62 protein-coding genes and 1 riboswitch (2 of these 63 cut by a window edge) are annotated in these 57,671 nt (G+C 39.9%); of the genes, 31 read left to right on the top strand and 31 right to left on the bottom strand.

Going from position 1 to position 57,671, the window contains the following annotated elements; all coding sequences use genetic code 11:
* Positions 1-318 carry the beginning of a polyprenyl diphosphate synthase gene (gene uppS, locus GM182_RS01505; protein WP_449186838.1) on the bottom strand. It extends 384 nt beyond the left edge of the window, so the window shows 318 of its 702 coding nt (coding positions 1-318); its start codon is at positions 316-318; its stop codon lies beyond the left edge, outside the window.
* A 282-nt stretch (positions 319-600) separates the two neighbouring features.
* Between uppS and GM182_RS01510 the strand changes: the two genes are divergently transcribed.
* Positions 601-4,062 (top strand): Ig-like domain-containing protein, encoded by a 3,462-nt coding sequence (locus GM182_RS01510; RefSeq protein ID WP_449187265.1) that lies wholly within the window; start codon positions 601-603, stop codon positions 4,060-4,062.
* A gap of 69 nt (positions 4,063-4,131) precedes the next feature.
* On the opposite strand, the gene rd is transcribed toward GM182_RS01510, so the two are convergent.
* The 13 genes from rd to GM182_RS01575 form a co-directional block, all read right to left on the bottom strand.
* Entirely contained in the window at positions 4,132-4,293 is a 162-nt protein-coding gene (rd, locus tag GM182_RS01515; protein WP_449186839.1) for a rubredoxin, read from the bottom strand.
* A gap of 18 nt (positions 4,294-4,311) precedes the next feature.
* Positions 4,312-5,514 carry an FprA family A-type flavoprotein gene (locus GM182_RS01520; RefSeq protein ID WP_449186840.1) on the bottom strand — a complete coding sequence of 401 codons (1,203 nt, stop codon included), beginning with the start codon at positions 5,512-5,514 and terminating at the stop codon, positions 4,312-4,314.
* A 120-nt stretch (positions 5,515-5,634) separates the two neighbouring features.
* Complete coding sequence (locus GM182_RS01525) at positions 5,635-6,042, bottom strand: secondary thiamine-phosphate synthase enzyme YjbQ (protein ID WP_449186841.1); 408 nt, start codon at positions 6,040-6,042, stop codon at positions 5,635-5,637.
* A gap of 1 nt (position 6,043) precedes the next feature.
* Complete coding sequence (locus tag GM182_RS01530) at positions 6,044-6,826, bottom strand: OsmC family protein (RefSeq protein WP_449186842.1); 783 nt, start codon at positions 6,824-6,826, stop codon at positions 6,044-6,046.
* 47 nt (positions 6,827-6,873) lie between these two features.
* Positions 6,874-9,513, bottom strand: a complete 2,640-nt coding sequence (locus tag GM182_RS01535; protein WP_449186843.1) for an O-antigen ligase family protein — start codon at positions 9,511-9,513, stop codon at positions 6,874-6,876.
* Complete coding sequence (locus GM182_RS01540) at positions 9,510-10,247, bottom strand: glycosyltransferase family protein (RefSeq protein WP_449186844.1); 738 nt, start codon at positions 10,245-10,247, stop codon at positions 9,510-9,512. The genes GM182_RS01535 and GM182_RS01540 overlap by 4 nt, the downstream gene beginning before the upstream one ends.
* A complete protein-coding gene (locus GM182_RS01545; protein ID WP_449186845.1) occupies positions 10,195-11,019 on the bottom strand; it encodes a 4-(cytidine 5'-diphospho)-2-C-methyl-D-erythritol kinase in 825 nt (274 codons plus the stop codon). Before GM182_RS01545 ends, GM182_RS01540 begins: the two co-directional genes overlap by 53 nt.
* Positions 10,949-11,788 carry a 16S rRNA (adenine(1518)-N(6)/adenine(1519)-N(6))-dimethyltransferase RsmA gene (rsmA, locus tag GM182_RS01550; RefSeq protein WP_449186846.1) on the bottom strand — a complete coding sequence of 280 codons (840 nt, stop codon included), beginning with the start codon at positions 11,786-11,788 and terminating at the stop codon, positions 10,949-10,951. The genes GM182_RS01545 and rsmA overlap by 71 nt, the downstream gene beginning before the upstream one ends.
* Positions 11,788-12,711 (bottom strand): 3D domain-containing protein, encoded by a 924-nt coding sequence (locus GM182_RS01555; protein WP_449186847.1) that lies wholly within the window; start codon positions 12,709-12,711, stop codon positions 11,788-11,790. Before GM182_RS01555 ends, rsmA begins: the two co-directional genes overlap by 1 nt.
* A complete protein-coding gene (locus GM182_RS01560; RefSeq protein ID WP_449186848.1) occupies positions 12,708-13,190 on the bottom strand; it encodes a hypothetical protein in 483 nt (160 codons plus the stop codon). Before GM182_RS01560 ends, GM182_RS01555 begins: the two co-directional genes overlap by 4 nt.
* Positions 13,181-14,089, bottom strand: a complete 909-nt coding sequence (locus tag GM182_RS01565) for a type II secretion system protein (RefSeq protein WP_449186849.1) — start codon at positions 14,087-14,089, stop codon at positions 13,181-13,183. Before GM182_RS01565 ends, GM182_RS01560 begins: the two co-directional genes overlap by 10 nt.
* Before the next feature lies 1 nt (position 14,090).
* Positions 14,091-15,923 carry a tRNA uridine-5-carboxymethylaminomethyl(34) synthesis enzyme MnmG gene (gene mnmG, locus GM182_RS01570; RefSeq protein WP_449186850.1) on the bottom strand — a complete coding sequence of 611 codons (1,833 nt, stop codon included), beginning with the start codon at positions 15,921-15,923 and terminating at the stop codon, positions 14,091-14,093.
* Positions 15,910-16,932, bottom strand: a complete 1,023-nt coding sequence (locus GM182_RS01575) for an MnmA/TRMU family protein (RefSeq protein WP_449186851.1) — start codon at positions 16,930-16,932, stop codon at positions 15,910-15,912. Before GM182_RS01575 ends, mnmG begins: the two co-directional genes overlap by 14 nt.
* Before the next feature lie 75 nt (positions 16,933-17,007).
* Here GM182_RS01575 and GM182_RS01580 point away from each other — a divergent pair, with 75 nt between their 5' ends.
* Both GM182_RS01580 and GM182_RS01585 read left to right on the top strand, forming a co-directional pair.
* A complete protein-coding gene (locus GM182_RS01580; RefSeq protein ID WP_449186852.1) occupies positions 17,008-18,402 on the top strand; it encodes a pyruvate carboxylase subunit B in 1,395 nt (464 codons plus the stop codon).
* Between the two features lie 71 nt (positions 18,403-18,473).
* Positions 18,474-18,809 (top strand): metal-sulfur cluster assembly factor, encoded by a 336-nt coding sequence (locus GM182_RS01585; protein WP_449186853.1) that lies wholly within the window; start codon positions 18,474-18,476, stop codon positions 18,807-18,809.
* Here the strand turns inward: GM182_RS01585 and GM182_RS01590 are convergent.
* A complete protein-coding gene (locus tag GM182_RS01590) occupies positions 18,795-18,998 on the bottom strand; it encodes a XapX domain-containing protein (protein WP_449186854.1) in 204 nt (67 codons plus the stop codon). The genes GM182_RS01585 and GM182_RS01590 overlap by 15 nt on opposite strands.
* Positions 18,999-19,084: 86 nt before the next feature.
* On the opposite strand from GM182_RS01590, the gene GM182_RS01595 reads away from it, so the two are divergent.
* The 4 genes from GM182_RS01595 to GM182_RS01610 all read left to right on the top strand — a co-directional run bounded on the left by GM182_RS01595 (position 19,085) and on the right by GM182_RS01610 (position 24,322).
* Complete coding sequence (locus GM182_RS01595; RefSeq protein ID WP_449186855.1) at positions 19,085-19,531, top strand: chemotaxis protein CheW; 447 nt, start codon at positions 19,085-19,087, stop codon at positions 19,529-19,531.
* Between the two features lie 36 nt (positions 19,532-19,567).
* On the top strand, positions 19,568-20,950 hold the full coding sequence (locus GM182_RS01600) for a hypothetical protein (protein WP_449186856.1): 1,383 nt from the start codon (positions 19,568-19,570) through the stop codon (positions 20,948-20,950).
* On the top strand, positions 20,943-21,629 hold the full coding sequence (locus tag GM182_RS01605) for a hypothetical protein (RefSeq protein ID WP_449186857.1): 687 nt from the start codon (positions 20,943-20,945) through the stop codon (positions 21,627-21,629). The genes GM182_RS01600 and GM182_RS01605 overlap by 8 nt, the downstream gene beginning before the upstream one ends.
* A gap of 158 nt (positions 21,630-21,787) precedes the next feature.
* The gene (locus tag GM182_RS01610) at positions 21,788-24,322 is read left to right on the top strand and encodes an ATP-dependent Clp protease ATP-binding subunit (protein WP_449186858.1); all 2,535 of its coding nucleotides are present in this window, start codon (positions 21,788-21,790) and stop codon (positions 24,320-24,322) included.
* 74 nt (positions 24,323-24,396) lie between these two features.
* Here GM182_RS01610 and GM182_RS01615 read toward each other — a convergent pair whose 3' ends face one another.
* From GM182_RS01615 to GM182_RS01630, 4 genes are read right to left on the bottom strand one after another with little or no spacing between them, the layout of a single operon-like run.
* The gene (locus tag GM182_RS01615) at positions 24,397-25,617 is read right to left on the bottom strand and encodes an NAD(P)-dependent malic enzyme (protein WP_449186859.1); all 1,221 of its coding nucleotides are present in this window, start codon (positions 25,615-25,617) and stop codon (positions 24,397-24,399) included.
* On the bottom strand, positions 25,610-26,236 hold the full coding sequence (locus GM182_RS01620) for a chemotaxis protein CheC (RefSeq protein WP_449186860.1): 627 nt from the start codon (positions 26,234-26,236) through the stop codon (positions 25,610-25,612). The genes GM182_RS01615 and GM182_RS01620 overlap by 8 nt, the downstream gene beginning before the upstream one ends.
* Positions 26,237-26,241: 5 nt before the next feature.
* Positions 26,242-26,973: a hypothetical protein gene (locus GM182_RS01625; protein WP_449186861.1), complete on the bottom strand. Its 732-nt coding sequence runs from the start codon at positions 26,971-26,973 to the stop codon at positions 26,242-26,244.
* A 2-nt stretch (positions 26,974-26,975) separates the two neighbouring features.
* Complete coding sequence (locus tag GM182_RS01630; protein ID WP_449186862.1) at positions 26,976-28,172, bottom strand: cache domain-containing protein; 1,197 nt, start codon at positions 28,170-28,172, stop codon at positions 26,976-26,978.
* Positions 28,173-28,350: 178 nt separating this feature from the next.
* Here GM182_RS01630 and GM182_RS01635 point away from each other — a divergent pair, with 178 nt between their 5' ends.
* The 15 genes from GM182_RS01635 to GM182_RS01705 all read left to right on the top strand — a co-directional run bounded on the left by GM182_RS01635 (position 28,351) and on the right by GM182_RS01705 (position 39,163).
* A complete protein-coding gene (locus GM182_RS01635; RefSeq protein WP_449186863.1) occupies positions 28,351-29,181 on the top strand; it encodes a M55 family metallopeptidase in 831 nt (276 codons plus the stop codon).
* Between the two features lie 4 nt (positions 29,182-29,185).
* Positions 29,186-29,728 carry a hypothetical protein gene (locus GM182_RS01640; RefSeq protein WP_449186864.1) on the top strand — a complete coding sequence of 181 codons (543 nt, stop codon included), beginning with the start codon at positions 29,186-29,188 and terminating at the stop codon, positions 29,726-29,728.
* Between the two features lie 88 nt (positions 29,729-29,816).
* Positions 29,817-29,966, top strand: coding sequence for a 50S ribosomal protein L34 (rpmH, locus tag GM182_RS01645; protein WP_449186865.1), 150 nt, complete (start codon positions 29,817-29,819; stop codon positions 29,964-29,966).
* A 3-nt stretch (positions 29,967-29,969) separates the two neighbouring features.
* Positions 29,970-30,329 (top strand): ribonuclease P protein component, encoded by a 360-nt coding sequence (gene rnpA / locus GM182_RS01650; protein ID WP_449186866.1) that lies wholly within the window; start codon positions 29,970-29,972, stop codon positions 30,327-30,329.
* Between the two features lie 4 nt (positions 30,330-30,333).
* A complete protein-coding gene (yidD, locus tag GM182_RS01655; RefSeq protein ID WP_494324944.1) occupies positions 30,334-30,573 on the top strand; it encodes a membrane protein insertion efficiency factor YidD in 240 nt (79 codons plus the stop codon).
* A 13-nt stretch (positions 30,574-30,586) separates the two neighbouring features.
* Positions 30,587-31,375, top strand: coding sequence for a YidC/Oxa1 family membrane protein insertase (locus GM182_RS01660; protein WP_449186867.1), 789 nt, complete (start codon positions 30,587-30,589; stop codon positions 31,373-31,375).
* A gap of 29 nt (positions 31,376-31,404) precedes the next feature.
* On the top strand, positions 31,405-31,998 hold the full coding sequence (locus tag GM182_RS01665; protein WP_449187267.1) for a Jag family protein: 594 nt from the start codon (positions 31,405-31,407) through the stop codon (positions 31,996-31,998).
* A 1-nt stretch (position 31,999) separates the two neighbouring features.
* Positions 32,000-33,361: a tRNA uridine-5-carboxymethylaminomethyl(34) synthesis GTPase MnmE gene (mnmE, locus tag GM182_RS01670; RefSeq protein WP_449186868.1), complete on the top strand. Its 1,362-nt coding sequence runs from the start codon at positions 32,000-32,002 to the stop codon at positions 33,359-33,361.
* A 10-nt stretch (positions 33,362-33,371) separates the two neighbouring features.
* Entirely contained in the window at positions 33,372-34,211 is an 840-nt protein-coding gene (locus tag GM182_RS01675) for a DegV family protein (RefSeq protein WP_449186869.1), read from the top strand.
* A 27-nt stretch (positions 34,212-34,238) separates the two neighbouring features.
* Positions 34,239-35,081 carry a DegV family protein gene (locus tag GM182_RS01680; protein WP_449186870.1) on the top strand — a complete coding sequence of 281 codons (843 nt, stop codon included), beginning with the start codon at positions 34,239-34,241 and terminating at the stop codon, positions 35,079-35,081.
* A gap of 45 nt (positions 35,082-35,126) precedes the next feature.
* Positions 35,127-35,888, top strand: a complete 762-nt coding sequence (locus tag GM182_RS01685; protein ID WP_449186871.1) for an SIMPL domain-containing protein — start codon at positions 35,127-35,129, stop codon at positions 35,886-35,888.
* Positions 35,889-35,980: 92 nt separating this feature from the next.
* The gene (locus tag GM182_RS01690; protein ID WP_449186872.1) at positions 35,981-36,388 is read left to right on the top strand and encodes a hypothetical protein; all 408 of its coding nucleotides are present in this window, start codon (positions 35,981-35,983) and stop codon (positions 36,386-36,388) included.
* 5 nt (positions 36,389-36,393) lie between these two features.
* Positions 36,394-37,335 (top strand): 1-phosphofructokinase family hexose kinase, encoded by a 942-nt coding sequence (locus GM182_RS01695; protein WP_449186873.1) that lies wholly within the window; start codon positions 36,394-36,396, stop codon positions 37,333-37,335.
* Positions 37,336-37,348: 13 nt separating this feature from the next.
* Positions 37,349-37,822, top strand: coding sequence for a CBS domain-containing protein (locus tag GM182_RS01700; RefSeq protein WP_449186874.1), 474 nt, complete (start codon positions 37,349-37,351; stop codon positions 37,820-37,822).
* A gap of 36 nt (positions 37,823-37,858) precedes the next feature.
* A complete protein-coding gene (locus tag GM182_RS01705; RefSeq protein ID WP_449186875.1) occupies positions 37,859-39,163 on the top strand; it encodes an ArsB/NhaD family transporter in 1,305 nt (434 codons plus the stop codon).
* Positions 39,164-39,236: 73 nt separating this feature from the next.
* Here GM182_RS01705 and GM182_RS01710 read toward each other — a convergent pair whose 3' ends face one another.
* Positions 39,237-40,340 (bottom strand): hypothetical protein, encoded by a 1,104-nt coding sequence (locus GM182_RS01710; protein ID WP_449186876.1) that lies wholly within the window; start codon positions 40,338-40,340, stop codon positions 39,237-39,239.
* 86 nt (positions 40,341-40,426) lie between these two features.
* Between GM182_RS01710 and GM182_RS01715 the strand changes: the two genes are divergently transcribed.
* The 5 genes from GM182_RS01715 to GM182_RS01735 are packed head-to-tail and all read left to right on the top strand — an operon-like array spanning position 40,427 to position 44,531.
* Positions 40,427-41,068, top strand: a complete 642-nt coding sequence (locus tag GM182_RS01715; RefSeq protein ID WP_449186877.1) for a hypothetical protein — start codon at positions 40,427-40,429, stop codon at positions 41,066-41,068.
* Positions 41,069-41,092: 24 nt separating this feature from the next.
* On the top strand, positions 41,093-41,698 hold the full coding sequence (locus GM182_RS01720) for a PilZ domain-containing protein (RefSeq protein ID WP_449186878.1): 606 nt from the start codon (positions 41,093-41,095) through the stop codon (positions 41,696-41,698).
* A 15-nt stretch (positions 41,699-41,713) separates the two neighbouring features.
* Positions 41,714-42,202 (top strand): AAA-associated domain-containing protein, encoded by a 489-nt coding sequence (locus tag GM182_RS01725; RefSeq protein WP_449186879.1) that lies wholly within the window; start codon positions 41,714-41,716, stop codon positions 42,200-42,202.
* Positions 42,203-42,238: 36 nt separating this feature from the next.
* Positions 42,239-43,771, top strand: a complete 1,533-nt coding sequence (locus GM182_RS01730) for an ABC transporter permease subunit (RefSeq protein WP_449186880.1) — start codon at positions 42,239-42,241, stop codon at positions 43,769-43,771.
* Complete coding sequence (locus GM182_RS01735; RefSeq protein ID WP_449186881.1) at positions 43,758-44,531, top strand: ABC transporter ATP-binding protein; 774 nt, start codon at positions 43,758-43,760, stop codon at positions 44,529-44,531. Before GM182_RS01730 ends, GM182_RS01735 begins: the two co-directional genes overlap by 14 nt.
* Here the strand turns inward: GM182_RS01735 and GM182_RS01740 are convergent, their stop codons facing one another.
* Genes GM182_RS01740 through GM182_RS01775 form a run of 8 tightly spaced genes read right to left on the bottom strand, consistent with a single transcriptional unit; the run spans position 44,532 to position 50,465 of the window.
* A complete protein-coding gene (locus tag GM182_RS01740) occupies positions 44,532-44,864 on the bottom strand; it encodes a F0F1 ATP synthase subunit delta/epsilon (protein ID WP_449186882.1) in 333 nt (110 codons plus the stop codon).
* The gene (gene atpD / locus GM182_RS01745) at positions 44,865-46,223 is read right to left on the bottom strand and encodes a F0F1 ATP synthase subunit beta (RefSeq protein ID WP_449186883.1); all 1,359 of its coding nucleotides are present in this window, start codon (positions 46,221-46,223) and stop codon (positions 44,865-44,867) included. It abuts the gene before it with no gap.
* Positions 46,204-47,052 carry a F0F1 ATP synthase subunit gamma gene (locus GM182_RS01750; protein ID WP_449186884.1) on the bottom strand — a complete coding sequence of 283 codons (849 nt, stop codon included), beginning with the start codon at positions 47,050-47,052 and terminating at the stop codon, positions 46,204-46,206. Before GM182_RS01750 ends, atpD begins: the two co-directional genes overlap by 20 nt.
* On the bottom strand, positions 47,039-48,529 hold the full coding sequence (locus tag GM182_RS01755; protein WP_449186885.1) for a F0F1 ATP synthase subunit alpha: 1,491 nt from the start codon (positions 48,527-48,529) through the stop codon (positions 47,039-47,041). The genes GM182_RS01750 and GM182_RS01755 overlap by 14 nt, the downstream gene beginning before the upstream one ends.
* Complete coding sequence (locus GM182_RS01760) at positions 48,526-49,251, bottom strand: F0F1 ATP synthase subunit B (RefSeq protein ID WP_449186886.1); 726 nt, start codon at positions 49,249-49,251, stop codon at positions 48,526-48,528. The genes GM182_RS01755 and GM182_RS01760 overlap by 4 nt, the downstream gene beginning before the upstream one ends.
* A 7-nt stretch (positions 49,252-49,258) precedes the next feature.
* Positions 49,259-49,513 (bottom strand): ATP synthase F0 subunit C, encoded by a 255-nt coding sequence (gene atpE, locus GM182_RS01765; protein WP_449186887.1) that lies wholly within the window; start codon positions 49,511-49,513, stop codon positions 49,259-49,261.
* Entirely contained in the window at positions 49,506-50,138 is a 633-nt protein-coding gene (locus GM182_RS01770) for a F0F1 ATP synthase subunit A (protein WP_449186888.1), read from the bottom strand. Before GM182_RS01770 ends, atpE begins: the two co-directional genes overlap by 8 nt.
* A gap of 45 nt (positions 50,139-50,183) precedes the next feature.
* A complete protein-coding gene (locus GM182_RS01775) occupies positions 50,184-50,465 on the bottom strand; it encodes an AtpZ/AtpI family protein (RefSeq protein WP_449186889.1) in 282 nt (93 codons plus the stop codon).
* A gap of 85 nt (positions 50,466-50,550) precedes the next feature.
* Between GM182_RS01775 and GM182_RS01780 the strand changes: the two genes are divergently transcribed.
* The 3 genes from GM182_RS01780 to GM182_RS01790 all read left to right on the top strand — a co-directional run bounded on the left by GM182_RS01780 (position 50,551) and on the right by GM182_RS01790 (position 54,282).
* Entirely contained in the window at positions 50,551-51,669 is a 1,119-nt protein-coding gene (locus GM182_RS01780; protein WP_449186890.1) for a C45 family autoproteolytic acyltransferase/hydrolase, read from the top strand.
* A gap of 36 nt (positions 51,670-51,705) precedes the next feature.
* On the top strand, positions 51,706-53,406 hold the full coding sequence (locus tag GM182_RS01785; protein ID WP_449186891.1) for a bifunctional metallophosphatase/5'-nucleotidase: 1,701 nt from the start codon (positions 51,706-51,708) through the stop codon (positions 53,404-53,406).
* Positions 53,407-53,505: 99 nt separating this feature from the next.
* Positions 53,506-54,282 (top strand): SAM hydrolase/SAM-dependent halogenase family protein, encoded by a 777-nt coding sequence (locus tag GM182_RS01790; protein WP_449186892.1) that lies wholly within the window; start codon positions 53,506-53,508, stop codon positions 54,280-54,282.
* 51 nt (positions 54,283-54,333) lie between these two features.
* On the opposite strand, the gene wtpA is transcribed toward GM182_RS01790, so the two are convergent.
* From wtpA to GM182_RS01805, 3 genes are read right to left on the bottom strand one after another with little or no spacing between them, the layout of a single operon-like run.
* Entirely contained in the window at positions 54,334-55,377 is a 1,044-nt protein-coding gene (wtpA, locus tag GM182_RS01795; RefSeq protein WP_449186893.1) for a tungstate ABC transporter substrate-binding protein WtpA, read from the bottom strand.
* A 2-nt stretch (positions 55,378-55,379) separates the two neighbouring features.
* Complete coding sequence (locus GM182_RS01800; RefSeq protein ID WP_449186894.1) at positions 55,380-56,354, bottom strand: ABC transporter ATP-binding protein; 975 nt, start codon at positions 56,352-56,354, stop codon at positions 55,380-55,382.
* Complete coding sequence (locus GM182_RS01805) at positions 56,347-57,099, bottom strand: ABC transporter permease subunit (protein ID WP_449186895.1); 753 nt, start codon at positions 57,097-57,099, stop codon at positions 56,347-56,349. Before GM182_RS01805 ends, GM182_RS01800 begins: the two co-directional genes overlap by 8 nt.
* A gap of 46 nt (positions 57,100-57,145) precedes the next feature.
* A riboswitch (molybdenum cofactor riboswitch) is annotated at positions 57,146-57,266 on the bottom strand.
* On the opposite strand from GM182_RS01805, the gene GM182_RS01810 reads away from it, so the two are divergent.
* A protein-coding gene (locus GM182_RS01810; protein WP_449186896.1) for a hypothetical protein crosses the window boundary here: on the top strand, positions 57,259-57,671 show its 5' portion. Its footprint extends 679 nt past the window's final position; 413 of the gene's 1,092 nt are visible here — the first part of the coding sequence; its start codon is at positions 57,259-57,261; the stop codon falls past the right edge of the window. Its footprint overlaps the riboswitch before it by 8 nt.

Here is a 57,671-nt window from a genome sequence, read left to right on the forward strand (position 1 = left end):
TTTTTGGGGTAGTGGTTCTCTTCTTCCCATATGTATAAACTTTACACCCTTAGAGATATAAGTAGCCATTTTTTTCTTTGCCATTTCATATGCAAGGTTCATGAGATAGTTGACTTCATACTCTTCTCTTTTCCAGTTTTCTGTAGAGAATAAATAGAATACGATTGTTTCCAACTTTTCTGGGCTTCTTTCTAAGAAGAAATCAACTACATCCATAACTTTGTTAAAACCTTGTCTGTGTCCTTCCATTTTGGGTAATCCTCTTTTTTGTGCCCATCTTCGATTTCCGTCTACAATAAATCCTATGCTCTTTAACAACTTTGTCACCCCCTATAGCCAAGTATATCATGGATACTTTTTTGTATGCATAAAAGAAATATCCATATTACCTGATTACTTATACAGACTAAACTTTTAGACGGAATTTAACATGCATATGCACTCCTAACTGCAACTAAACCGTAAAGTTTAACATGTCTATGCAGTTGCATGATCTCCTTATGCAATTAATGGGAAGAATATTGCTTCAGTGAATATGGTTGCAGTTGTAATATTTAGATATGCAATATATTTGTTTTTAGGAGGTGTGTTGAGTTGAGCATGTTGAAGAAGTTTTTGGTTATTATCATTTCCCTCTCGATGCTCTTTATGGGCATGAGTTTTGTTCCCCCTATGGTCAGGGCTGAGCAAACAACCCAGGCTGGACCAGCCCTAAAACTAAGAACAGGAATACCACCAAAACTTTCCGCGGCAAGTACTTATGGTACTACTGGATCTCGTCTTTATATTCTTCAGTTTACTGGTCCTGTTAAACCTGAATATAAGCAAGCTATTAAGGATCTTGGTATCCAGATTGGCGATTATATTCCAGACTTTGCATTTGTCGTTAAAGGCACAAAAGCTCAGATGCAAAAAGCTTTACAGTTGAGTTTTGTTAGCAATGTCTATGAATATAGGGCAAAGTATCGTATTTCTCCAGAAGCTATGCAGGCTATAAAATCTGGAGAGTATGACAAGGTTGTTGCATATGGTCCTATCGGTGATCTTTTACAAATTCAACAGATTCTTTCTTCTATGGGTATTACTGATTTCGATGACATGATCGAAGAGATGATAGAAATGGTCGAGCAGCTCTATGGGGAACCCGTTTACTGGATAGATATGAAGCCTCAGAATGTCATATTTAATGATGAGGCAGCAAAGCTTATCAAGGTTAACCCTGTAGCATGGACAGATTATGGTTATCACGGAGAAAATCAGATTGTTGGTATTATGGATACAGGTCTCGATACGGGTAATGCTTCTACACTTCATCCAGATCTTAAAGATAGACTACTTAAAGCTTATGCATATGGTAGATCTAATGATTGGTCTGATCCTAATGGACACGGAACACATGTTGCCGGCTCTGTAGTTGGTACAGGTGCTGCATCTGATGGCAAGATAAAAGGTATGGCTTACGGCGCCAAGATTGTCTTCCAATCTGTTCTTGATTCTAATGGTGGCCTGGGCGGTTTACCAGATGATCTTAATGATGCATTCAAGGTAGCATATGATGATGGTGCTCGTATTCATACAAATTCTTGGGGATGTCCATATCAGTATTGTCAGAATAAGTACGATACACAGTCTTCTCAGGTGGATGAATTTATGTGGAATCATCCAGACATGACCATTCTCTTTGCAGCAGGTAATGACGGTGATTATGATAGAGATGGACAGGTTGAGTATAATACTGTTACTCCACCATCTACTGCTAAGAACTGTATTACTGTTGGTGCTGCTGAAAACTATAGACCTGATAAAGGTTCTTATGCTGATAACCCTAATGATATAGCATTATTTTCTTCTCGTGGTTGGACCTCTGATGGCCGTATTAAACCTGACGTTGTAGCACCTGGTACCTGGATTCTATCTACTCGCTCTTCACTTGCTCCAGATGACCATTTCTGGGGTAATTACAACCAGTACTATGCATATATGGGTGGTACTTCTATGGCCACACCTATTACTGCAGGTTTTACTGCTATTGTGAGACAGTGGCTTCAGAAGGCTAAAAATTATGACGATCCCTCCTCTTCCCTTATAAAGGCCCTCCTTATAGCAACAGCTAGACCACTTGGTGATGCAATTGTGTCTGCTGACTATGGATGGGGCGAAGTTGATATGAATAATATTATGAATGGTAGCCTTATTCTTCTTGACGAAGCCCAGACAAAATCTCTTAGTACAGGTGATAGTTGGACGTATACATTTGATGTTAATGATACTTCTAAACCTGTAAAAGTTGTCCTTGTCTGGAGAGACTATCCTGGTTCTCCACAAGCATCTTCTTATCTTGTAAATGACCTTGATCTTACAGTAACAACTCCATCTGGCTCTTCCTATTATGGTAATCATATGCTTTATTCTTCTGCAGATAGAAAAAATAACGTTGAGGTTGTATATATCTCTTCTCCTCAGAAGGGAACATATACCATTAAGGTTAAAGGCTATAATGTACCAGATGGTCCACAACCTTTTTCTGTTGTAGTTTTCTCCGGTGGAGCGACTTCTGGTGGTGGTAGTGAGGAGACAGACAATCCACCAAGTGTAAGCTTTGCCAAGCCTGAGAATGGGGCAGTGGTAGATAAGACATTTGATGTAGAGATCAATGCATCTGATGATAAAGGTGTATCCAAAGTAGAGCTGTATGTCAACAGCACAGATGGAGATCCTATCAAGACATGGACAGAAGCACCATATACAATAACTCTTGATGCATCTAATGCCAGTGAAGGTGATTACAAGCTAATAGCTGTTGCCTATGACACAGCAGATCAGAAGTCGCAAGCTGAGATTACCATTACCGTTAAACACCAGCAGGAGACAGACAATCCACCAAGTGTAAGCTTTGCCAAGCCTGAGAATGGGGCGGTGGTAGATAAGACATTTGATGTAGAGATCAATGCATCTGATGATAAAGGTGTATCCAAAGTAGAGCTGTATGTCAACAGCACAGATGGAGATCCTATCAAGACATGGACAGAAGCACCATATACAATAACTCTTGATGCATCTAATGCCAGTGAAGGTGATTACAAGCTAATAGCTGTTGCCTATGACACAGCAGATCAGAAGTCGCAAGCTGAAATTACCATTACCGTTAAACATGGTTCATCTGATACTACAGCGCCGTCTGTATCTATTACCTCTCCAAAGAATGGAGATACAGTTTCTGGAAAGATTACTGTCGAGGTTTCGGCATCCGACGATTCTTCTGGTGTGTCTAAGGTTGAATTATATGTAGATGGCAGTAAGGTGTCTGAGGATACATCTGCTCCGTATACATTCTCACTTGATACAACATCTCTTAGTGATGGTACCCATAAACTTCTTGCTAAGGCCTACGATGCTGCCGGTAATGTAGGTACATCTGAAGAGATAACAATTACTGTAAAGAATTCTTCTGAAGAGCCCCCTGCTGCTGCAACTGCTACTGCCGAAAGAGGCTATTTCGGTAAATTCTCATCTTCTGGTGATACAAAGTATTACTATATCAACATAACAACGCAAACAGAGATAACAATTAAAGCTTACATGGAAAGCACACTGGATATGGATATCTATCTTATGAATAGTTCTGGTACTGTCCTTGCCAAATCTGAAAATGGTAAGGGAGAAGCAGAGTCCATCACTTATACATTATCACCCGGAGTATATAAGATCAAAGCTTATAACTATTCGGGCTATGGCTACTATATCATCTATGTTGATAACAAGATTGATACGGCAAAGCAGGTATTTAAAACAATATCAGGTAGTGTTACAGATGGTGGTTCAAAAACTTACACTCTAAATCTTAAAGGTATTACAGATATATATCTCGATTGGGGAGACAGCGATGTAGATCTTGATCTTTATGTCTACGATTCTTCTGGTAACTTGGTTGCCAAGTCTGAGTATGGAAAATATCACTGGGAAACATTGAATCTTAATCTCAGTGCTGGAACGTATACGATAGTGGTTAAGTCTTATAGTGGTGGTAGCGACTTTACACTGAGTGTGCTTACAGACAAATAAGTTGTAAAGGGGTTTCTGCCAAACAGGGGGACACATCTTGTGTCCCCCTGTTTATTTTATCTGTTGCTCTTATTCGGCAGGTTCAAACATATCTTTTCCTACCCCACAAACGGGGCATACCCAGTCTTCAGGAAGTTCCTCAAATGATGTTCCTGCGGGAATTCCAGCGCCAGGATCGCCTTCAGATGGGTCATAGATGTAACCGCATACTTTGCATACATACTTTTTCATATTTCGCACCTCCTTTTATTAGCAACCTGTTTCTGGACAGGTTTTAACAGTTTGCTGTGTAGCTTCTTCTATTTCATCTGCCAAGTTAACAATCTCATTTATAACTTTTTCTTTGATTTTGCCCTTGAAAGACACATATGATAGTTTGTTGAGTTTTAATATACCGAGGATATCTTCTATCTGTTTGATTGTCATGCCTCCCCAGCCATAAGAATTTATGATTGCCAAGTTTTTGGCCTTAGGTCTAAGTGCTCTTACAAGATGGGCAAAGTAGATAATGGAGGGGTGAGCTGATGCAAGTACTGTTGGTGTTGCAAATACTATCGTTGCGGCATCAACAAGAGCCATAGCAAATTCTCCCGGGTCGGTTTTGGTAAGATTGAAAACCTTGACATCAACATTTCTTCGTAAAAGTTCTCTTTCAAGTACTCTGACAGCTTCGTATGTACTTCCGTGCATAGATACATAAGCTATAATAACCATGTCCTTTACTGTATCTGATACCCATACTTCGTATGTTTTCAGTACCTGCTCTACAGTGTTATGTACAGGGCCGTGGCTCGGTGCTATCATATCTACTTTCAAATCCTTCATAAGCTTAATATATCTCCGTATATGCATACGGAAGGGCATCATAATCTCTGCATAGTAGCGTTTGACTTCTATTTCTACCTCGGCCCAGTTGTCAGATGAGAATATCTCACTTGTGGCAAGGTGAGCCCCGAAAAGGTCACAGGTAAATATTATGTCATCTTCAGGAATGTATGTTGACATTGTTTCGGGCCAGTGCACCCAAGGTGTATAGAAGAATTGTAGAGTACGTTTGCCTATTGATATTGTTTCTTTATCTTCCACAGTGATAATTTTATCTTCTGGAATTTCAAGATGCTCTATGAGGAGTTCTTTACACTTGGGATTTGTGATAACTTTAGCATCCGGAAACATTTGTAGTAATGTGGGTATTGTTCCAGAATGATCTTGTTCTGCGTGGTTAGATATAATATAGTCCAGTTTTTCTACACCGGCATCTTTAATATTTGTTAGAAGTATATCCTTAAGATACGGTTCAACGGTATCGATGAGCACTGTTTTTTCATCTTTGATAAGATATGCGTTGTAGCTTGTTCCATGAGGTGTAGAAACAAGCTCATCGAATATGCGTCTGTCCCAGTCTATTGCTCCTACCCAGTATATGTCTGGTTTGATTTCTTTATATCCCATATATTCCGCCTCCTATATTTTTCTATTATTAGTTTAGCATATTAAACAATTATAGGGGTTAAAAAAGATAAAGGGCAGGTGTACTCACCTGCCCTTGTAATATTCTTTCAATACAGGGTCTTATTCTCTTATTATTTGAACATATACTTTTCTTCTTCTTGGACCATCAAATTCACAGAAAAATATTCCTTGCCATGTGCCCAGTACAAGTTTGCCATCTTTAATGATGACATTGACTGAGCTTCCTGTAAGGACCGCCTTAATATGAGCTGCGCTGTTTCCCTCCATATGTGAGTAAATGTCATGGTCCCATGGTATGAGAAGACCAAGCATTTTTCTAACATCCTGCATAACAGATGGATCAGCATGCTCATTGATAGCTACACCTGCTGTTGTATGTGGTACATAGACAATAGCAACACCATTTTCAACACCGCTAAGTTTCACCTTTTCGGCTACCTCCGCAGTAATTTCAATACACTCTTCGTGTTGTCTTGTCAATATTTCTATAGGATAAAAAAATGGCATATTACCTCACCTCGTATTCGTATGTTACCGGTATGTTCTCTCTGATTGAAGCTTGAACACCACAATATCTTTCACGGGAAAGGTCAATAGATTTTTTCAGCTTTGCCTCATCTACATTACCTTCTGCAATGTATTTGACATGTAGTTTGGTGAACACACCGGTGTTGTCATCCACTTCTCCCAGTATTTCCATTCTGTAGCGTTTAAGGTCTTGTTTCATCTTGATAAGAATGGATATTGAGTCCATACCGGTACAACCGCCAAGGGAGAGTAGGAATATTTCATACGGTGTCATACCCCATTTTCCACCAACGTCACCGGTGATAACATTGTTCCTTAGGAAATGAATGCTGTAGCCATCACATGTTTGAATAGAAAAGATTTTTTCCTCTTCTATTTCTGCTAGTGTATCGGTGAATTCATATGATATTTCGATATCCTCTTTTAGACTCTTTAATATAGGGGATAGGTTTCTGTCTACATGTTTAGTAATCGACTCTTTGCATTCTTCGGGTGCAATAAAGTAGTAATGTATTTTTACAAATCTCTTAGGGTGTTCTGTGGCCAGAGTATAATCTGTGTATACCTTGAATGCCTTTCCGCATTCCTTCCATATTCTGTGAAGCAGTTCTGTCAAAATGCTGACAACAGTTAGTGGCTTAGGTGTCATACCGGCATCTTTTCCATGAACTTTTGGAGTTGTATCCAGTATAATGGATGTTTTTCTGGCTGTTCCCACAAGCTGGAGTCCCTCGACCTGTGTTATTGTTGCCTTTATCTCCATAATACTCCCTCCCTGCTATTGGTTTGTATGTTTATTTTAGCATGGCCTTACTTGGTTCCTGTTGTAGCCTGTGTGGAAGTTGTGATGTTTGTTGAGGTGCTGACTTGATTTGGTGTAATATTTTCAGCCTGTATAGATTGGGTAAAGCTTCCCAATTTATTGAGATAGCTTTCTATGTATCCAATAAATGTCTTTAGTCTTGTGGAGAGTGAAGAGTCATCTGTAAGTTTAAAGTTCTCAGGTACATGAATATTTTTCAGGCTTTGCAAAGCAGTCTTTATTTGCTTGACGGCATTTACAACCTGTTCTTTTTGCTCATTGCTTAGATATTTTAGAAGATTAGTATTGATGTCCTCTATAATAGCTTGTTTTTGTTTAGCGTCTTCTATACTTCTTGTCTTCTCTTCAATAACCTGCTTTTTAATATTCTCAATAATATCTCTGGCTTGCTGATATTGTGCTAGTGCTGTAATAACATCTATGCGGGGCTGTATATCATCGGTGCTTGTCAATTTACCAGATGCTGACAATGTTCCTACAAGATTCTTATAAAGTTCGGGGTATTGACCAGGGTTCTTGTATCCACTATAGACAAGAAGAGCATCGAGAGATGATTTGAGCACGTTGTTGAACTGATTTGTAGATGTTGCTGTTTTGAGATATTCCGTTAGTAGTGAGTATCCCTCTTGGTATGTTAGTTGGAATCCGTTGAGTCCATATGTTGGATAGAATCTTAAGACAATGCGAGCTATGTTAGCATGTTTCCATGAGGACTCAAGATCAGAAAGTTGGTGTTCTCTCTGCCATTTTATATGGAAGATTTGGGATGTAGATACGTGTGCTCCAAAGAACCAGTGATCCCATTTGAATATATCTTCCATGTACTTGACAGATTCATTTAGTTTATCCATATAATAGGCATTAAAACCTAATATCATGTAGAGATTTTCCGGAGACCATGTGTCTTTTTCGTGGCTAAGTGCAATTTCCTTGGCTACATCATACGTTTTTTCAGCATCTACTGTTTTGCCCTGCATTTTAAGGACATATGCAGCAGATCCATATGCTTTTGCCAGATTGAGGCTGTAATATGATTCTCCTGGATATGTATTATATGCTTTACTAAGGTATTCTATTGCTGTTTGCAAAAACTGTGGGTTGATTTTACCTCCCGATTGTGATGCGTTAAGGTAGCTTATACCCGTTCTAAAATATCCGTCTGCTTTCCATAAATTGACATAATTGTAGCTACCTAATACACCTACGAACACAAATGCGATAACCATGATAAGAGCAATACCTTTAGCAATAGGCAGATTGATAGATTCTTTTTCTCTTTCTGCTTCGGGTACATCTTCTAGGTAGTATGTTGCTGCAATGATACCGAGGAAGATGTAGAAGAATAGGGCAGTGGATAGTGTGTCAAATATTGTCAGGAGGTTGGCGGCATATCCGAGCAGTGATGCTACCAATCCTGCCATAATAATGCGATACTGTTCACTAGGTTCAGTTCTTAAATATCGATACGCCATCCACAAGGCGGCTAGGAACATTGAAAGATATGCCAGTATACCAATGATACCTGTTTTAGCCCACACACTGAGGTAGTTGTTGTGCGGGTCATCGTAGTTAACCTTGGGTTCAGATTGACTAAGTTCAAGGCTTTTGTATGGCATAAAGTTTCTTCTGAATACCTCTATGCCGACACCTGTTAACCTACCGTGTTTCATATTGTCTTTAATAAGTGTCATAGTGTCTCTCCATAGTATGAGACGGGGAATAGGTCTTCCATGTGAGTCGTGCCACACGAATATTGTTTTTAGTCTGCTGAAGACGGGAAATTTATTGCCGAGAAGAAGACCTGTTGCTATAAACAAGACAATACCAACAATTAGGGCTATGGATACAACCCTTATGAAGATTTTCTTGTTTTTTCCTGTAATAACCATACCGGTTACTATGATCCATGCGATAATACCGACGAAAAAGCCAACCCATGCGCCACGGGTCATGGAGCCTATAACTGCAATAAGCTGGGCAACAAACATGGAGAAGTAAATGATTGCCCCGTTTTTGTTGTTATTTACAAGATAAGAATAAGAACGGGCTAGTGTGAGAAATGCTGTTAAAACGAGCATGGGACCGAAGAAATCTGGATTACCCTGAAAGCCAAAGGCCCTATGGCCAAATGCACCACTACCCCAGAATGGATCAGCACCAAGCATTTGTAGGATGCCGTACAAAGCGTTAAATGTGCCGAAGTAGATGAGTACATCATATAAGAATTCCAGAGATTTTCTGTTGTAGACAACAATCATGGTAAGAAATGCCATCCATGTGATGGGAAGAAAAACAATAAGACCTAATTGTCTTTCGTACACACCCCAGAAGGAAACATTGGGGTTTAGCGAGAATATGGTAGATAAGACAATGGCCACATCAAATGCTAACACTGTGTAGGCTATAGGGTTTTTTAATTTTTTTGTTTCACCAGGATATAGGGCTACAAGAACTGCAATAATTGTGCCGATAATTGTAAATAGCCAGATAAAAGTGGCACTCTTGACAATATCAAATGCCCTATAAATACCCCTATAGAATGCTACTGGTGGAATAACTACTAAGAGTACGTAAAGCCATAGTAAAAGATTCCTCTGTGATTTTGGAATGGTTAGTTCTTCCTTCATTGTTTTTCCCTCCCCAATGTTTCGAATAGTTTTAACATTAAGTAATCTGATTTCTTATCCACATCCGCTCCCATGACGGGACTAACCGTTACCGCTGTTGCTTTGACACCGAATTTTTTGCCCACCCATTTTATCACATCGTTTATAGATAACTGACCTGTTATTAATTTAGCAAACAGTGAAATACCCATTTTCCATACAATCATAAAAGGATTTTTACGGTAGTTGTAATATTTTGTTCCTTCATCTATCACTGTTTGCCATTTGTCTTTGCTTATAAGGGCAGCTCCCGCTAATTTAATTTTTCCATCTTTCAGTGGAATAAAGGTTTTGTGCCATCCAGGAAACATTTTTTCAAAGTCCTCTTTATAGATGACGCCAGCCACGAGTTCGCTTGGGGTTTCTATAAATGGTATTAAGTCTTTCCCCCTAACAAGTGGGCTATCTCCTGTGAGAAGTAACACATAGTCTGTATCAGGTTGTATGACAGATATAGTATCCATAATGCTGCTACTGTCGATTTTCAGCAATGTAGCTCCCTCAACGGTATCTATTGGCCACTCAGTTCTGCCTATAACGGTAATAGGTACATCTAAGTCTTTTTTAATATTATTGACCATATGCTGAATAATAGTTGTGCCTGACCAGGGTAGTAGTGCCTTGTATCCTACCCCGAAATCTTCACACCATTCTTCTTGATCTCCCCCTGCCAGTATGTATATTTTTACATTCATATGGCATCATCTCCCATCCTGTTTTTCGTGTGCTTATTTCTATGATATCCCAATGTTTTGGTATTTGGGTTGGTGGAGATAAGCTAAACATGCTGCTGCCGCTACCTGTGAGATGCATACCTTTTCCTATAGGAATGCCAAAGACCCGTTGAAATGCCTCAGTAAGTCCGTTGCCCATGGTGCCATTCTGAACATACATGTCTGAATAGTTGGAGTAAAATGGTTTTTCATCCCATGCTTTATATATCATGGGAGTAGGCGATGAAAAGTCTGGTACTACTAGATAGAGGGTAGAAGGAACATTAATATTATAGAGAGGTGTTATTTTTTCACCTGTTCCCTCCATAAGGAGTGGGCTTTTGTAGAGATACATGCTGACATCAGCCCCTATATTGGGAGCTATGGCTATAGCCTCTCCCTTATCTAGTAGTCCTAATTTGACAAATGCCCCTAGTAGACCTCCTGCATTACTGCTTGAGCCTCCTAGTCCTCGACCTATGGGAATATGTTTATAGATAATGGCGCTAAATGGTATACCTGTCAAAGCCTTGAGTTTATGTACTGTGGAATTCTCTATAGGTGAGGGGAAAAATGTGATTGGACCATCTTCTCCTACGTTTATTAGCATTGTGTCAAATACGTTAATGAACGACACGATACTCTTCAACAGATGCATGCCATCGTCTCTGATACCTACAACATCAAGTGTGATATTGATTTTTGCATATGTTTTCAGTAGAAAGCAGTGTGTAAACATGGCACAGTGTTTCAACGCTCACCTCCTCACCACGAATGGTAGGTTTCAGTCCAACAACATTCAATATATGCTCTATACATTGTTTAGAATACCCCATATTTCTCAAGTTGTTGGCAAGAGTTTTTCGTTTTTGCCTAAATACCCCTTTAAGGAATTTTTCCCACTTGTCATAATCTATATTGCATAAAGGTGTTTCTCTTCTCTTTAAGAAGATGACTTCTGACATAACCTTAGGTGGAGGAGAAAATGCTCCTGGTTTCACAAGAAATGAAGATACTATTTCTGTGTATGTTTGCATCCATATGCTGAGAGAAGATTTTTCTTTGCCCTTTTGAGCTTTTATGCGTCTTGCTACCTCTTTTTGAAGCATGAAAGCTCCTAGTTTCCAAGAAGGAAAGTACTTAACAAGATGAGTGATAATAGTGGTGCCTATCATGTAAGGTAAATTGCCAGTTGTGTTGTATGTACCAGTAGGTATATCATCTTCTCGCAGTTTAAGAAAATCAGCCCATATAATGGTGAGATGGGGGACATCTTTTATGACCGTCTCCCAGAAAGGTTTTAGTCGGTTATCTATCTCTACAGCTACAACAGGTCCTTTTTCCAGTAGGGCAAATGTTAGGTCTCCTGCTCCAGGTCCTATTTCCAAGATATAATCAGGACCATCTTTCCACACATAATCTGCTATTCTTCGAGATACGGAGTGGTCTTTTAGAAAATGTTGTCCCAATCCTTTCTTTGGCTTGGGTATGAGGTGTTTGTATTTCTCTCTTATCTCATACATTATTTCTTTTCCCCCGGATACTGTATGATGTAAACCCACTTGTATCGTTTACCCCATTTTAGAGCTTCGGCTTTGGTGGGGAAGAATACATCAATGTGGTAGTACTTAATCCAACCTCCAACATCGACTGCGTCACCGTTGCCATAACCCTCTATATACAGCTTGCTGTGAAGTGGAATAAGTCTAGGATCTACTGCAACAACTCCTTTTCTTGCCCTGTCTCCTGTTGCAGTAACCCAGTCGACACCGGGATCTTCTGGAGAATATGCTGTTATAAGTGCAATAAATTTCTTGATGTAGGGTCCATTGTAAATGTGAGGACCGCTTTTGAATATCCATGGTGTAGGTTTTTTAATGATCTTCTTTTCTGTCCATGTCTTGATAACTTTATCATCAAGTATGTACTTATATGTCACTATTTCCATTAGTCCGCCTTCAGCTTTCTGTAGCCTAATGACTTTGCCCGGTGGTAGATTTTTGTCGTAGTATACAACTTGCTTCCATATCAGTGGGGCCAGAGGTATAAGTTTGGCTTTTTTTTGTATCCACCCTTTACTAACAAATAGTGTTTTATTGTTTTTCCAGAAAATCTTATCCAGTGGGTTTATATCTATGCCTGCAATGCTAAGTAGTGTCTTTGTGCTGCTACCTGGAGATGTAAGAACGTGTACTGCATCTTCCTTTGTTTCGATCTTGTATTCTTTAACTTCTGTATCGTACATAATTGGGCATGAGTCTATGGTGTTTATGGGGAGTCCCGTTTTTTCTATAAATTCTTCTTCTGTTCTTGCAAATACATATCCGCTCTTTATGCCATCTAGTGTTATAGCACAGTAAAAGCGGGTATTTAACACGCCAAATAATATGGCCCATGCTGTAAAGATAATGATGAGAATCCTTAATACACTACGAGCTATGTTCACCTTAATATCCTCCATCTTATGAGATATACAGGATATGGTGATGGATTTATACCCACATGAACACCGCCTACATTTTCATCTACCAGTGTCATAACATATACGAATGCTTCTGCCACATGACTGGCATCTACTGTAGAATTGGCCTCCCTTGGTAGAAGTATGGTGAGTTTTACTATAGCTACTCCGTTCATGTAGCTTGTGTTTAATTGTTCTACTTGTATTTTGGCAGTGTGCCCGTTGGGTAGCGTTGTTGATGTTTCGGATATTATGTTTGGGTAGTAATTAGCCGATGTCCAAACAACTCCATACTCTACAGCGGATTCTATATCTTGCATAAGGAGGGTCGATGTTCTCACCGAGATATTGAGTTTGTTTTCTTGTACCACATAGTCAAGTAATATTGCTGATAGAAGCCCGAGTATAAATATGATTATTAATGTAATAATAAGAGTTGAACCCTTCTGATTTTTTATGGACATGCTCCTGTCACCTCAATGTAAGGGCTAATACCTGTTATATTTTGAAAGTCTTGCATGGTGTACCCGTCATAGCTTTCTATGATATCTGAGTCTTTGAATGTTATTGTACAGATAGAAGGGGACACTTGACTGTTTATCGATACAGACAGCTGTAAGATAGAAGGATTGTTATTTACTAATAAGCCACTATTTATTGTTGTAGGATACCCACCACAGTTGATATCAAGGTACTCGTCTGGATTGCTAATATTAGATTTGTCTTTTATAGGTTGTGTGAAGTAAAGGTATATGATTTTCCCCTGTGTGGCGCTAATGGTATTTTCATCAAAGCATGCAATAGGTAGGGCAAAAGGTGCTGTTAATTTTGTCATACCAACGGTACCAGATATTGTTTGATTATCTTGGATAGTAGCTGTATATGCAATAGTGAGGTTGGAAAAGGGTTTGTAATCTGCCTGAACATTGCTAAAGGTTTTGTCTCCGTAAAATAGTTTTATACTCTCAATATGAACACCTGGTATATCGGGATATATCCTCCCATCTTCTAGGGCTATATAGGTGTTTTCGTTTGTTATAGATAATTGCTTGAGAGAGAGTTGTCTTGTTATATCTTCAGAAGTGCTAAAAGACGTAGCGGTATAGATGGATAAGTGAGATATGTTAGTTGAATTTCTATCTTCATCTGTTTGTGTACATACGGCAAATTTCATAGGATATAGGGCGTCGATGAATCGGCTATTTGCTAAGTATGTGGCTTCTGCTTTGCTCGTAGCGGATGGGGTTTCAATGAAAGTAGTTTTTAGTAAGCTTATTGTCATTGGTACAAGTGCAATGGTTAGTATGGAAACTATAATAATCACTACCAATAGTTCAATGAGTGTGTAGCCGCTATTTTTCATACTATTCCAGCCCCTTAATCCTCTTTAAATATAACATCAGGGCAACGACATCCCCGCTGGATACCCCTGGAATCTGGCTAGCCTGTCCCAGGGTTGCAGGTTTAAATTCCTTTAGATAGTCTCTACCTTCTCGTGAAAGGTTGGGTACCTCATCGTAGTTTATATCTTCTGGTATCTCAAGTTGGCTGAGTTTTTTTGCTTCATTAATAAGGCTAAGGTCCCTCTTGATGTATCCTTCGTATTTGACATCTATTTCTAGCGTCAGTTTGCCCTGATTGTCAAGGTGGGATATTTCTGGCACATACTCTATAAGGTCATCGGCGTGTACCTCAGGTCTTTTAAGCACTTGATAGGCCGAGGTTTTTCCTTTGAGAAAGTCAAAATGCTCTTTGTTCAGGTATGTTTTTTTCAGTTTTTCTTTTGCCTTTTCTATAAGCTCTTGTCTTTCTTTGACAAGTTTAAACTCATCTTCTGTCAGTATTCCCAACTCATAGGCTATTCTCGATAGCCTAAATGCAGCATTGTCTTGTCTCAGCACAAGGCGATATTCGGAGCGTGATGTTAGCATTCTATAGGGTTCTCTTATAGGATGAGTTGTAAGTTCGTCGATAAGCACACCGATATATGCATCCTCGCGGGATAGTACAAGTGGTTTTTCTCCCCTGACGTACAATGCAGCATTGATACCGGCAATAATGCCCTGTGCCGCGGCCTCTTCATATCCTGTTGTTCCATTGATTTGGCCAGCTGAAAATAATCCTTCTATACCTTTAACTTTCATAGATGGATGAAGCTGGTGCGGGGCAATAAGATCATAATCTATAGTATATCCCGGTCTAACAATCTCTGCATCTTCAAGTCCTGGTATACTGCGCACAACGAGTTCTTGGATTTCAACAGGTAGCGATATGGCAAGCCCGTTAGGATATATCTCTTCGGTATTCAGACCAACAGGTTCCAAGAATATGATGTGGCTATTTCTATCTGGGAACCATACGGCCTTTTCCTCGATGGATGGACAATATCGAGGGCCTATCTTGACCATATCGGAAGCACGGGATGCTGTTAGGTGTATGTGCATACGCACAATGTCCATGGTGCGCTTTGTTGTGCGGGTTATATACACAGGTTTATATCCCGGTGGATTAGGGGCTTCAAAGAATGAAAATGTGATACCTTCTTCTCCAGGCTGGATTTCCAGCCTATCCCAGTCTATAGTGCGACCATCTAGCCTTGGTGTTGTTCCTGTATTGAACCTTAGTATCTGGAGTCCCAGTCTTTTCAGGGCATCAGATATTCCGTATGATGGAAACTCTCCCCATCTACCTGCCTCTTTCGACCAAGCAGATATATATATTTTTCCTTTCATAAATGTGCCGGTTGTCAATACTGTTGCCTTTGCCAGTATTTCATCACCATATTCCAGTTTTACGCCTACAACTCGGTTGTTTTCTGTAAGCAGGTCTACAGCCAAGCCCTGTATAATCTCGAGGTTGTTTGTGTTCATGAGTCTTTTTCTCATATTTGCGGGGTATATATCTTTATCTATCTGTGCCCTTTGAGACCATACAGCTGGTCCCTTTCCTTTATTAAGTACACGCGCTTGTATGTACGACTCATTTGTAACCCTTCCCATAAGTCCACCGAGGGCATCTATTTCCATGACAAGCTGTGTTTTACCGGGTCCTCCTATAGCAGGATTACAAGGGGGTATGGCAATGGTATCTACAAAGCCCGTAACGAGAGCCGTTTTCATTCCCATGCGTGCTGCCACCTGTGCCGCTTCTACACCGGCATGACCTCCACCGACAACGATAACATCAAATGTTCTCAAGGTTATCTCCTCCCTCTATGATGCCTCCCATAAGTAGGTGTCCTTCTCTGTCAAATACAGCGCCAATCTGGCCAGGAGTTGCCTGAATGCCGTTTTCTAATTTTACTATATTACCATCTATATACTTTATCTCTGCCAGTGGTCCCCGGTATCTTGTCTGTAGTAAAAGGCCTTCCATAGGAAGGTTGTCTACAAACATGTTGATGTCAAAGAGTTTTACAGTGGTCTTTAAAAGATATGTTTTAGGGGCGACATAGAGCGTGTTGTCTTTTTTCTTTATGACGTATAACCTTTCGTGTGTCTTGGGATGGGCTCCCAGTTTTTCTCCCACGGTATATAGGTGAGTTCCACGATGATGACCAACGACAATGTTTTCTGGGTATAGCACAACTTTACCGCTTTTCTCCCCTAAGTGATGTTTCAGAAAGTCTGACATCTTCTTGGAAAAGCATATATCCTGACTTTCTTTTTTGCCTATGAGTGGAAGAATACCTATATCTTCTGCAATGGCATATATCTCTTCCTTTTTCATACCATTTAAAGGGAATATGAGGTGTTTAACGATATTCCTATCAATGAGGGCAAGAAAATATGTTTGATCTTTGGGATTGTCGGAGTCTTTTTTTAATAGGGCATTGCCATAGGGTGTTTTATGGGCTACTTGACTATAGTGCCCTGTTGCCATGTAGTCGGCGCCGAGGTTTTTCATTGCTTCGTATAGTCCTTTCATCTTGGCATCTCGGTTACATATTGTGCATGGATTGGGTGTGTATCCTTCTTTGTACATTTGCAGGGTTTTTTCAATTACTGTCTTAGAAAAAGATATAGTCAGTGGCATTTTTATCCATGTTATACCCAGTTTTTCCATAACAAGTGGAAGGTGTTTTGGCATAGGATGTCCTAATTCCAGGAATATCCCTATAACATTGTACCCCATCTTTTTTAAGAGATATGCAGCAACAGATGAATCTACTCCACCTGATATTCCCAATGCAACTGTTTTGCTCACCGACATCAGCCCTCCTTGTTAGAATAATCATACAATACAAGTTGTTATGGTATGTGAACAAAGGGGTGATGCCTTATGGATATAAAGATTGTAGATACGACACTACGAGATGGACAGCAATCACTGTTGGCAACACGTATGACAACAGACGAAATCATGGAGGTGGCTCCAATACTTGATAAAGCTGGCTTTTATTCTATGGAAGTATGGGGAGGAGCTACATTTGATGCACCGCTGAGGTATCTTGGTGAAAACCCATGGGAAAGACTTGATGCCATACGCTCTGCTCTGAAAAATACAAAGATACAGATGCTCCTAAGGGGGCAAAATCTTGTGGGATATCGCCATTATGCAGACGATGTTGTAGAGCTCTTTATAAAGACCGTTAAGAAGCATGGTATGGATATTGTTAGAATCTTTGATGCCCTCAATGATGTGAGAAATATGGAAAAATCTATAGAAGTTGCCAAAGATGAGGGTATGCATGTCCAAGTAGCCTTATCATATACAGTGTCTCCTGTTCATACGATAGATTACTATGTTTCTCTTGCAGAAAAAGTCAAGAAACTGGGAGCTGATTCTATAGCCATAAAAGATATGGCAGGTATCTTGCTGCCCAGACAGGGAATACAGCTAGCCCGAGCTATCAAGGAAGCTACAGATCTTCCTGTTGAACTTCATACACATTCTACAGGTGGGGTAGGACCAACTCTTATCTATGAAGCTGTTGTTTCTGGGAATGTTGATATTGTTGATACTGGTGTATCGCCTCTGGCTATGGGAACAGCTCAGCCTTCCATTCAGACGCTTTACTATATGCTGAAAGATGCAGATATAGAGCTTGACATCAATATAGAAGCTATACATGAGGCATCAAAGATTATCAAGGAAATTGTCCAGAAGCATAATCCCCCTGCTAAGGTATACATGATGGATCCGATGGTACTAAAGCATCAGGTGCCTGGGGGTATGCTTTCCAATCTCATAGCCCAGCTAAAGGCTATGAATGCAGAAGATAAGCTGGAAGAGGTGCTTGAAGAGGTGCCTCGTGTAAGGAAAGACTTGGGTTATCCTCCGCTGGTTACACCTATGAGCCAGATCGTAGGAACTCAAGCTGTTTTGAATGTTCTCAAGGGTGAACGATATGCAATGATTACTAAGGAACTAGAAAACTATATTAAAGGACTCTATGGTAAACCTCCAGCTCCTATAAATCCGGAGCTTGTCCAGAAGGTACTGGGTGATGAGAAGCCAATAGATGTAAGACCAGCGGATCTTCTTGAACCAGAGCTACCAAAGGCACGAAAACTGGGAGCTCCTTATATAGAGAGTGATGAAGATTTACTTATTGTTGCACTATTTCCCGAGCAAGGTTTAGAGTATTTAAGGAGAAGAGCCATGAAAAAGTACGGTGTTGATGAGGAGCTTGTTATATATGATGAAGATGTTGTCGTATATCCTGTCCCATAGTTAATGCATATACACAAATGTATCTGGCTATGATACAATAAGCTATAGAGAAGTTTATGGAGGTGAACATTATGTCAGATTTTAGACCAATGTATCCAGAAAAAGTGGAAGATCCTGATATCAAGAATTTGCTGACAAGGCTTAGACAGGTTGTTGATCCAGAAATAGGTCTCAACATAGTAGATCTTGGGCTTATATACAACATCGAGCTTGATAAAGAAAACGGCGAGGCCACCATTACGATGACACTCACCGTTCCCGGTTGTCCCTTGTCTCAGTGGCTTGTTGAACAGGTTCGAATGGTTGCCATGGCTACAGAAGGTATTAACAAAGCGGATGTAAAACTTGTATTTGATCCACCGTGGACACCTGACTTTGTTAATAAAGAAGCATTAGGCATGAAATAGTGCTTTGACAACGATATAACCTAAAAATATTCCTAAGATTCCCATAATGCCAGGTAAGACGGTGGGAGCTGGTACCTCTAGTTTCAATAGGGCAAAGATGGCTCCCACCGCGAATCCTGTCCCCAGTGCCATAAGATTATCTTTTACACTTCCCATGTATTTGGCAAGTTCCATGAAGAACTCTTTCATATTTCTTCCTCCTTTCTATGTTTATTGAAGGGTATCTATGATACCATATTTATAGATATATGAGGGAATGAAAGGGGGTAGTGGCCTTGGAAAGACAGGTAGTTGTCTTTAAATTAGGAGAGAAGGAGTATGCAATTGATATTTTAGAAGTACAGGAGATTCAGCGTTACATAGAACCCACAGAGGTGCCTAATGCACCATCATTTGTTAAGGGTATCATCAATCTCAGAGGTGAAATTATTCCAATCTTTGACATCAACGAACGTTTTGGGAAGCCCCCTGTACAGATAGACGAAGGAACTAAGATTATAATTGTCATGGTTGGTGATCGAAAGGCTGGCTTTATTGTCAATGATGTTCATGAAGTGCTCCGTATCTCTACAGATATGATTTCCCAAGTCCCTGATACTATAGGTGGTAGGGTTAGGGAGTTTCTTAAAGGTGTCATCAAGTATCAGGATAGACTCATACTGTGGATAGATGTCGAAAAGCTATTCTCAGAGGAAGAAAAAGAGGCTTTAGCTCAAATCTAGTGTTTTTTATTGTCTTTGGCGAAGGGAGAGGGGAATATGGTGGCATATGTCCTTGCTTATGGTGAGCTTTTTGTTTCTACAGCTTTGTTTTTTTATTGGGTAACACAATATGAAGTATCTGCTATGCTTCTTGCAGGTCTCCTAATGGCTACAGTATATGGACTTGCCTCTGTATTGTGGATGCACTATAGAAAAGATAAAAACTTGTATAGAGATATCTTGATTCCTGTTATGGGCTTTTTTACAATATCTCAGGCTTTCCTATTTAAAGATTCTATATTAGGATGGTATTTCTACATTGTATTATCTCTATTGGCGGCGTTTATATTTAAAGGATGGTTCAGTAAAAGGGAAATAAAAAAGGCTCTGATGGTTTTGCTGCCTGTAGTGCTTCTTATGATGTATCAGGTATATTTACTCTTTTCATCTATTGCACAGCAGGGAGGATTGTTACAGGGTCAAATATGGCATAACTTCAGTGTGGTTAAGAGTACGATCGAGGGGATGGCATTGCACCCTGAATATCAATTTATAGCTGCTACAGTTGCCTTGGTATTTATTGCATTTGGGGTGTTTCCGTTTTCATGGCTTCGGGATAAAGATTATATAGTTATTGGCCCTGCATTTGGATATGTGGCATATGCTCTTGTTTACAGACTTCTTGTTAACGCATCGTATTCATTGCCGGATAATTTTTCCCATTTGTCTATTCTATTCCTTATGGTTTTGGGAGCTTTGGTTGTTATGTCATTTAACCTAAGTAAGTTTTATTCTGTATATGCTCTTGTTCCTATATATGCCATATCTCTTACAACAGGAAAAATAGACTTTGAAGGATTTTTCGTATGGGCATTTTTCCTCTTTATTATTGCCATGTCAATTACTCCTACAATGGATAGTCGTTGGGCCCTGTGGCATATGGCCGGTGGTCCATTGGGCATGGCTTTTTGGGGTATATGGATGGTAATGCTTAGTTTATACGGTATGGGATTTCACCTTGATTGGTGGCTCATGCTCTTGTTCTGGTTGGCAATGCTCAGTGAATTTACACGTATACGTATGAAGGATATGAATATTACAGATGAAATGGTGTTGCAGTGGATGGAGAATGCTTCACTGAAGGACATGATAAAATCTTCGATGCCTGGCCTTATTATGTCTTTCCTTTCTATATTCATAGGTTGGTGGGGACTGTATGTTGTCAGTTTTACCCACGGTCCTGTGAGACCATATAACCTGTCTCTTTTATCAATAAAATTACCATTTGGTGATGTTAATACCCCTGTCTCGGCTTTAGTAGTACTAAATATGGTGGTTATAGCCCTTATGTGGTTGGGTATTTGGTACTCTGTGTGGGAGTCATTTGTAGAAAAACAGCGTATCTCCTCCGATGAAATGGTAGGTGATAATCATGAGTAAGATGTTGCTGATGCTTTTTGCTCCTGTGATAGCTACTTTTGTGGGTTTTATTCCTGTTATTATTTTCCACATAAAATATCTTTCCTCAGCTCATGCGTCTTGGTGGAGACCTAATCATAATGCGTATCTTGGTCTTCTTTCTCTTATTACAGCTAATACCTTACTTATTATGGCAGATCCTGATCTACGTATATACAGCGACTTTATAATGTTTATATTATTTTATGCGTTGGGAGTTATGCTTGCTATTCCTCCTAATAAAATGCTTTCACGAAGGATCGCTGGTTTGGGATTATATATCATAGGTGTGACAGCTTATATATCACATTTATACGGTGGTAGAGGTACTGTTCCTGCACTGACATTTAATCAGATGTGGTTATATCAAAATAAAATGGGAATGAACGTTTTTCACTTTTCCTCTGTAATAGCCGTTTATGTGCTTGGTGGTATTGTTCTATTTAGTGGTATAAGATTTGCTATTGGAAGAGACGATATTCTGACGGAGGCATTAATTGTTGCTGGATATAGTCTGTTTGGTGCTTATATGTATTTTGGCGGAAAGTCCCTTTTTGTAATGTTGATATTTGCTCTTATATTTGCTTTCGTTGTTTATGGGCTTAGTGAGCTTGTGGTACTTCTTATCTGGTCATTTACAGGTAGACGCCTTGAAGATTAATGTGACAGTAATAATTGAATGATATTGTTAGCGGGCGGTTATCTGCCCGCTTTATTTTTGTTGTGATCTTCTATAAACTTCGTGAATAAACACCACTCTATATAGGTATATATGTAGTGAAGTTAAAGAAACAAGAAAAAATATGGGAGGTGGTATCTATGAGATACTATGACTTTACTGAGGGGGCCATCTGGGCGATTGAGGCAGCACCCAAGGTGGCTAAGCAGATGGGCCATAAGCAGATAATGCCAGTCCATCTTTTAATAGCACTTGCTGCTAATGAGAATACTTTTGCTGCCCAGGTATTAAAGTTGTTTGATGTAGATGCTGATAGCATCGTTAGAAAGGTAGACGAAAAGCTTGGAACCTCTGAAACAGAGGTATCTGTAATGTCTTACTCTCCAAGCTTTAAGAGCACATTGGAGAGGGCAAGAAAAGAGGCAGGTAGCCTTGGTGTAGGATATGTTGGTACTGAGCATTTACTCCTTGCTGCTATTGCTGAAGATGCATTGGTGCAGGAGATTATGGCTGAGCTTGGTGTGTATTATGAGGATCTCAAGAAGCTTATCTATCTTATTTATACAGGAGAGTCTCCAGAGGTTGCCGTCAAGCATCTGAGAGAGACAGGGGCAAAACCTACATCTTCTAAGAAACAGGGTGCAGGTAAAAGAGGTAAGAAAAAAGGTAGCATTCTTGAAGAGTTTGCCAGGGATCTAACAGAGCTTGCCAAAGAGGGTAAATTGGACCCGGTTATAGGTAGAGAGAAAGAGATTAGAAGAGTTATGCAGATTCTTTCTCGTAGAACAAAGAATAACCCTGTGCTGATAGGTGAGCCTGGTGTTGGTAAAACTGCTATTGTTGAGGGACTTGCTCAGCGTATTGCCGAAGGTCTTGTTCCTGACATCTTGAAAAATAAGAGAATTGTGCAGCTTGATATGGGGGCTCTTGTTGCCGGTACCAAGTATCGTGGTGAGTTTGAAGAGAGATTAAAGAAGGTTATTGAAGAGCTTATTGAAGATAAGGATACTATAGTGTTTATCGATGAGATACATACTATCGTAGGCGCTGGTGCAGCAGAGGGTTCTATGGATGCTGCCAACATGCTAAAGCCTGCATTGGCCAGAGGTGAGCTTCAGCTAATAGGTGCTACAACACTCGATGAATACAGAAAATATATCGAAAAAGATGCGGCACTCGAAAGAAGACTTCAGCCGGTATTTGTCCCAGAGCCAACACCTGAGCAGGCCATTGAAATTCTTAGAGGTCTAAGAGATAGATTTGAGGCACATCACAAAGTTAAGATTACCGATGAGGCTATTGTTGCAGCTGTGACATTGTCCGATAAGTATATCCAGGGTAGATATTTGCCTGATAAGGCTATAGATTTGCTTGATGAGGCATGTGCTGCTAAAAAGCTTGAGGTGTTTACCGAGCCAGAAGACCTTTCAGCTATGGAAAAAGAGCTTGAGAAAGTTCGTAGAGAAAAAGAGGCCGCTGCTAAGGCTCAGGATTATGAGCGTGCTGCTAATCTGAAGAAGGAAGAAGAGAGATTGGCTGAGGAGATTGAAAAGCTGAAAGAGGAGTGGCAGAAGAAGAGAGCCGAGTCTGCTGTTCAGGTTACTGCAGAAGATGTAGCTAAAGTTGTTGCCGATTGGACTGGTATACCTGTAACACAGCTGATGGAGGAAGAAATTCAGAAGCTTCTGAGAATGGAAGAGGCACTACATGAGCGTGTTGTTGGTCAGGATCATGCTATAGAGGCAATTGCTCAGGCTATACGCAGGGCAAGAGCAGGGCTTAAAGATCCACACAGGCCAATAGGTTCATTCCTGTTCCTTGGTCCTACTGGTGTGGGTAAGACAGAGCTTGCTAAGGCACTGGCTGAGTTCCTATTTGGTGACGAGGATGCACTCCTTAGAATTGACATGTCTGAGTTCCAGGAGAAGCATACAGTATCTAGGCTTGTTGGTTCTCCTCCCGGTTATGTTGGACATGAGGAAGGTGGCCAGCTAACAGAGCCTGTCAGAAGAAGACCATACAGGGTTATACTCTTTGATGAGATAGAGAAGGCACATCCTGATGTATGGAATATACTCTTGCAGATACTTGATGACGGTAGGCTAACTGATGCTAAAGGTCGTACTGTTGACTTCTCTAATACTGTTATTATCATGACATCTAATATTGGTAGCCATTATTTTGCCGACTATCTCAAGGCTATGAAAGAAGGCCGTAAGCCATCTATGGATCTTGATAAGATTAAAGAACTCGTTCTGGAGGAGCTGAGAAGACACTTTAGACCTGAGCTGCTTAACCGTATTGATGAGATCATCGTATTTGATCCGTTAAGCCATGAACAGATGTTGGCCATAGTAGATATCTTTGTGAGGAAGCTCAGGAGACTTCTCAGGGCTCAGAGAATAGAGATCGAGTTCACAGATAGGGCTAAGGAATGGCTTGCAAAGAAGGGCTTTGATCCTGAGTATGGTGCCAGACCACTGAGAAGGATATTCCAGAGATATGTTGAAAATAGAATTGCTGAAGAAATACTGCACGGTAACTTCGCACCAGGTGATACTATTATCGTCGATGTAGATGAAGAGGCAGATACCATAGTGTTGAAGAAGAAAGCATCTGAGGAAAATAGTGGTTCTGATGAGCAGAAAGAACATAAAGAAGATAAGAGTGAATAAACTCTGAATAACATAAAAGATTAGCGGGCCCATCATGGGGCCCGCTTTTTTCATGGTAAGGAGGGATGGAGTCCTTACCGTAGTTTAGCTGCAATGTCTTTTACTGCATCTTTATATTCTACTCCAGCTATTCCTTTTTCTACTGCTATCTTTGCTACGCGTATGGCAACATGGTAATATACATGTTTTTCATCCATGCGTGGAATAATCCTATCTGGCCGTGGCTTTTTTACTTCATCTGCTAAAGCGTACACGGCTTCTTTCTTCATACTAGCGGTTATCTTGTTTGCTCTGGCAGATAATGTGCCTCTAAAGAGACTGGGAAATACCAGAGAGTTGTTTAGCTGATTGGAAAAGTCAGACCTACCTGTGGCTGTGATGTATGCTCCTGCTTTTATGGCATCTTCAGGATATATCTCTGGTACAGGATTTGATACTGCAAATACGATAGGTTTATCTGCCATCTTTTTTATATGTTCTAGCCTGATGGCACCAGGTGAAGAAGCACCTATAATGGCGTCTGCTCCATCTACTACTTCATCTAGTGTATGACCTTGGCCGGATGACAGGTTTGCAATTTGACTTTTTACAGGATTTTCTCTTATGTCTGATCTATCTAAAGATATAACACCTTTTCTATCGATAAATATGATATTTTTGGTGGGCAAATTCATATCGCTCCATAGGAGGGCAAATCCTAAACCAGCAGAACCGCTACCAACAAATACAACTTTCATCTGCTCTATAGGTTTACCAACTACTCTTGATGCGTTAATAAGGCCTGCCATGAGTACTATGGCGGTACCTTCCATGTCATCGTGGAAGACAGGTATATCTATATTCTGAAGTGCCTGCCAAGCAAGAAAAGCATCAGGTTGAGATATATCTTCAAGATTTATACCACTGACAGATGGTTTTAGTGCGTTGATAAATGCCACAATTTCTTTGTATGAAGGGGCATTAATAGATAGTGGATACGCATCAACACCACCTAGCACCTTAAAGAGTAGTGATTTACCTTCCATGACCGGATGTCCAGCTTCTGGTCCAATGTTACCTAGTCCCAATATGCGGCTACCATTGGTAACAATTGCTATAGTGTTACCAACAGATGTGAGGTTATATTTTTCACTCTGATCCTCCGCTATAGCCCTGCATGCATCTGCTACATAAGGGGTATATAAGTAGGCAAAATCTTCATATGTAATATGTGGAATTTTGGGGGTGATAGAGACCTTGCCCTTATAGGCACGGTGTATGCCTAGGGCAAGGTCTCTATGGATATTATTACTCATCTTTTTTGGTTTCTCCCTTCAGCGCAGATAAATATTTCAGAACAAGTTTTCCAGCTAGGGCTGATGGATACAGTAAATACATATGGCTTTTCAGAGGTGTATCGTCTACAATAACATTGAATCTTACAGTGGCTATTTTTCCACCGTTAAAAGATTGTACTAGCTCTTCTAATACCTCTTTGGTTAATCCTTTAGGTAGGGGTTTAAATTCAGGAGTGGTTACCTCAATGAAGGAGCCAGTAAGCTCTGTCAAGGCACGGGCCGATGCTCCCATCATCTGATTCATAGCTTCCTGCAGTGCAGATATAAGCATGGGATCATCAACTGAAGAGACCTCCATACCAAACTGGCCAAGCATGAGGTTAGCTAGAAGAAGCGCCTGTTCTTCCTTAAGGAGAAGCATAGAAGAGCCATTAAAATCCCCCTTATATCCTACGGTAATGAGAACAGAAGGTTCTTCAGGATGTTGGACTGCAGGCAAAGTTCCAAGCCACACCTCAGGTGTGGTTATATGTATGGTTTTTCCTATCATTTGGCTAAGAGCCGTTGCTGCGTTGCCCATAGCAATATTTCCAATTTCTCCTAGTAGGTCAAGAAGCATTTCGTCCATCAATGCCATGGAAATCACCTCCTTCTGAATAACCCCAATATACCGCCGTGTTTTTTAGCTTTTTTAGGCGTTAAATCCACCTGTATCGTTCCGAATAAGTATGCTGCAAGCATAGAAAATACAGTAGTTGTTTGTTCATCGAGTGAAAGCCTCACATACAGTACGTCATAATCGTCAATACCATCTGTTAAGGATTCTCTAAATGTAATGACACCATTGCTCATAAATTGATGAAAGCCTGAGGTAATAGGAATTTCTGAGAAGAAGAAAATCTCATCGTCTGAAATCTTGTCGCTATCTTCTTTGTAAAGAAGTATCTTTGCACCATTGATACCTGCTTTGAGTAAAACTCCCTCTATATCCTCATCGCCGCCTTTATAGGAAACAAGTACTGGTATAGTCATATCGATGAAATTTTTCTGTTCAACAAGTTCACTTACGGGTATAAGTTCCAAATGTGGTGAGTCAGGATATATAAACATTTGATCTCCGTCAAGTATAATACCTGTTTTGCCTTTGCCGTAGAAATTTTCTAATCTGGTATTAACATTAGCCCATATTATATCAGCAGGCTTGGATGAACGCATGAATTTTTTTCCGAGATCAACTTGTAATGTTAGATATTCTTCTGCTATTTCGGTAATAAATCCTCTGAAACTGAATCTTAGCTCATCTTCTTTGTCTGATCTGGTTTGCACAATAAGAATGTCTCCACTAGATACCGCTTCTCTCCACGGGACACCCACATTTAATCACTCCTCTTTTGGTGTCTTAGTATTTCTATAGTATTCTTTAGATTGTTTTTCATTTCATTGATGGCATTTACTATGAGTTTGATATCGTTGTTATATGGATAATCCAGATCTTCTCTAAGGTCTCCCTGTCCCATTCTAAGAATTTTACGCTCCAGCTCAATAAGGGGATCAAATATTCTGCTAAGCATGATATACGATAGAATTGCAGCAATGATAATGAGAAGAATGACAAATATGATAAAGAAGTTTCTTGTTTTATTAATAGATGCTGAGATTTCCTGTACAGGTTGAAGCCATATATCTTTATTGATAGCGGATACGATTTTCCATGGAGTTCCTGGTATCGAAGCTACTTTAATACGCAGGTTGTGATCAAAAAGACTTATGTCAGTTATTTCTCCGTCTGTAGCTGCTTTTATTATTTCGTATGATTGTTCTAGTTGCTTTTTATCTATTTCGGTTAATTTCAACTCTTTTTCATATTTCATTTTCATTTCTCTTGCTTTATCACCATACGCATGTAAGAAGTCCAGATTTAAAGGTAATCCATTATATCTTTTGTCAGGAGCGGCAAGAAGTATAGGGGCATGAACTTTATCGTCTTTGGGGATATACACAAGAAAGAAGAAGGAAGAGTATTTGTCTTTATTTTTAATTGCAGAGAGTTCAGATATTTTTGATATCTGATCTAAAGAAAGGTAAAGTCCTATTACACCTAAAATATTGTTACCGTCTTTGATTGGGTAACCTATAGCCACTTCCATTTGACCAGTATCTTGATTCAGAAACGGAGGTGAAAATGTAAGGGTTCCAGTGTTTAGTGCTTCTTCATACCATGGTTCTGTTCGTATATCACTAACATATTCGGATCTTGGAGGATACACAAAAGAGAATTCCCCTGTTGTTTTAACAATGGCTATCTGACTAACAGCTCCTTCAAGGACTTTAGCATAATTCTGGACAATGTGATTTAGCTGTTCTGAGTATGTTTGAACTTGTTCTTGTGCAGCTTTACTTGACATTTGAGAAAAAACATCGATTTTCTGGAGAGCATATTTAGCCTTATCTTCCATTGATTTGATAGGTACTAGTGCAATATTTTCGAGCCACGCCCTGATAGCACCTGAAAAACCTTCACTCATACTATTTAATGTGCCTTGTACCGTTTCTTCTGTGACGTTGGTTAGCAAGTTTTTATTTTTATTCATCTCCATTAAAGAAAAAACACCTACGGGTACGGATGATAATAAGATAAATAGGATAACAATAAGGGTGATTTGCTTTTTAAGCTTTCCTTTCATAAGGAGGCACCTCCTAAGTTGTATTATTCTTTATAGAGTAATTCTAACATGCAAGGAGGGACTTAAGGTGAAGATATTTATGTCAACAGACATTGAAGGATTATCTGGTATCCCATCATGGGAATGGTGGAAAAACAATATTAAAGGTACGACAGAGATTCTTATTAGGCACATTCTTCCTGTTATAGATGTGATAAAGGAATATGATAGTGAAGCGGAAGTTGTTATTGTTGATAGCCATAGTAAGGGAGAGAATATGTCGGTTTTAGATTTCCCAGAAGAGTATAGTCATGTTTTTCTTATAAGTGGTTTTCCCCGTAAAGATTATATGATGAGTGGCTTTGATGGAACTTATGATGGTGTGATATTTGTTGGATATCATTCTCTTGTTGGCGGCGGTGGTGCTATGGATCATACATATTCCTCTTCCAGTATTTACAATATTCGCGTTAATGGTGAACCTGTAGGTGAAACAACAATTAATGCCGCTTTTGCAGGTGAATTTGGTGTTCCGGTTATCCTTGTTGTGGGGCAAAAGGAGATGCAGTGGGAGATGGAGAAATATCTTCCCGATACAGTATTTGTTCCTGTTCAAGAGGCAGTAGGGCGTTTTGCAACTAAGAATTCTCTGCTACATGAGGTGGCCCGTAATATTCAGATAGGAACTCAGGAAGCTATAGATAAATTGCAAAATGGTTCGATAAGACCATTTACATTTTCATCTCCCATAGAGGTAGAGATTGATTGGTTATCTTCTTCTATTGCCGATATTGTATCTCAAATGCCTATAATGGAAAGAATATCGCCTCGTACCACACGCTACACAGTTGACACCTGGGTAGAAGGTTTCCGTTGGCTTCTGTCTGCAGTTTATATGAGTTATTTGGGGCAGAGGTGAGTTTATGCCTAGAGGGTTTAGAAATCTTGTGAGAATGAAACCCAATTGGCATGTGTTAATATTTCCATTTGATGTGGATAATGTCAGGGAGATATATGGACTTTTAGGTGGAAAAGGTTCTATTACATGTTTGGTGGTTCCTGATGATGTTGATGAGTATAAGCGACAGCTATCGTATCTCCCTTATGGAGGTCCGTCTACGTTTGTACTTCCTAGAGGAGCCTTAAAATCTTTAGATGGGTATTTTCATACTGCTATATTTTTAATTCCTATAGATAAATTTTCTCGTCCTGAAGAGGTGTTGTTTGATATCTACAGATTACTTCATTGGCACGGATATGTTCAAGTTATCCATTTTATAGCCGGTGGCAAAGAAGACATCTGGACACAGTCTCCTGATAGCTATAGTATCAAGGTAGCGGCACTTTTGAAAAAGACGGGTTTTATGTTGTCCGATGCCAGAGCTCTTGAAATTGCCGATGGTATATGGGTAAAAGTAGAGGGGGTAAAAAGGGATAGTTTGTCAGATGAAGACATAGCATATTAATAGTGTATAATTCAATATGCCTACCTGTAGGTAGATAGTGTTGTGGTATGCAAAGAAAATGTTAACATAGGGAAAGGAGGATAGGGCTATGAAGAGAACATATCAGCCACATAACCGTAGAAGGGCTCGTACACATGGCTTTATGGCAAGAATGAGCACACGAGGTGGAAGAAGAGTTTTGAAGAGAAGAAGACAGAAGGGGCGTTGGAGACTTACACCATCTTATCGTAAGGTGTAAGATGTGGGAATACCACGGAAGTATAGGCTTACATCAGGTAGATTGTTTGGTGAAGTGTATAAAAGGGGGAAGATGCTAAAATCTCCCTTATTTGTTGTATATTATTTGCCTATAGAAGATGGGCCAAAGATCGGAATAGTTGTTTCTAAAAAATTTGGGAAGGCCGTGAGGAGAAATAGACTAAAGAGGCAGATAAGGGAGATAGTAAGGGGGCATCTTCCCCATTTACAAGACGCGGTTGTTATTTTACCTCGTATGAAGGTTAAAGATGTTTCGTTTCAGGAGATGAAGCATGTTTTAGATAATATGCTTGAGCAGGTAGGCAGGGGGGACAGTAGTGAAGTATCTGAGTATTCTAAGTAAGAAAATCGTTATAGGCATTTTGATGTTCATTCATGCTTTTTTGCATTTGTTTTCTCAAGGGCCGGTATGCAGGCATATACCAACATGTTCTGCATATACGGTGGAGGCTATAGAAAAGCATGGTGTGATAGTAGGGGGATATTTGGCACTGAAGAGGATATTACGGTGTCACCCATGGGGTACATGGGGTTATGATCCAGTACCTGAGAAAATACAACTCAAGTTTTTTATCAGCGATAAGTAGGAGGGATATATAAATGGCTACAGAAACTGTAAGCAGTAGTGCTACCATGGCAACGAAAACTGTGGGAAGCACACAGACAGTAGCAGCTACAACAGCTACGACAGCTACTCAACCATTAAAGGGTATTACTGGCGCTATTGCCATGTTTTTTATGTGGGTTTTGGATTTCTTGTATAGATTTGTTCCATACTATCCCGTGGATATTATGCTTCTTACACTAATAGTGAAGATACTTATGTTTCCGTTTACATATCAACAGATACGTTCTAGTGTTATGATGGCTAAGATTCAGCCTCTTGTGAAGCAGATACAGGAAAAGTATAAAGAAGATAAGAATAAACAGGGCGAGGAATTGATGAAACTATACAAAGAGTACAATGTCAATCCACTGGCCGGATGTCTTGTGCTTATTTTTCAGCTTCCTATATTCTGGGGATTGTATAAGGCTCTTCTAAACTACCATCTGTATAATCCCAATTTTAATGGAGTATCTTTTCTATGGGTGCCTGATATCTCTAAACCAGATCCAACGTGGGCAACTGCTATTATCGTTGCCATAGCGACATATTTCCAGTTTAAACTCAGTCAAACTCCAACGTCTGATCCTAAAACACAATCTCAGATGAAAATGATGATGATTATGATGCCTCTGTTATTTGCTTGGATTGCTATGAAAATGCCTGTTGGTGTGGCTATTTATTGGGTAACGTTCGCATTTTTAGGTGTTATTGAAAACAGAGTAGTTAGATATATGGTAGAGAAAGAGCTTGATAAGAAGGGCTTTAATCAGAAGGTTGTTTAATACTGTGGGGGGTGAACACTGTGGGAGATATGATATTTACAGGAGCAAGTGTTGATGAAGCGGTAGCGTCTGCAAAAAGCGTGCTTGGAGAGCACTTTGAATATGAAATAGTTGAGGAAAAAAAGGGGTTGTTGGGTAAGGTTGTAAAAATTAGGGCTTGGAGACCAGTTCCATCTGTTATTGTCAAAAAACTTCTTGAGGATATTATGAAAGCTGCTGGTAAAGAGGCAACCATCTATGTAGATGAATATGATGAGGGTGAAATACATGTTCGTATAGATGGTGAAGATCTTGCTGGCTTTATTGGTAAACATGGTAAATTTCTTGATACATTTGAGCATTTTATAGATCAGGTTATTAGACTCCGTTTTGATAAGCCTGTTAGGCTTGATATAGATATCATGGGCTATAAGGCCCGTAGAGCAGAAAAGCTATTATCTATGATAGAGAAAAAAATACAGTATATGGAGTCTCGTAGACTGAGAAGCATAAAGCTAAATCCTATGCCCCGTTGGGAAAGGAAAATTGTACATAAGCTTGTACAGGAACATTTCCCATCTTATACCACACGCTCATTTGGAGAAGAACCTAATAGGAGGATAGAGATAAAGAGGGTTGGCTGATATGTCTGATATTATTGTTGCCCTTTCAACCCCTCCCGGCGTTGGTGCTATTCATGTTATACGCCTCTCTGGGAGGGGTTCTTTTTTACTGGCAGAAAAGGTTATCAATAAGAAAATCCCTCCTCATGGAGTTATGAGGCTGGCTAATATTTATGATGATGAGGGAGATATAATAGATAAAGTCCTAATTGTCGCTTTTTATTCCCCTCGTTCCTATACAGGGGAGGATATGGTAGAGTTTCATATTCATGGTAATCCCGTTATTGCCTCTGCTTTGATATCACGTCTCATATCAATGGGTGCTCGTCTTGCAGAGCCGGGTGAATTTACCAAGAGAGCTCTTCTTTCAGGTAAGATGTCTCTTTCTCAAGTAGAGGCTCTCCATGAGGTTATATATGGTAAAAATATTGAGTCTATCAAAGCGGCAACACGCAGTGCGGCCGGTGAATATGAGAGGGAAATCAAAGCTATTTATGATGACATATTATCTTTGGCCTCGGCTATGAGGGCTGATGTTGATTATCCTGAAGATGTGGAATTGGAAGAATATGGATTCGATGACAGAAAAAAGCAATTTCTTGAAATTATGGATGATATCTTGGAGAAGCTAACCATTTTATACAAGCGTATAGAAATAGGGCAAAAATTGGCAAGAGGATACAAGATTGTTCTTGTTGGGGCACCTAATGTTGGTAAGTCATCTCTTCTTAATGCACTATTGGGATATGAAAGGGCTATTGTATCTGATATTCCTGGAACAACACGTGATTTTGTAGAGGCTATGCACATGATAGGGCATGTACCAGTATCCCTTGTTGATGTTGCCGGTATCAGACAAACTGTAGATAAGGTTGAAAAAATTGGTGTTGATAAAGCCAAGCAACTTGCCAAAGAGGCAGATTTGCTTATATGGGTTGTTGATGGTAGCAAGGCACTTGCAGAAGATGATTTAAGGGTATGGCATGAGTTTGGGGAAAATATACGACTTATAGCTGTAAATAAAATAGATATGGTAAATGATGTGGAAAAAGCTCTTTTGCAGTTTAAAGAATATGGGCCACCTGTTATCGGTGTATCAGCCAAGACTGGTAAAGGTATAGATGAACTTGTAAATTCAATATCGGATATTCTTAGTCAACATGAACATTCTCCTCTTTATATGTCTGGTAGGGTTATGTCTCATGTTCACGAGGCTTTACAATATATGGAAGAGGCACGAAACCTTGTTGAAACAAATATGCCTGAAATAGCATCTATAGATATTGAAAGGGCGGCAAGACATGTTGGTGCTATTTTAGGACGAGCGGATGTATCTGAAGATGTGTTAGATAAATTGTTTTCTACATTTTGTGTAGGGAAGTAGGTGGGGAAAGATGAGTTTGCGTATTGTTGTAGATGGGGATGCCGATATACCTCCTCAACTTGAGAATGAGGTAGCTTATGTGCCGCAGTATGTTATCTATGATGGTGTTAGTTATAAAGCTACTAAAGAGCTTATCTTGCATAAGATGGAATCCATGCTTGATCCGGGTAAGCTGTCTACGAGCATGCCTTCAGCCCAGGACTTTGTAGATGCTCTTAAAGAGTTGGATTATCCTGCTTTAGCCATCCATGTTAGTAGTGGAATCAGTAGCACTTATCAATCCATTAAAACGGCAGCGGAGACTGTTGGAGTTTTAGATAAACTTTATATGTTTGATACGAAAACAGCTGCCTCGGGAATAGGAGTATATGTATATCTAGCGTATGAACTCCTTAAACAAGGTGCTACCGCCAGGGAAGTGTACGATACCCTTGTGAAACTTCGTGATAATAGAAGGGAAAAAACCTATGCTTTGGTTGGCGATGTACGTTTTGCACTTCATGGGGGCAGAGTTAGGGGGATTGCTGCGGCTGCAGCTAAGGCCATGCATTTTATGGTTGTTGTTTCCCCAGACGAAGAGGGATACATACAAGCTATTTATAAAACTATGGGGCGAAGAAAGGCTATTAGATATGTCCTTGAAAGGGCAAGACAGTCTTTAAAAGATGCAGAAAGTCCTATTGTTGGAATATCCCATGCATGGGCTGATAAAGATGCCAGTATGATAGCGGAGACGCTTCGTAAAGAGCGTCCAGATGCTTCTATTTTTGTAACATACATGAATCCTACATTGGTAGCCCATGGTGGGAAGGGCACATTGGCAGTTTCAGTACTTGATGCCAATGTGTGAATAGTAATAATTTAGGGGGGATGCGGAGTGCTATCTATTGTTGTTGATGGTACAGCAGATGTGCCGCCACATTTGAAAGATGTTATTACTACTGTACCGTTATATGTGGTGTTTAGGGGGAAAAGTCATAAGGCAACAGAAGAGCTACTTTCTGGTGAAATAGAGCATATGCTCGTACCCGGAGAAATATCTACTAGTATGCCTACAGCATATGACTTTATGGAAGTTTTTCGGGCTTTACCTAAGCCTATACTGGTTGTACATGTTAGTAAAAATATCAGCGGTACATACCGTGCAATTTATGCCGCTATTGACGAATTAGGGTATGAACAAGAGGTTATTCCCTTTGATACGCTTACTGCCGGTACAGGTATTGGACTTTACGCTTGGCTTGCCCATGAACTAGATAAGAATGGTAAGTCGATTGAGGAAATTATTTCGATATTAACAGAAATTAGAGATAATCGGAAAGAGCATACGTACGCCGTTGTTGGTGATGTTAGATTTACCCTTAGTGGTGGACGTGTTTCCGGTCTTGCTGGAATGGCTGCTAGAGCTATGCGTATTATGATTACTATATCACCTGATGAGACGGGTACTTTAAAGGTCATTGGTAAATCATTTGGTAGAAAAAAAGCACTAAGATTGCTTCGTAAGCATATGGCAGAAGCAATAGAGAGTGCCAAGAAGCCTCTTGTGGGCATATCCCACGCATGGTGTGATGAAGATGCACATCTGCTTAAAGATTATCTTCATGCACTTAGACCTGATGCCAAATTCTTTCTTACTACCATTAATGCAACGCTTATAGCACATGGTGGTAAGGGGACAATTGCTGCCTCCGTTCTTGATGCCTATCCCTACCTGTGATACTTTTCTCATGCACCTTCGTATACATGTGTGGAGGTGGTAAATATGAAGGGCAAAAAGTGGTTGGTTATTACTGTAGTAGTAGGACTTTTTATGTTTGCATTAGGTGGCTATTGGGCTTTATCGTCTCAAAATGTTAGTGCTGATGTGTCGTGTACATCTACTACGGCAAGAGTTTCTGTTATTGGAGTAGCCAAACAAGATGTGACACCAGATAGAGCTGTGCTTACTGTCAATATTGTTGGTGAGGATAAAGATGCAAATAAGGCAATGGAGATTATGAAGGACAATGCAAAGTATGTTATCGATATTGCCAAGGAGTATACAGAAGATAAGTATATTACTACCACAGGACTTAGTCTTAGACAAACAGGACATTGGGAGAAGGATAAATATATTTACGATAAGTTTGTAGCTTCTGAGGTCATAAAAATCGATGTACCTGTTGATAAAGTAGGTGAGCTTGCCGGAAAAATAACGGCTAATAGAGCCGAAAATGTGAGACTCTCTGGTATTTCTTTCTATTACACAAAGGCAGATGAGGTAAGGAAGAACCTTTTGGAAAAAGCCATTCTTGATGCTAAAGATAATGCTATCCGCTTAGTGAAACCACTTGGAGCAGAACATATATCGCTTGTTTCTGTTTCTTATGGTGGTTATACACCTGTTGATAATGGAATTCGATATGCCACTGTAGAAAAAGGCGGATCTGAAAATGTACCTATATCTGCTGGCTCTCAGACTATTTCTGTTCATGTTAGTGCTGTATTCGAGTCTGGCCCTGTGTGTACTGCTATTGATAAGTAAGGCGATACATATGCAATTACAAAAAGGGGCGCATATGTGCCCCTTTTTGTTTTGTTTGGTGTTATTCTATATTAAGTAAGGAGGGTGATAAAGTGGACTTTAAACAGGGTGTCTTTCAAAGGTTTGCTGCTGGGGAGTGGCTTGTTTATCATTTTTCTTGTGACTTAGAGTCTATTTATGGTGACGGAATATGGAGTGAGGTTAAGTTCTTTTCTATAAAACATGCAAAGCGAATTACAGATATTATTGTTTCTATGGGGATAAGACCTCTGCCACCTAGTATGTGGCATTTATATAGTCCTGCGCCCCCTATAAAGTGGTATGATTCTTTATCAGATGAGAAAGTTGCGTTTGATGAATTATATGAGGTGGTTGTAGGGTTTTCGGAATTTTATGCCAGGGCAATTAATCGATATCAATTTAATGAAGATTTTCTCATTAGACATAAGGAAGATTGGGATAAGGTAAAAAAGAGAATGCGTAATCTCATGGGGAGGTGAAGAGTGTGGTAATCTGTGTAACACTAAATCCGGCTATTGATGCCTATCTTGAGGTGAAAAAATTGATTCCGGGTTCTTTTCATAGAACCGAAAAAGAAATATATAGTCCCGGTGGTAAGGGTTTTATTGCTGCTGAAATTCTCATGAAGCTGGGTTATAGCGATGTACTTTCTACCGGCTTGCTTGCAGGTAGAAACGGTCTGGCATGGGAAGATTCTGCAACTCAGAGGGGAGTGCCTGGTTCCTATGTCTATATTCATAACGGCAATACCCGTAGAAATATCCAGATTGTTGATCTTACAGAGAGTACTGTCACAAGTATTGGTACTAAGGGTCCTGAAGCATCGCCTCAGGATATAGAAAAGTTGAAAAAGAGGCTAAGACCTCATCTCGGTAGGGCAGAGTGGATATTGTTTGGAGGTTCTTTGCCTAGTGGTTTATCTCCTGATACATACTATGAGCTAATTAAATATTTTAACGGACTTGGTAAGAAGACAGTTATCAATGCCACTATCGAATATCTTCCTCGAGCTGCCGATGCTATTCCATTTATGCTTGTTGAAGATCCTAAAGAGGGAGAAGAGCACTTTGGGGATATAGAGGTTCATTCACTTGAAGATGAAATCAAACTGGCCAAATCCTTAATGGATAGAGGTATTCAGGTTGTTAGTTTGTCATGGCAGGTTATTCATAATGTCATTGGTATATATGGCAATGTCTACCATGTGCATCTTGTTGATCCTCACATATTCTCAGTTGTTGGTGCAAACAGTGCTCTTACTGCTGGTCTTATTCATGCCATTATTTCTGGTATGGAAGGTCCCGATATAGCTAAGCATGCCGTGGCAACAGCTTATGCTGTGGCAACCAAGCTGGAGCCCGATATTGATGGTATTGTTCAGGTACAGAAAGTGTACGAGTATGTAGAAGTTGAGAAGGTACTCTAAGGGGGTGAGTATAGTGCTTGTAAAAGACATATACATTAGAGACCTAACAGCAATTACCGATGATATGACTGTCAGAGAGGCTATCGAAATACTTTATACACATCGTCTACCGGGTGTTCCTTTGGTTGACGAGGATTTCAGGGTTATAGGTTATGTTAGTGGTTCATCAATATCCGATGTCATTATTCCGGATTATGTTAAAAGGCTGGTTAGTACTTCTTATTTTCCTGATATAGGTATATTGGCCAAAGAATTGGCAAGCATTATGGATAGCCCTGTTAGTGAGGTAAAGAAGTGGACTCCGGTTGTAGAAGAAGAAGATACAGACCTTACAGCCTTAAAGCTTATGCTTGAGCATCATAGAAATGTACTACCTGTTGTTGATGAGGAAAATAGACTTCGTGGCGTTATTACGAAGGAGGCTATACTATCGGCCATTGTTCATATGATTGATAATGAGACGAATCAAGAAGAGGAAGAGAAATAAGCTTAATTTCTAGCAAGGGTTGGGGAGGGAACTACCATGCATATAACATTTACCGTTGCTGTAATTGCACTTTTTGCCCTAGTTTATGTTTTCTTGATGACTGATATCAGACATAGAACAGCTGTGGCTATGCTTGGTGCTGCCGCCACCATTTTTGTGGCAGAGGTGTTTTATGGTAATACAGAGGATTTCTGGTCTTTTATAGATTTTGAAACGCTTGCCCTGCTTATGGGCATGATGATTATAGTGGGTATCTTAGCCCATAGTGGATTCTTTGAATATCTTGGTGTTAGAACACTTCAGTTGTCGAAAGGAGACCCTGTAAAATTTTTCTTTGGTATGTTCTTTCTTACGGCATTTACATCGGCATTCCTCGATAATGTTACTACTGTTCTTCTTATGACCCCTCTTGTTTTATATGTTACTGCAATTCTTGAGATAGACCCTATGCCGTTTTTACTTGGTGAAATTATGGCATCTAATATTGGTGGTACGGCAACCCTTATTGGTGATCCTCCAAACATTATGATTGGTACAGGTGCAGGATTGTCTTTTATTCAATTTATAAAGTATGAAACTCCCATTAGTATCCTCAATGTCATTATGGCAGCGTTCTTTATATATTTCATATTCAAGGATAAATTTACACTTAAGCATCCTGATGGAGTAGAGGAAAAGATAAAAGGGTTTGAACCTGATAAGGCTATAAAGAACAGATATCTTATGCGTGCAGGACTTGCCATATTGTTATTTGTTATTGTTCTATTTTTCGTTTCCGATATTATAGGGGTTTCGGAGGCAGTGGTTGCCTTGCTTGGTGGTTCTTTAGCACTGTTCCTTGTTATAGATCATGAGACGGTTGAGAAGGTTGTTATGCAGGTAGAGTGGACGACCCTTCTATTTTTTATGTCTTTGTTTATCATCGTTGGATATTTAGACTCTACAGGCGTGCTAGATATGGTAGCCCAGTGGATGGTTAAGGTGAGTGGTGGAGACAAAGTTGTTCTCGTTATGGTTATATTATGGGGTTCTGCCGTTATTAGTGCGTTTGTTGATAATATTCCCTTTACTGCCACGATGATACCGGTTATAAGTTCTCTAATTGCAAGAGATCCATCCCTCAATACCCACAATGTACTATGGTGGGCACTGTCTATGGGAGCATGTCTTGGCGGTAATGGTACTGTTATTGGTGCTTCTGCTAATGTTGTCGTTAGTGGTATTGCTAAGAAAAATGGTATAGATATCAATTTCAAGAATTATGCTAAAGTAGGAGCTCCTGTAACAATATTTATACTGATTATTAGTAGTGTGTATTTGTATTTCCTGGCTACCTTGTAAGAAGTGGATACATTTCTTATTAAAAGAGGGGAGGTTTGTGCCTCCCCTTTCTGTGTTTTGTGGGTAAGTGATATTATCGCTTGGCTGTGATATCCCACCATTTAATGTCATCTTGAGATATAAATATACGATTGATGGTAGGTGTTGCTGTATCAAGATGTATTTCTCCAATGGTGTAGGAGTAAATGGTCTTTTCTTTAATTGCTCCTATGCCAAATATCTTGCCATCTACAATGCGTAGATCAGAGTATCTAACTCCTGATGCTGTTTGCACCAATGAGCCGTCAAGGTTATAGATTTTGATTGTTGCTTTGCCTATCTTGAATCCCCATACAAGGAGTTTTTGACTACTGTTATCAACCCATAATCCTTCTGATGGCACTGTTTTTAATGGATATGTGAGAGATAAAGAACCTGTGCTTGAGTTAAATACCCATACACCACTTTTACCCAGTAAATAGACAGTGTGTGTATTACTATCAATATAGGCCACTTTGTAAGGTGGATGTATACCCTGTGAGATAACTGCGTCGAAATCTCCATTCTCCTTATACTTGGAAATGATTTTTTCGTTTCCTTTAGCATCTCTATATACCAGTGCCTCATCAGGGGCTCCGTTTGAACCAACGTATACTATACTTCCATCATCTCCGATGGCGGCGATCCATTTTATGGAGTCATAAAGTTTACCCTTGTTAATAAGAGAAATATTGAGTTTCGTGGGGTTTTTAAGAATATTGTCAGTGTCCAATATGATGAACAGGTTATTACCTGTTGCTATACCATCTGGCCAAACATGGATTGCCAGTTTTTTTCTTCCGGGGGAAATAAGCATGCCAATCATTGTGCCAAATTGGTCTGGGGTAATAAGCTTCACCGTCCTGTCGGTTTTTATGTTTTTGTATATCAGTTCAGGATTATCCATTTGTGCTGTTTGACGGAGATAGACAAATGCTTCTTGATTGAGAAGTAAGCCATAAAGCCCGTCGTCTATTTTCTTGATTGTATTGCCGTATACATAGTACATGGGACTTGTTAATTTGCCGGGAACATCAAGTGTAATGAACATGGCATATGGTGAAGGGTTAGCCAAATCTGCGGTAGGAATACTGGAACATGATACGAGTAAGAAAGATATGGCTATTAGCAAGATGATAGCTTTTATTGTATGTTTCATATTCTCACCTCCTGCTGTTTATTTTACATTACCTGTAGCCCTTTGCTTAGGTATAATTTATATAGATACTATTTAGGGAGGTAGCCGTGAAACTACGATGGAATAATGTGGTTGATAAAGACGATGTGCTTCTTGTGACATTTGTTTTAGATGGAATAGAATACACGATTCTTGGTGTTGTTCAGAGAAAAACAGCTATAGAGATTGATATAAAACTCTTTAATCCACCTCTTACAGATATCCCTGATGGTACTGAGGCGTATGTTATTGTTTCTAAACCTACAGGTTCTTATTTGTTCAATGGCTTTATTCGCTTATATATCTTGTCTCAAGGCCTAATGGTACTTGTTCCTGTTGGTTCTGTAGTTTATTGGGACAGGAGGAAAATGAAGCGCTTCAATGTAAGACTTCGTACAGAAATAGCATGGGGCGATAGAGATGAAGAGTTTGTGGCGATGCTTGAAGATATGAACGTTTTTGGTGCCAAGGTGAGTATTAGCAAAGAGCAGTTTATATTCTGGAATGTTGGTTTTGAAGAACCTCTTGGTAAAGAGGGGATGCTGTTTATTGTCGTTCCTTACAAAGGCGAAATTGTATCATTTGTGGTGAGATTTTTTGTGAAATGGGTAAGACAAACAGATAAAGATGTATATATGGGACTGGAATTCATCATTTCCAATGATGACGTTAAGCAGTATCTTGAATATTTCTCTCGCATACTATTTTGAGTTGCTTCTAGGGGGGTATGTACCGTGATAGATTATGTGCCATGGCGTAATATTATGCTTCCTGATTCTATTATTGTCATGAAGAGTGCTGGTAGAGATGGTGGTATGACTGTTGGTCTTATTGATAAGGTGGGAAGAAAAACGGTTGGTATCAAGCTTCTTTCAGATTGGGATATAGGTAGTAATCAGATAGATATATCTGTTGCAACAGATAGCGGTTTGTATTCTATTCCCGCGGAAGTAAAAAAGGTTAATCTTGTTGATGGAGGTGGTTATGTTACATTGATACCTCTTTCACAAGCGGCAAAGATTGATAAACGCAAGGCAGAGAGATATTCTATAGCTCTTCCTGTACTGTTTAAGCCTGTTGGTGGCGATACCTTTTATGAAGGTATTATGGATGATATATCATGGGCTGGATGTCGAATTATTTGGTCTTCGCCTGATGATATACATCTTGGTAAGATTATCTTGCGTATCAAAGTTGGTAAAAAGGTAGAAGATATATTAGGTCGAGTTGTTTGGCGGAGAAGAGGTGAGGAAAAAGACATCTTAGGTGTGGAGTTCTTAGAACACACATCTAAGTTATTTCGAGTTTTTTCTGATATAGTAGAAACGGAAAACAAATAATTTGGAGGGGTGAAAATGGACGGTTTGCCACGATCAGATGTGGGACATGTTTTGGGGCTCTTGGAAATACTGTTAGATGAAAATGGAGTAATGGATGCGTATAAATTGTCAACAGAAGAACATTTGTCTCTTGATGAAATCTTAGCTATCATAGAAACTGCTAAGTCGTTTGGCTTTGTAAGAGTTGAAAAGGGAGATGTTATCCTTACAGAACTAGGCAAGAGATTTGCAGAGGCAGACCTACAGACGCGAAAAAAAATACTTAGGGAAGTATTGGAGAATCATCCAGTTTACCAGAAGATATTGTCTGTTCTTAGGGGGGTGCCCGATAACTGTATAGATAGAGAGGAATTTGATAAATTGATAAGCTCCGATCTTACGGAAGAAGAGGAAGATATCATTAGTAAAAATGTTCTTGATTGGGGACGTTTTGCTGAAATCATATGGTATGACGGCGACGAAGATGAAGTATGCCTTGAAACAGAAGAGGATGAACAGCCGTGAAGAATGATGATAAACCGTCAGGGAGGTATGTAAGTAGTGGATTTGTTGACAGCTGCAGGATGGTCGTTTTTGCGTATGTTGATAGCCTATGTGCTATCACTTCTTTTTGCTATTCCTTACGGTCTTGCAGCTGCGTCTTCTAAAAAGCGTGAGAGGTGGATGATTCCTCTCATAGATATTCTTCAATCAGTTCCTATTGTCACTTTCTTTCCTGTTGCTATATTGTTCTTCGTGAAATTAGGTGGCGGTGGTCGTATCGGAGTAGAAATGGCCTCTATCTTTCTCATTTTTACATGTCAGGTATGGAATCTTGCATTTTCAGTCTATGAGACCATGAAGACATTTCCCAGAGATTTGTTATATCTCGCAGATGCCTATAAGCTTCCACCTCTTACCCGTATCAGATACTTTTATATTCCGGCTATGGTTCCCGGGCTTGTCTATAATAGTATGATGTCGTGGGCTAATGGTTGGTATTTCTTGATAGCATCAGAGATTTTTTCTGTAGGCTCTGAAGAGTATAGGCTCCCCGGCTTGGGAACAGAGATTATTACTAACTTGGAAAAAGGTAATATTTGGGGACTGGTTTTAACACTTGCTGTGCTTATAGCGATTGTTCTCTTTATGCAGTTAGCCATATGGAATTCTCTGCGTAAATGGGCAAAACTATTCGAATACAATTATGAGCCCATAGATATTTATAAGCCTCGTTTTGTTGAATGGATTGAAGAGATCTCTTATAGATTACGCTTTGAACAGCTCTTTTATGGAGCTGCCTATGGGCTATGGACATTCTTTAGAAAAAAATGGGTGAAACTTATTGTTAAATCATTACTGGTTATTCTTGGTGTGTATGCTGTGTACGGAGGATATCAATTTGTCATGTGGTTGATTTCTCCTATGCCTAAAGGGATCTCCGAGATATTTCCTGCTTTGGGAGTAACAACCTTGCGTATTTTTATAGCGTATCTTATTAGTTTGGTTTTGGTTCTTATCCCTGGTTACTGGGTATCCAAACATAGGGAGAAATCTGCTAAGGTTGTAGATATATTTATCACGTCAATTGGTGTCCTTAGCAGTATTCCAGCTAGTGCCTTTTTCCCGCCTATTATCCATATCATGGTGAAATATTTTGGCAGTATGGAAGTTGGTGCCATTTTTATCTATGTAACAGCTATGGTTTGGTACATTATGTACAATGTCCTTCTTGGCGCTGTTAGCATTCCTATGTCGTTGAAGAATTTAGCTCAGGTATTTAAAATTCGTGGAGGCCTATTTATACGCACGATATTTATTCCTTCCATCTTCCCATCCCTTATAACTGGTAGTATAACCGGTTGGGGTGGTGCATGGAATGCTTCAGTTATAGCAGAATATATGGTGTTTTCCGGTGAAGTGCTTGCCGTATTTGGTATAGGTTCGTTTCTTGTGAAAAATCTTACGGCAAACCCTAAACTGATGATGTGGGGTGCTATCATAATGACTGTGTATGTTGTTCTTTTAAATAGACTGGTGTGGCAACCTTTATATAATTTGGCAGAGCGGAGGTATAGGCGTGGTGAGTGGTAAGAGAAAAGTGATTTTAAAAGCAGATAATATATCTAAAGTGGTGGAGGAAAAGGGGAAAAAGCTTGTAATATTTGATTCTATATCATTTGAGATTCGCGAAAAAGAAATTGTTTCTATTCTTGGTCCTACAGGTTCAGGAAAGACAAGTATTCTTAATATGGTTGTTGGTCTTGAAAAACCTACTGCAGGAGAAATTTTTTATAGGGGGGAACCCCTTGACAGTGAAAGGCACATTGTTCCTCTTATTCCCCAGCAACCGATATCTCTGCCATGGCTAACTGTTCAGGAGAATATAGAGGTTGTATTAGAGGCTAAGGGCATACCTCTTCGTCAACGTATTAGAACGGCACTGAAGTATATCGATCTTATGGGACTCGATTCCTTTGAGGATACATATCCCAGAGAGCTGACCCTTGCAATGCGACAGAGGCTTTCATTTGCCAGGGCTTTGTCGGTAGAGGAGGAATTGCTTGCTATGGATGATCCCTTTACCACCTTGGATTCTCTGACAGCAGAGGACCTCAGAGAAGAGTTTATTCGTCTGTGGTTAGAAAATCAACTTGTTGTTAAGGGCATACTGCTTACCACAACTAATGTCGAAGAGGCTGTGTATTTCTCTGATAGGGTCTATGTCCTGTCTCGAAGACCGGGTAGGTTGCTTGATATTGTAGATATTAACATGCCACATCCAAGAGACAGAGACAGCAAAGAATTTGCCGATATTATGGATCATATATATTCTGTGCTTTTGGCCTTATAATTATCCTATCTTAATTTCTTTGAGCTTCTTTATGCGCTCGTCAGCTTCCATGTATTTCTTTTCTAAGAGATTCCAGTATTCTTCATAACTACTGGCTTCTATGGCAAAGGGAACCATGAGGTGAACTTCTGTACCGGTTTTCATAGCCAATCCTCCGGGAACAAACAAAGTTTTCATTTGAGGTTTTATACGAATAGGACCTTCGTCAAGTGCACCAATAAAGTTTTCTCGTCTGGGTAGTATACCCAACTCTCCATCGACCAATGTTAGGGAGATAAAGTTTGCTTCTCCCTCAAATATAACGCCTTCAGGTGAAGAGATAATGAGTTTCATCTACAACACCTCTTTGATAGAGCCTATCATATAGAGATCACTTTCTGAAAGTTTGTCTGCTTTACCCTCAATAACTGCCTCAAATGACGAAAGGGTTTCTTCTAATGTGACATATTTGCCAGGTATGCCGGTGAATTGCTGAGCAACATGAAATGGCTGAGATAGTAGCATTTGTATTCTTCTTGCTCTATGAACAATAATACGGTCTTCTTCGCTGAGTTGCTCTAAACCGAGTAGCGCAATAATATCTTTTAGCTCGTTGTATCTGGCAAGAAATCTTTTTACCTCTGATGCCACTGTGACATGTCTTTCTCCTACTATGTCGGGATGAAGCATTTTGGACGAAGATGCTAACGGGTCTACGGCAGGGTATATGCCCATTTCTGCGATATGTCTTGATAAGACAACCGATGAGTCAAGATGTCCAAATATTGTTGCCGGTGCCGGGTCTGTTATATCGTCTGCTGGCACGTAGACAGCCTGTACAGCTGTAATTGCTCCATTAATTGTTGAAGAAATGCGTTCTTCAATGAGGGCCATCTCTGTAAATAAAGTGGGTTGATATCCTACGGCTGATGGTAATCTACCCAGAAGAGATGACACTTCCATGCCCGCTTGAGCATATCTGAAGATATTATCCATAAAGACAAGTACCTCTTTGCCCGTTTTTTCGAGGAGGTATTCTGCCTGTGTCACTGTTGTAAATGGTGTGCGCAATCTTACACCGGGAGGTTCATTCATCTGTCCAAATACCATAATGACTTTGTCAAGAACGCCCGATTCTTCCATTTCTTGCCACAGTTCCTGTCCTTCTCTTGTGCGTTCACCGATACCACCAAATACAGAGTATCCACCGTGTACACTGCCAATATTGTGTATGAGCTCCATAACAAGCACTGTTTTACCTACACCTGCACCACCAAATAGACCTATTTTCCCTCCTTTGGGAAATGGAGCTAGCAAATCAAGTGCTTTAATACCTGTTTCTAGAACTTCTGTAACAGGTAGTACCTTTTCAGGCTCGGGAGGTTTTCTAAGAACGCTACGCTCCTGCTCTCCTTTAATAGGGCCTCTATCATCGAGAGGCATACCCAGTGGGGACATAACTCTTCCCAGTATGGATTGACCTACAGGGACTGTTAGTTCCTTCCCTGTTGCCTCTACGGACATATTTCTATGTATACCTTCAGTTGGTCCTAGTGCTATTGTTCGTGCTTGTCCTTCTTCAAGTATAGTTCTTACCTCTAGTGGTATAAATCCACACATGATAATTTCATATACTTTAGGTGTATAGTCTTCAAAAGCCACATCTACAACAGGACCATGAACGGCCACAACTCTACCTATTTTCTTCTCCACCGATAATACCCCCTATGGTATCAAGTAATTCTCTGGTTATGCTTTCTCCTCTTATTCTGCTAATTTGTACCTGAAGATTATGGGACATTTCTTTAGCTTGTTTTTCAGCCCTGCTCATAGTTATCCATCTCATGTTAAATTCAGAGAATGCAGCGGTATAGAATGCTCGGAGCATAGCTGCGTATATAAACATCTTCGCTCCTTCATTGACAATGTCCGTAGCATTGGGTATAAATTGGAAACCGAGCTTTTTCTCTTGGGCAGATGCGAAGTTAAGTGGTAATAAGTTTTCTATCTTAGGTTTTCCTTTTCTTCCTGCCTCGGACTCTATATAAACAAGGGTTAATTGGCTTAGGGGAATGGTAAGTATGTCCATGAAAAATGCTGATACAGTGCTGATATCAGGGTCAGAATACATACCGCCTATTTTTCCATCGGCTTTAATACCTATGCGACCAAGGATATCTTCTCCCATTGCACCAATAACAAATATGTAGTCTTCATTTTTTATTTGGAGTTTTTGGGCCATTGATAATATATCTTCATTGTACGAACCACATAGTCCCATATCGCTGAAATATAGTACTATAACCCTTGGATTGGTTTTAGGAGGATTGATAAGAGGGGAATTTTCTAAAGCTTCTTTGGGAACATGGGGCAGAGCATGTTCCACAAGTGATCTCAATTCTTCCGTATATGTATATAATTTTTCTCTGTCTTTTTGCCTGAGTGCCATTTTACTGGAGGATAAAATTTGCATGCCTCTGGCAAATTTGTGTAGAAGATCACTTGTCTGTTTACGTTTCTTCAGATCTCTAAGACCCTGCATAGACACCACCTATAAATTCCTTCCAAAGGTCAACTATTTCTTGCTTGGTCTTATTATCTATTTCTTTGTAGATATCTATATGAGGTTTTTGCTCTAAGCCTTTGATGTAGTTATAGAAATTCCAAAGAAGCTCATTGACCTTTTCTTCTTCTATTTCGTCAAGCAAACCCTCTGATAGAAGTACTAAGGCTATCACTTCCTCTTCTGGTGTAACAAGCTGGTGTGCTTTTTGTTTTAGCACTTGTACTGTACGACGGCCCCTGATTAGCATCTTTTCGCTCTTTTCATCAAGTTTTCCACCAAATTGCACAAATGTTGCAAGCTCCTCATATCGTGCAAGGTCAACTCTTAGTTTTCCTGCCAGTTTCTTAATGGCCTTATATTGGGCAGAACCGCCAACACGAGATACAGATAGTCCTGGATGCACCGCAGGTCTTCTACCTGCGTTAAATAGGTTGGCATCTAGGTATATTTGTCCGTCGGTAATGGATACAAGATTAGTTGGTATGTATGCAGAAAAGTCTCCCAGTTGTGTTTCGCATATGGGAAGAGCTGTAAGGCTCCCACCACCATGTTTACTGTTAAGTTTAGCGGCTCTTTCCAGAAGTCTTGAATGGGTATAGAAAATATCGCCAGGATATGCCTCTCTGCCCGGTGGCCTTCTCAGTAGTAGGGAGATTTCTCTATAGCTAACAGCGTGTTTAGATAAGTCGTCATATATAACAATAACCTTTTTGCCCCTATACATAAACCATTCACCGATAGATGTTCCTGCGTATGGAGCCATAAATCTTAGCACAGGTGAGTATGCTGCTGGTGCTGCTACGATAACGATTTGATTCATTACACCATGTTCTGTGAATGTCTCTATTACACTACTAAGGTCTGATTCTTTTTGTCCTATGCTTACATATACACCTATAACATCTTTGCCTTTTTGATTTATAAGAATATCTATGCCAACAGTCGTTTTGCCCGTGGCTCTATCGCCAAGTATAAGTTCTCTTTGTCCATGTCCTATGGGTACAAGCAGATCTATGGCATAGATACCTGTTTCTACAGGCTCGTTCACCTTTGCCCTCCACGATATAGGCGGTGCTGGTCTCTCCATAGGAAGATATTCTGAAGTGGCAACAGGCCCTCCACCATCGAGTGGATTACCAAACGGATCGATAACCCTGCCAAGTAATGATTCTCCTACGGGTACTTCTGGTTCTTTTCCTGTTCCGTATACCTTCATGCCCACATTGGCATCTTGTTCATCAAGCAGCAATATACCAACTTCACCACGTCTTAGTTCACTAACAATACCAATCTTACCGTTTTCAAACCGCACAATTTCCCAGTAGCCAACCATTGATAGACCATCGGCCCATGCAATGCCATCACCTACACGGAGTACCGTTCCAGATGTATATGCTTTGGCCAGAAACGGTCTGTGTTTGGTTCGTCTCAGAAACTCTTCAATAATGCTCATATCCTATCACCTATGGCTTCGGATATGTATCTATTTAGTGTTGCATCAAGAACATAGTCTTTATATACAAGCCTAAAACCAGATATGATATCGGGATTTACCTTAATACCAGCGATGGATACTCCAATCTCTTCTAAGCATTGCCTAATCTCTTTTTCTTCTTCTGGTAAAACGTACCAAGGGAGTTCGAGAATGATACCTTTTCCAGCTTTAAAAGCATATTGCTTAATATCACCGGCAAATCGTTTAAAGAGCATTTTTAGTAGGCATACTTGGCTACTTGTACCGAGAAAGTTATTTAGGATGTTTGTTGTTGATATGGTAATAATCTTCCCCACTTCTTTCGTTGCCTCTTCTATAATGCGAGCAGCCTCTGCATGTGCAGCATTAACTGTGTGTTTGTATACAGTGTCTGCTTTTTTCTGGGCTTCTTCTAATAGTTTCTTCTTTTCTTCTTCTATTTCTTTTTCCATGTGCTCTCTCATAGCCTCGAGTTCGGCTTTAAGCCGCTTTTTCTCTTCTTCGAGTTTGGCGTATGCTTGTTTTATTTCCTCTTCCCGTTTACGAAGTTCTTCATCCTTTTTCTGCCATTCCTCTTTCTTTTTGCGAATGATATTTACCAGTGGACCAAAGAGGTAGCGTTTAAAGATAATGTATAGTAGTAGCAGATTAAATATACTGGCAAGAAGAGTTATCCAGTTAATGCTAAAGTCCATATGCATAACTCTTCTAACCTCCTATCAATTTTATGAACGGGTTGGCAAACAGTAGCACAAGGGATATGGCCAGTACATAAATAACCAGAGATTCAATAAATGCAAGTGCCAAAAGTAACATTCTATTGATATCTCCTGTTGCATCAGGTTGCCTTGCAACTCCTTCAACAGCCTTGGAGGCAAGCATACCCATTCCTATGGCCGCAAGACCGGCGGCAATACCCAGTGGAAAAGATACGGCAAGAATTGTTGCTACAAGACTACTCATTGTGAGCACCTCCTTCTTCAATCATGGCACCGAGATACACAAGTCCCAGTGTAAAGAAAATATATGCCTGTATAAACCCAGTGAATAGTGATAGTGCTATCATAGGTACAGGTAAAGCAAATGGTGCCAGTAGCGCCAATATTGCTACAACAAGATGTTCACCACTAACATTGCCATAAAGACGAAGAGACAGTGATACAACGCGAGTTAGGTGTTCCAGTATGTTTAGTGGAAACATCCACCACATAGGTGCAAAGTATATTTTCAGATATTTCTTTACACCGAAATGTCTAATAAACCACGAGTGAATCCATAATAACATCCCTATAGCAAGGCCTGCTGTGACACTTATATTGGCTGTTGGGGTTCTGAAAGGTATATCCAGAGCTTCAAACACTGTACCAAATAAGTCTCCAATCCAGTTGGAAGTCAGTATAAAAATAAAAACAGTGGTTAGAAAAGGCATGGCTTCCTCGGCGTACTCCCCGAGAAAACTCTTACCGTAGTCTACAATCCAATCCCATATAATGTGTAGTACGGCAGAGGATGTGGAAGTTGGTTCTTTCTTTGCCGTATTCATTAACATAAAGACCATCAAAATGAGAAATAGAGATATAGTTGACATTGAGATAAGTAAAGCAAGGGTTTCTTCTGTCGTAAGCCATCCCTCCTATTTGTCTTTTTTCTTCATAATTTCCCTTATAAAGATATCAAAGGATATGTATATGCCAAGTGATACAAAGCCCAATGTAAACATAACACCAGTATGTAACCATACATCAATGTAGTGGCCTATAAGAAAGCCTATAATCATACCACTGAGTAAGGTGATACCAAATCCATATGCACTAGAAAAGTGTGCCCAGATTTCTTTCCATTGGCTTTCTTTCATTGCCTGTTTTCGTTTTATTTCTTCCTCTTTGATAAATCGTCTTGGTCTTCGTCTTCCCATTTTATATCACATAGATATTCTACTCCTAATACATAATGATGTAAAATGTTAAAGCGTGCGAGGTGATGAGCAGGTGGATTTTGGTGTGATAGAAACAATAACCGTGAAAGGGACTCATTATGAGATGGGGCTGCTTCAAGGCGAATATTTTCGCGATGAAATTAGAAAGGCCGCAGATGTGCTTCTTTCTTTACCTTCTTTGAAAGCTCTAAAACCTAAGTGGATGCCTTCTTCTGTTTTTAAATATGTTTCCGGTAAAAAGGTGTGGAAGCCTTTTGCTAAATATATGAGATATACCCCTGATGTTTGGATGCGATTTGGGGGATTGGTATCGGGTAGTGGTGTGTCTAAAGAATATGTGGCTTTCCTCCATATGGGAGAGGTGCTTCTTAACCGAGCCACATATGATGTACCTGTTGATGCTTGTACAGGTATAGCCCTACTACCATCAATGATGGGTAAAACTGTTGTCATAAAAAACTTTGATTATCCTCCTGAGATACGTCAGTTTAATCTTCTTAGGAAATCGATACCTAATGATGGTATTCCATCTATTGAACTGACTAAAACTCCAGTTGCCATATCTCATGATGGTATGAATGCCGAAGGCCTTGTTGTGCTATACAACTATGCTGCTTCTATTCATAGTGCCGAAGATGGTCCCCTATTAGGAGCTCTCGTGCAGCATGTTCTAAATGCAGCACATAGTGTTGATGAGGCAGTGGAGATTATTATGAGATATCCTAAGGCACCCAGTGCAGGTGTTTTCCTTTTGGCAGATAAGAAAGGGGCACTAGCTATAGAGATTTCCCCTAAGAGGAAGATGATAAGAGAGCCTTATGAGAATCTATTCGTACTCAATACCAATCATTATCAAATTCATCAGATGAAAGAGGACCAAATACCGGAAAATGCCGTATTCCGCAGTGGCCCAATGAGGGGTAGGAGAATATTAGAAAGTTCCTTTGCAAGGTATGAAAGGGCTATGAGGTTGCTGACAAGGGGAGTTCATGATCTTGATGATGCCTTTGCCATTGCCAGAGATCATGGTGAAGAGGGAATACCTAGTAATAACACTATATGCAGACACGGGGAGCCATCCTCTGCAACCATAGTGTCTGCCATCTTCATACCAGAAGATGGTGTTGTTTACTATCGTGGTGGTAATCCTTGTGAGGGCCCGTATGGGCGTATAACATTTTAGTGTAAAACACAATTTTTATAAAGGAGGTGTGCCAGCATGAAAAAAGAGCTGGGCGTAGCACTAATTATTTTAGCCCTTATTGTGGGCTTTGTTGTAGGTATGGGGTTTGGCAAACCTGTTGCACCTGCTCCTCAGCAGAATCAGACGGCTGAGGTAAAAACTGCTCCTGTAAAGGATATTGCTATTTTACTTATTGGTGATTTACACAGTCAGGTATTTCCGTTTGACACCAAGGTAAAAATTACAGTGGGAGATAAAAAGGAGAAAGTGCCTGTAACTGATGGCGGTATTGTTCGTGTAGCAAGCTTGATAAAGGGCGTCAGGGCGGTCTCAGATGGCACTCTTGTCTTTAATGCAGGTGATCTGTTTGCAGGTCCAATCTTTTCTACCTTTAATGGTGAGCCAGAGGTTAAAGCTATGAATGAAATAGGATTTGACGCTATGACTATTGGTAACCATGAATTTGATAAAGGTATACAGGTTATGGTTAATGCTCTGAAAAATGCTAAATTTCCAATAATTAGTGCAAATTTGAAGACTACAGATGAGCAGCTGAAGAATCTGGTAAAACCATATATTATTAAAGAGGTTAACGGAGTCAAGTTTGGTATTTTTGGCCTGATTACTCCAGATCTTCCTCGTATTAGTAATGTAGGAAATGCTGTTACAGTTGAAGATCCTATTGCTGTTGCTAAAGAAATGGTAAAGAAACTTAGAGACGATGAGAAAGTTGATGTTGTTATCGCACTTACTCATGTGGGAACTCCTTTAGATGAGAAGTTAGCTAAGGAGGTTCCAGGCATAGATATTATTCTTGGTGGCCATACTCATGATATTGTTTATGAAAAGGTTGGAAATACTATTATTGCTCATGCAGGAGCTAAGGGAAATGTAGTGGGTTATTTGAATATCAAGGTTAAGGATGGGAAGGTTGTCGACTCCAAGTGGGCACCTGTGTTTATGGGAGAAGATCCAGAGACAGAGTATGTTCTTTTACCTTACAAAGAAAAGATGGATGAGATATATTCTGCAACTATAGGCTATACCAAGGTTGATCTCGATGCAAGAAAGGTTACGGTTAGAACCAAAGAATCTAATCTCGGTGACCTCATTACCGATTCTTGGATGGAGTACTTCCCAGAAGCTGATCTTGCTATCACCAACGGTGGAGGTATAAGAGGAGATAGAATTTATCCTGCCGGTGTTATTACATACCAAACTTTGCTTTCTATTCATCCATTTGGTAATACTGTAGTTGTTACCAAACTCACTGGTAAAGAATTAAAGGAAGTCTTTGAAATTTCTGGTAGTGCTCTAAGGGTTAAAGATGATGGTTGTGACGATTCTAATCGTGCACCTACCGGTGGTTTCTTGCAGGTTAGTGGTGTAAAGGTTACATATGATCTGTCGAAGGCTCCATTCTGTGCTGAGTACGATGGTAGAACTGTCAAGAAGATTATTAACCCCGGTGAGCGTGTCAAAGAACTTCTGGTTTACAACAAGAAGACAGGAAAGTATGAACCTGTTCAGGACGATAAGACATATACCGTTCTTATTAACTCTTGGATGGCTGGTGGCGGTGACGGTTATTATATCTTCATGGACAAAGATAAATCAGATTCCACACAGACTATTCCAGATGTGCTTATGTATTACATCAAGAAACACTCTCCAATTGCACCAAAGGTTGAAGGCCGTATTATAGAGGTTGGTGGGACTCCTCTTTGGAAAGACTAATTACACTATATGCTTAAAAAGGCGGGGAATATTTTCCCCGCCTTTTTTGTTTTTGGTAAGATATACATATACGATGCACCGTATAGGAGGGTGAGGGTTATGGGATTTATAGCTTTTATGACAGATTGGGGATATACACATTATGTTGCACAGGCTAAAGCTGTTGTATATAGGGTATATCCCCAAGCAGAGATAATAGATATTACACACAATATTCCACATTTCGATATTAGGGCAGGCATGCATGTACTCTACCGTATACATAAGGATTTTCCTGATGGTTCCGTGTTTTTGGCCGTGGTTGATCCTGGTGTTGGTACACAGAGGAGGGCTATTTTAGGAAAGTTTGGTAAATACTACTTTGTGGCACCTGATAATGGCATCATGTCAATGATACTGAGAGATTATCCAGATGCTGAAGTGTATTCTATTGAGAATAGAAAATATTTTTATCTTAAAGAACCCACTTATACATTTCACGGTAGAGATATCTTTGCCCCTGCTGCAGCCCATATACTGGCTGGGGTGCCTCTTGATGAATTTGGTCCTAAAGTGGATGATCCTGTAATGCTTGATGTTTTCAAACCCAAGTGGGATGGTAGACATCTGAAAGTCGAAGTGGCATATGTTGATGATTTTGGAAATGTTCAGCTGTACCTCAAAGATTTACCATGGGATGAGAAGCAATATCCACAGGTATGGGTTAGGGGTTTTAGGGCAAAACTGGTAAAAGCCTATGGTGATGTGCCCGCTGGTACTATGATTTTCCATAGAGAGAGTAGTGGATTCTGGGAACTTGCTGTTAGTGGTGGTAATGCTGGTGAGGCACTGAGGGTGAAATCTGGAGATATTATTGAGATTATTCCTGTTGATTAATCTTATGAAAACTTGGAGGAGGGAGCCGGGCGGGCATATGCCCGCCCTTCTCTATTTTGATGCGGGGATTACTATATCTTTCAGATATTCAGGAATATTAGTGATATCGCCTATGTACTGAGGTGGGTTAATGGCAGGTTGTCCATTCTGCTCAAGGATGTCAAGTCCTTTTGTTAGAATAAAATGCAAGAATTTTTCAGCAAGTTCTTTATGAGATGCGTTGTTTAATAGAGTTATACCGTATACAATAGGTTTGCCATATACAATGTATTTGCTTCCATCGGGTTTCGTTAGAGTTATACTTGCTGTTTTATAGAAGTCTGCATATTTTATAGATGATAGATTAATCTGCTCGGGCAGGGTGATGTATTTGAAGTGATGCTGTCTGGCCACAGACTCATATATCCAGAAATAGTCAATATTGCCTGTTTCTAGGTCGGCAACAAGATCTACTTCTTTTGGTCGGATTACTGTACCAGGGTGTTCTTCCAGAGTTTTGTATAGCCCAGGTTTTTTATAGTATTTTTCTGCAAGTTGCATAACCAGTACGCTTCTATATCCACATGGGTCAAGTTCTGGATCTGAGCGACCCATTCTAACATCTGATCGTGATAATATTTCATACCAGTTATTTCCATTAATTTCATTAGAATACTTGCTGTTGTCTGTATACGCTATTACAATGGCATTTTTGGCGAACAAGATGTTGAAATTGGCAAGCTTGTTGGGAATGATAAGATTGTTTATAAGAGAGTAGTCGGCAGAGGCATATATGTCAGGGACAGGTTGTCCCTGCTGACTTAGGGTAATAATCTTCTGGGCGAGTCCCTTGCTACCACCGGCAGAAAGTTTCACTGTTACACCGGGATATTCCTTTTGAAATGCATCGGCTATTGCCTTGAATGGAACTGACAGAGAACCTGCATGGAAGACTGTAATTTCTCCTGTTAGTTTATCATTGCTGTTTGTTGTTGTGCTACTCTGAGTGTTTGCAGCAGTGCCATTTTGTGTTGTGGAGGCTCCACATGACACAAAGGATAATGTAAGAGTAAACATAATAGCAAACACGAAGATTGCTTGCAAGAACTTTTTCATAACTAACCCTCCTTCAATAGATATATGTTTTCAGGTGATATTGAGAGGGAAATGTTCCCCCCTTTTTTAACATCTTCTTGGTTAGACGTTTGCCATATGAGGGTAATGTTACCGGTTTTGATAAGCACTTCCATATGGTGAGGATATTTGACGATTTCTATTATTTGGCCTTTAATTAAACCTGTTTCATCTTTTTTAATATCACCGGGATATATGCCTACATGGGTATAGTCTGATGTATTGACTAAAGGATAAATATGATTCCATATTTCTATAGGAAAAATATTTTTAATACCTATCATTTGGGCAAACCATATATCTTCTGGATTTTTCCAGACATTTTCTTTGATATCGTATTTCACGAGTTTACCATTTTTTATAATGGCGATGTAATCGGCTAATGTATATGCCTCTTCTGGCGAATGGGTTATAAGTATTGTTGAAAGATGGAATGTATCTTGAATGTGCTTTATGGTAGCTATAACCTGTTCTTTGGTAACCATATCAATGGCACTGAGAGGTTCATCAAGCATGAGTATCTTAGGCTTTGTCACCAAAGCCCTTGCCAATGCAACCCTCTGCTTTTCTCCACCACTGAGCTCGTGAATGCGCCTATCAAGTAGGTGTTCTATGCCTAAATTTCGTGCCACATCGTGTATAGACATGCCTTTTTCTTTTCGCCATCTGAGAGGATATACAATATTACCTTTTACCGTGTAGTGGGGAAATAGGCTAAGATGTTGATATAGCATGGATATATTACGTTTGTGGGGTGGCAGAGAGGAAATGTCTTTTCCATCCAGTAATATTTCCCCCTCTTTATGTTTTCTGACTCCGGCTATTATCTCCATTAAGGATGTTTTACCGGCTCCAGTAGGCCCTATGATAGCAAGATGCTTACCCTCTGCCAGAGAGAATGATATCTCTTTTAAGGAGAAATTGCCAAATGTGGCTGATATATTCCTGACCTCAAGCATCCTTACCACCCCACAGCCTGATGGTTATGAATATAACGGCTGACATGGTCATTGTGATAACAGCAACGGGTATAGATTTTTTTAATCCAAAGTTGTTAAATAGCTCATATACCATAACTGGAGCTGTTTTAGGATAGTATGAAACCATTACAACAGCCCCAAATTCGCTAACGGCTCGAGCCCATGTCTGAATTGCCCCTGTGATCAGTCCGCGAAGGCCTAAGGGTAAAGTTATTGTCCAAAATGCCATTAGGGGAGAAGCCCCCATACTCATGGCTGCCTTTTCAAGACCATGTGGAACACTTTTAAATGCGTCATATGCTGCATTGATAAAGTATGGCACACTAACTATCCACATAGCTAACACCACACCTAGCATTGTTCCAGTAATGTAGAAACCATGGTCTGCAAAGAATTTTCCAATAGGGGAGTATTTAGGAGAGAAAGTTAGCAGTATAACTACGCCTCCTACTGAGTGTGGCACCATGGCCGGTATGTTCAGTAATGTTAGCCATAATTTGCGAGGTTTTAGTACGTCTCTTGCTAGTGCATAACCTAATGGAATGGCAAATATTGCAGCGAACAAAGTGGCATATGTTGCTCCTAAAAAGCTATTTTTTAGGGCATCCAGTACATCTGGGTTTGTTAGAGCATGCCATAGTTCAGAGGGGGTTGTATATATGGAAAGGCCCAGAAATGGTAAAAGGATAATAAAGGCGAGTAGGGTGGCGAAAAATCTGAGCACAACTGTCCCCCTCCTTTCGATACATATAATCCCCGGGGGCCAGTGTGTAAAGGAATTTGATACCCCTTTGCACACTGGCAGGCATGCAGGTTTCCCCACATACCCTAACGGCACGGTAGCCTTAGGCGGCTGCCCTTAGGCCTACCGGCTCGGGGTTGTATGTATTATATCAAATCTGCCTTATTTAGGGTTAAGGTTATAATGAAGATGGTGATGTCTGTGTGGTTGTGGAATAAATATATTTATCAGGGATATGTTAGGAAGTTGAAAGATGGTATGCTATTTGATCCTTGGGTGGTCCATCTGGGTTCTTTATATATGTTTTTTTCCGGAGACGAAGAAGATGCTATATCTACTGTTAGGGTGGCTCTAAGTTTTCAAGCCACACCACTTCTTGTGCGCACGCTTGGGTTTTTAGAAGGGATGTATAGAGGAATTGAAGGGGTTTATGATGTGTACAGGCGGTATTTCCGTAAGATCTTTACAGAAGGACAGGATGTTTCTTATTATCAGTGGGATATTTTGTTGGCAGGTGATCTGGCTTTTTATATGGGACACGATGAAAGAGGATG

The sequence above is a fragment of the Zhurongbacter thermophilus genome (assembly GCF_026184435.1).
Taxonomy (GTDB): Bacteria; Coprothermobacterota; Coprothermobacteria; order Coprothermobacterales; family JAADFF01; genus JAADFF01.

Excerpts from the sequence above, each read along its gene's own strand:
- GM182_RS01510 (WP_449187265.1), top strand. The coding sequence starts at position 601 with ATGTTGAAGAAGTTTTTGGTTATTATCATTTCCCTCTCGATGCTCTTT.
- rd (WP_449186839.1), bottom strand. The coding sequence starts at position 4,293 with ATGAAAAAGTATGTATGCAAAGTATGCGGTTACATCTATGACCCATCT.
- GM182_RS01520 (WP_449186840.1), bottom strand. The coding sequence starts at position 5,514 with ATGGGATATAAAGAAATCAAACCAGACATATACTGGGTAGGAGCAATA.
- GM182_RS01525 (WP_449186841.1), bottom strand. The coding sequence starts at position 6,042 with ATGCCATTTTTTTATCCTATAGAAATATTGACAAGACAACACGAAGAG.
- GM182_RS01530 (WP_449186842.1), bottom strand. The coding sequence starts at position 6,826 with ATGGAGATAAAGGCAACAATAACACAGGTCGAGGGACTCCAGCTTGTG.
- GM182_RS01535 (WP_449186843.1), bottom strand. The coding sequence starts at position 9,513 with ATGAAGGAAGAACTAACCATTCCAAAATCACAGAGGAATCTTTTACTA.
- GM182_RS01540 (WP_449186844.1), bottom strand. The coding sequence starts at position 10,247 with ATGAATGTAAAAATATACATACTGGCAGGGGGAGATCAAGAAGAATGG.
- rsmA (WP_449186846.1), bottom strand. The coding sequence starts at position 11,788 with ATGTATGAGATAAGAGAGAAATACAAACACCTCATACCCAAGCCAAAG.
- GM182_RS01560 (WP_449186848.1), bottom strand. The coding sequence starts at position 13,190 with ATGTCCATAAAAAATCAGAAGGGTTCAACTCTTATTATTACATTAATA.
- GM182_RS01565 (WP_449186849.1), bottom strand. The coding sequence starts at position 14,089 with ATGAAAAATAGCGGCTACACACTCATTGAACTATTGGTAGTGATTATT.
- GM182_RS01580 (WP_449186852.1), top strand. The coding sequence starts at position 17,008 with ATGGATATAAAGATTGTAGATACGACACTACGAGATGGACAGCAATCA.
- GM182_RS01585 (WP_449186853.1), top strand. The coding sequence starts at position 18,474 with ATGTCAGATTTTAGACCAATGTATCCAGAAAAAGTGGAAGATCCTGAT.
- GM182_RS01590 (WP_449186854.1), bottom strand. The coding sequence starts at position 18,998 with ATGAAAGAGTTCTTCATGGAACTTGCCAAATACATGGGAAGTGTAAAA.
- GM182_RS01600 (WP_449186856.1), top strand. The coding sequence starts at position 19,568 with ATGGTGGCATATGTCCTTGCTTATGGTGAGCTTTTTGTTTCTACAGCT.
- GM182_RS01605 (WP_449186857.1), top strand. The coding sequence starts at position 20,943 with ATGAGTAAGATGTTGCTGATGCTTTTTGCTCCTGTGATAGCTACTTTT.
- GM182_RS01610 (WP_449186858.1), top strand. The coding sequence starts at position 21,788 with ATGAGATACTATGACTTTACTGAGGGGGCCATCTGGGCGATTGAGGCA.
- GM182_RS01615 (WP_449186859.1), bottom strand. The coding sequence starts at position 25,617 with ATGAGTAATAATATCCATAGAGACCTTGCCCTAGGCATACACCGTGCC.
- GM182_RS01620 (WP_449186860.1), bottom strand. The coding sequence starts at position 26,236 with ATGGCATTGATGGACGAAATGCTTCTTGACCTACTAGGAGAAATTGGA.
- GM182_RS01640 (WP_449186864.1), top strand. The coding sequence starts at position 29,186 with ATGCCTAGAGGGTTTAGAAATCTTGTGAGAATGAAACCCAATTGGCAT.
- rpmH (WP_449186865.1), top strand. The coding sequence starts at position 29,817 with ATGAAGAGAACATATCAGCCACATAACCGTAGAAGGGCTCGTACACAT.
- GM182_RS01660 (WP_449186867.1), top strand. The coding sequence starts at position 30,587 with ATGGCTACAGAAACTGTAAGCAGTAGTGCTACCATGGCAACGAAAACT.
- GM182_RS01665 (WP_449187267.1), top strand. The coding sequence starts at position 31,405 with ATGATATTTACAGGAGCAAGTGTTGATGAAGCGGTAGCGTCTGCAAAA.
- mnmE (WP_449186868.1), top strand. The coding sequence starts at position 32,000 with ATGTCTGATATTATTGTTGCCCTTTCAACCCCTCCCGGCGTTGGTGCT.
- GM182_RS01675 (WP_449186869.1), top strand. The coding sequence starts at position 33,372 with ATGAGTTTGCGTATTGTTGTAGATGGGGATGCCGATATACCTCCTCAA.
- GM182_RS01685 (WP_449186871.1), top strand. The coding sequence starts at position 35,127 with ATGAAGGGCAAAAAGTGGTTGGTTATTACTGTAGTAGTAGGACTTTTT.
- GM182_RS01705 (WP_449186875.1), top strand. The coding sequence starts at position 37,859 with ATGCATATAACATTTACCGTTGCTGTAATTGCACTTTTTGCCCTAGTT.
- GM182_RS01710 (WP_449186876.1), bottom strand. The coding sequence starts at position 40,340 with ATGAAACATACAATAAAAGCTATCATCTTGCTAATAGCCATATCTTTC.
- GM182_RS01725 (WP_449186879.1), top strand. The coding sequence starts at position 41,714 with ATGGACGGTTTGCCACGATCAGATGTGGGACATGTTTTGGGGCTCTTG.
- GM182_RS01740 (WP_449186882.1), bottom strand. The coding sequence starts at position 44,864 with ATGAAACTCATTATCTCTTCACCTGAAGGCGTTATATTTGAGGGAGAA.
- GM182_RS01750 (WP_449186884.1), bottom strand. The coding sequence starts at position 47,052 with ATGCAGGGTCTTAGAGATCTGAAGAAACGTAAACAGACAAGTGATCTT.
- GM182_RS01755 (WP_449186885.1), bottom strand. The coding sequence starts at position 48,529 with ATGAGCATTATTGAAGAGTTTCTGAGACGAACCAAACACAGACCGTTT.
- GM182_RS01760 (WP_449186886.1), bottom strand. The coding sequence starts at position 49,251 with ATGCATATGGACTTTAGCATTAACTGGATAACTCTTCTTGCCAGTATA.
- atpE (WP_449186887.1), bottom strand. The coding sequence starts at position 49,513 with ATGAGTAGTCTTGTAGCAACAATTCTTGCCGTATCTTTTCCACTGGGT.
- GM182_RS01770 (WP_449186888.1), bottom strand. The coding sequence starts at position 50,138 with ATGTCAACTATATCTCTATTTCTCATTTTGATGGTCTTTATGTTAATG.
- GM182_RS01775 (WP_449186889.1), bottom strand. The coding sequence starts at position 50,465 with ATGGGAAGACGAAGACCAAGACGATTTATCAAAGAGGAAGAAATAAAA.
- GM182_RS01785 (WP_449186891.1), top strand. The coding sequence starts at position 51,706 with ATGAAAAAAGAGCTGGGCGTAGCACTAATTATTTTAGCCCTTATTGTG.
- GM182_RS01790 (WP_449186892.1), top strand. The coding sequence starts at position 53,506 with ATGGGATTTATAGCTTTTATGACAGATTGGGGATATACACATTATGTT.
- wtpA (WP_449186893.1), bottom strand. The coding sequence starts at position 55,377 with ATGAAAAAGTTCTTGCAAGCAATCTTCGTGTTTGCTATTATGTTTACT.
- GM182_RS01800 (WP_449186894.1), bottom strand. The coding sequence starts at position 56,354 with ATGCTTGAGGTCAGGAATATATCAGCCACATTTGGCAATTTCTCCTTA.